We start from the raw sequence: 57,671 nt of genomic DNA on the forward strand, positions 1-57,671 counted from the left end.
TGAAGTAACCAGTCGGTTACCTCACCTACTCATCAACCCTATTTGACAAAGAGCCGCAAAAATACATTGTCTATGCAAGCTTATCCAATGCAATTCTATTTATTCAAAAAAAGAGCCCGAAGGCTCAAATTTTTGTTTATTCATTTACCAAAGCACGAGCGTGACGCAATGCGCGAGCTCTTACTTCTCGAGGCAAGAAACGTCTGATTTCATCCTCGTTGTAACCAATCTGAATGCGTTTATCATCTAAAATAATTGGTCGACGCAACAAACCTGGTTGATTTTGAACTAACTCAAAAAAATCATTTAAAGGTAATTCGCTGATTTCTACATCTAATTCTGAATAGGCTTTTGACCGAGTTGAAACGATATCCTCTGTCCCTTCCTCTGTCATACGCAAAATACCTTTTATTTCGTTTATCGTTAAAGGTTCAGTGAAAATATTGCGCTCTTCGAATGCAATATTATTTTCTTCTAGCCATGAACGGGCTTTTCTACATGACGTGCAACTTGGAGTTACATATAATGTTACCATTAAAAGATCATCCTCTCTTGTGAACATTCTTCTCTCTTAAAGACACGTACATATTCAATTATTGAACTTAAGATTTTATCATTTAACAATCAAATCTATTCGATACAATAAGTGAGTTTCACAAAGTATTTAGTACTACATATAGAATTATAGCAACAAAAATGCTTTAAAGCAAACTATAATCAATGATTAGTGTGTGACATTTATTAGAATTACTGATGAAAAACTGCCAGTTTGTGAAAACACTCAATCTTTTTTCATAAAAGCTAGCATTTAATTTTAGATAGGTTATAATTATTAATGTAAATATAAGCCATTAGAAAGAGGAAGATCATGAAAGAGACCATTTTTTCCGGTGTACAACCATCCTCCATACCTACTCTTGGAAACTATATTGGAGCCATGAAATCATTTGTTGATTTACAAGATAAATATCAAGCAACCTATTGTATTGTGAATCAACATGCCATCACAGTCCCACAGGACCCTGAAATATTGGTAAGACAAACTAAGCAACTAGCTGCCCTTTATTTAGCGATTGGTATCGATCCGAACAAATCCACAGTATTCGTACAATCAGAAGTACCTGCTCACTCTCAAATTGCTTGGCTCATTACCTGTCAGATTGGCGTAGGTGAGCTAGAACGAATGACACAATATAAAGACAAGTCTGCTAAACAAGAATCAGTTGGTGCTGGCTTACTTTGTTACCCGGCATTAATGGTTGGTGATATAGTTCTTTATGATGCTAAATATGTTCCAGTAGGTGATGACCAGCGTCAGCATATTGAATTAACAAGAAATTTTGTAGACCGTTTTAACAACCGCTACGGAGAAGACATATTAGTTAAACCAGAACCTATTTATCCAAATGCTGGTAAGCGAGTTATGAGTCTGCAAGACCCAAGTCGAAAAATGTCCAAATCAGATGAAAATGAAAAAAGTAAAATCTCAATGTTGGATGAACCGCGTCAAATCATTAAGAAAATTAAATCAGCTGTTACTGATTCAATTGGAGTCGTTAATTATGACACGGCTAACCAAGCTGGTTTATCCAACTTAATTGAAATTTACGCAAGCTTAAGTGAACAGCCAATTAAAAAGATCGTTAATCAATATCATGACTTAGGTTATGGTCGCTTTAAATCAGACTTAGCTGATTTAGTCGTATCTGTCTTAGAGCCTATTCAAAAGCGTTATAATCAGCTAATCGCAGGCGATGAACTTTATGATATTCTTTCTATAGGTGCAACTAAAGCTAATGAAACAGCTTCTCAGACATTGGCTCGTATGGAGAAAGTAATGGGTATACGATATAGATAGTACATAGCAAAAAAACTGCCAACTTATTCAACAAGTTGGCAGTTTTCTTTAATTGTTTTGTGCTTCTTTCTCATAACACTCTTGACAAAACCCATAAAAGGATACTTCCATCGCTCTTACCTTAAATTTATCTAACTCTTTTATTTCGGTGTATATATCATTAAATTGATTTAAAAAAACATCTTCAATTTTTCCACAAGCTTCGCAAATTGTATGTCCGTGGGGGTGCACATTAATGTCATAGTGTTTTGTTTTTTCATCAATGTTCAACTCTTGTAAAATGCCTGCATTCACAAAAGCACGAACATTATTATAAACTGTTGCTAAACTCATTTGTGGATAGTCTTGTTGAACTTGCTGGTAAATCTCTTCAACACTTGGATGCTTGACTTTTGTCAAGATTGTTTTTAAGATGGCTCGTCTTTGAGGAGTTATACGAACTTTACCCTTCTTCATTTTTTCTAAAAGTTGATTAATATCGGATTCAATAGCCTTTTCTGTTTGCATGGACAAACCACCTTCTAATATGTTTATATAGAAATGAATGATAATAAATTGAAGCTGTTACAATTTAACATTTTAAATTATATCCATCAAAAAATCAACTGACCGAGATCAGTTGATTTTGATTTTTTTATTCTACTTCAGCAGATTCTGATTCATGTTTCTCAAAAGTATATTTTAGAACTGGCTTACGAGAAGCTCCTGCTTCATCCAAACGTCTTACAGGTGTATTATGTGGAGCTGTTTGAACAATTTCAGGATTATTAATAGCCTCTTGATTAATCTTAATTAAGATATCTGCTACATAATCTAAGTCTTGCTTAGATTCTGTTTCAGTCGGCTCAACCATTAAACATTCATTAACATGCAATGGGAAGTAAGTTGTTGGAGCATGAATACCAAAGTCTAAAAGTCGCTTACCAACATCTTTAGCTGTTACTCCATAATCTTTCTTGTGACGACTTAAGTCCAATACAAAGTCGTTTTTGTTGAAGTTAGGGAATGGTGCATCAAAGTATTCATTAACACGTACTCGTAAATAGTTAGCATTAAGAACAGCATCTTCAGAAGCACGACGTAATCCTTCAGCTCCCATTGAGCGAATGTATGTATAAGCACGAACGTTTACACCAAAGTTTCCAAAGTTTCCTTTGATACGACCATAAGATTTCTCAGGTGTTTCAAGCTCATATTTGTCGCCATTTTTTACCACATTGGGTCCAGGAATAAATGGTGCTAATTTATCCACAACGCCAATTGGTCCTGATCCTGGTCCTCCACCACCATGAGGTCCAGTAAAGGTCTTATGTAAGTTCAAGTGACAAGCGTCAAAGCCCATTGCACCTGGAGAAGTTAATCCCATAATAGCATTTAAGTTTGCACCATCATAATAAGCAAGTCCACCCGCTTCGTGAACAATATCTACAATTTCCTTAGCATCTTTTTCAAACAAACCAGCTGTTGATGGGTTTGTAATCATAATACCGGCAATATTTGGCCCTACAGCAGCACGCACTGCCTCGACATCAATAATCCCTTCTGGAGTGGAAGGAAGCTCAACCGTTTCGAAACCAGCTACCATAGCTGTGGCTGGATTTGTTCCGTGAGCAGAGTCAGGAATTAGTATTACTCGACGTTGCTCCAATTCTCCAATGGATTCAAAATAAGCTTTAAAAGCTAATATTGCTGCTAACTCACCTTGAGCACCTGCAGCTGGTTGTAAAGTTAATGCTGGAAATTGAGTGATTTCCTTCAAATATTCTTGTAATTCATACATTAATTGTAGTGCACCTTGAATAGTGTCTGGATCTTGTAAAGGATGAATATTCGCAAAGCCATCCATAGCAGCTACATCTTCGTTAATCTTTGGATTATACTTCATTGTACATGATCCTAATGGATAAGGACCTGATTCAACACCAAAGTTACGGTTTGAAAGTGCTGTATAGTGACGTACAATTTGTAGTTCAGAAGCTTCTGGCAAACGCGCAGGTTCTTGACGTGCATATTCTCCTAATTCTGATAATAAGTCATACTCTTCTACTTCAGAAACTGGCAAATCATAAGCTGTGTGCCCTTCTTGCGAAATTTCAAAAATCAATTTATCATAATCTTGTAAGATCATTATTTTGCCACCTCCACTAAAGCAGTTACAAATTTATCCATTTCTTCTTTGGTACGCTTTTCAGTTACACAAAGTAGATAGGCATTATCAACACCAATTGCTTTTGAAGCATCAAAGCCACCAACAAATCCTTTTTCAAATAATTCTTTATTGACTTGACGTACATCTTTATTTAGTTTGATAACAAACTCGTTGAAAAACGGTCTAGTGTTAAGAACTTCAAAACCTGCTGCTTTTAGTTCTTTCGCAAGATAATGTGTATTATTGATATTAGCCTGTGCTAATTCTTGAATACCAACCTTACCGTATGCTGACATAGCAATAGATGATGCTAAAGCGAATAAAGCTTGGTTTGAAGAGTAGTTAGAGGTTGCCTTTTCACGACGGATATGTTGCTCGCGTGTAGAAAGGGTCATAACGAATCCACGTCTACCTTCTTCATCTACTGTTTCCCCGACAATACGCGAAGGAATCTTACGCATTAACTTGTCATTAACGGCAAAGTAACCACAGTGAGGGCCACCTAAAGACATTGGTATACCGAAAGGCTGAACATCTCCAACAGTAATATCTGCTCCAAAAGCACCTGGTTTTTCTAGTTTTCCAAGAGCTAATGGATTAGCAGAAACAATTAACAATGTTTTTGTTCCTTCTAAAGCTGACTTAATTGCTTTTAAATCCTCAACCGATCCAAAGAAGTTTGGATATTGAACAATAACTGCCGCTACTTCAGCATCTAATTTAGCTTTTAAATCTTCAAGACTTGTGACTTCATTTTCAAGTGCTATTTCTTCAACAGCGTAATCTTTACCGAAACCGTAAGTTTTTACAGTTTCAATTGCTTGTGGGTTTAACCCTTTAGAAACTAATACTTTTTTAGACTTCTTAACATGGTTAAACGCAAGGTTTGCTGCTTCGGAAACTGCGTTATATCCATCATACATACCACAGTTTGCCAAATCCATACCTGTCAGTTCAGCAATCATTGTTTGCCATTCAAATAATGCTTGCAATTCTCCTTGAGATACTTCTGGTTGGTAGGGAACATAAGCAGTTAAGAACTCTTGACGCATAATAATATGATTAACAATCGAAGGTACATGGTGGTCATACGTTCCAGCACCTAAGAAAAAAGGCATTTGACTGGACGAAGTGTTTAGAGCCGACATTCTAGTCAGTTCTTTAACAATTTCCAATTCAGAAAGTGGTTCAGGTAAGTTCATTTTGCCTGTACGGCGTACATTTTCTGGCAAGTCAGAGAAGATATCCATAATATCTTTAACGCCAATTGTTTCTAGCATTGCTTGGCGGTCTTGGTCTGTGTTAGGTAAATATCTAAATTTTGCCATGATCTGCTCCTTAGTCTATTTTTTTCTTTAATTCGTACTTTTTAAATTAATAGCAATTTTGACTTAAATATTAGAGTGACATAGAGTCACTCTAATAAACAAACCTTTAAAATTTATGATTATTCAGCTGGCTCTTCAGTTAAGAATTCTGATGTATCGATGTCTTCTTCAGTTTCAATTTCGAAGAACCATCCTTTACCTTGAGCATCTTCGTTAACTGATTCTGGTGCATCTTCTAACTCTTCGTTCACCGCAACTACTTTACCTGCAAAAGGTGCGTATACTTCAGATACAGATTTAACAGATTCTACTGTTGCGATTTCTTCTTCAGCATCAAATTCATCGTCGACTTCTGGTAATTCAACGTGAACGATATCTCCTAATTGCTCTGCAGCAAAAGCAGTGATACCTACACGTGCTTTGTTAGGTGCTAAAATTTCAATAAATTCGTGTTCTTCTGTAAAAAATACTTGTGACATTATAAATGACCCCTTTTCTTAAAATTGTTTATGTGCTCATTTTATCAAACATTTAACAAAAATGAAACCACTTTAGTTTAAATTTACTTACTAGCAGCTAACCAGTCTTTCTTAGTTAATTCTGCTTCAATTTCTTTACCGCGGATATCGATAATTACTTTATCACCAACTTTATAATCAGTGGCAACACGCATGAAACCTAGAGGGTATCCTAATGTAGGTGATTTCGTTCCTGATGTTACTACCCCAATCACTTCACCCTCTTGATTTTTAACTTCCATACCATGACGAGCGATTTGTTTGCCGTCAATCTTAAATCCTCGAGACGCTTCTTTCTTATCGCCGGCGCGATAAGCAGCAATTGCTTCTTTTCCGATGTAATCTGCTTCTTTAGCTTTTGGTGCTGCAAATGCAATACCACCTGCGATTGGGTTGACGCTCTCATCGAAGTCATTGCCATACAGTGGTAAACCAGCTTCAAGGCGTAAAGTATCACGTGCTCCTAGCGCACATTCTTTAACACCTAAATCTTGACCTTCTTCAACTAATTTCTTCCAAATCTCAAGCATATGTTCAGCTGGAATATATAGTTCGAAACCTTCTTCACCGGTATAACCAGTACGTGAGATTTGAACACGATCAAAACCAGCTACTACTTGATCTTGCTTATAAGAATAATATTCAATCTCTTTCAAGTTAGTATCTGTAATGCGAGCCAATAATTCTTCAGCATTTGGTCCTTGAACAGCGATTAATCCCCAGTCATAAGTTTCATCTGTGATCTCAACTTGACCCTCTTGATTATGATCATGCATCCATTGAACAATCTTTTCACGGTTAGAGCCGTTTGGAGTTGCAACAAACTCGTCATCATTGCGGCGGTAATAAATCAAATCATCTAAGATGCCGCCATCTTCTTTACATACAGCGGTATATTGAGCTTTTCCGTTGAAAGTAGCTTTATGCACATCATTAGTGATTAATCCGTTCCACCAGTCATAAGCATTCATCTTAGCCGATTTAACACGAACCTCTCCCATATGTGAAGCGTCAAATAAACCTACTGCATTACGAACTGCCTCGTGCTCCTCAGCAATTTTGGTGATTTGAATTGGTAATCCCCATCCACCAAAATCTGTAATCTTGCATCCTTTTTCGATGTAATAGTCATACATAGGTGTTTTTTTCAATCCATTTTCATCTAATTGAACGTTTGTCATTATACTATCTCCTTCGCCTTACTTGATTAAAATATCTTTGACTTGTGCGTAGTATTCATCTAATTGAGAGGACAATTCAGCGACCTTGTTGTTAGCAAGCTCATAATACTCTTCTTGCTTTTCCTTATCCTTAAGCTGTCCTCCATTAATATATAAGTTTAATGAAGAAGCCTGAACAGCCGAACGTAACATTTGAAGACCTACACCAACATCGGAAACGATGATTTTTTTAATTAAAGGAATAACCTTGTCAAAGCCCTCCACAATTTGGCTGACTTCTGAAATCAAGTCAACTGGAGGTTGAGATGCAATTACTAACCCACTTTGAATTGCTTCATTACGCACTTGTTTTTCTACGTCTGTTGCTCTCGGCATACCATACGCTTTAGAAAGTGGTTCAAACTCAGTTGCATCGCGGTCGATAATGTTCACAAAAATCTCTTTACTTTTTTCAAACTCTTCAATTTTTTTAGCAAGAAAAGTTTGATCCTCTTTAGACAATTTATCACTTTGCGAGAAAATCATAGCCATCAAAATAGCACCAATACCCAATCCAGCTGTAACGCCCGCTGCAGCCCCTCCACCAGGAGTTGGATCATTAGAAGCTAACTTGTCAATAAATTCTGTGACTTTTAATTCTTTCATTACGCGCTCCTATTCTAAGCCATTTAGAAGCTTAGCACCTTTAACAACTTGTGAAGCCAGAACACCTGTTGTTACAGAACCAACACCACCTGGGACAGGAGTGATAGCACTTGCTTTAGGTTCAACTTCATCAAAGCGAACATCTCCAGTTGCCTTACCATCTTTGTAACCAAAGCCAACATCAATTACTGTTGCACCTTCTTTAATGTAGTCAGGGCCAACAAGTCCTAAAGCTCCGGTAGCTGAGACCACAATGTCAGCTAAAGTAGTGTGGATAGTGTTGTCTTTAGTATAGACATGTGTATTTGAAACAGTTGCATTACGGTTTGATAACATAACTGCTAATGGCTTACCAACAACTGGTGATGAACCAATAACACAAACTTCAGCACCCTCTAATTCATAGTCATAGTAATCAAGAATTTCGATACAAGCTTGTGCTGTAGAAGGAGCCATTGCAGTTGGATCATTGTTAATTAGCTTACCTAAGTTAACTGGGTTCAAGGCATCTACGTCTTTATATGGATTTAAGCGCTCAGCAATTTCTGCTCGCTCAATTCCTTTTGGGAATGGTTGCATAATGATAACGCCTGACACAGATTTATCTGCATTTAATTCATCGATAATTTTTAAGACATCTTCGGTGGTCTTAGCATCCAATTCAGTACGAGCTTCTGCTTCGATTCCACATTTTTCCATTACTTTCATAGCATTTTTTTCATAAGCCATGGAAGAAGGGTTTTCATCGACACGTAACACTACTAATTTAGGAACAATCCCTTTTTCTCTTAAAGCTTCTGCTTCTTGTCGAGTACGCTCGCGAATTGCTTTCCCAACTTCTTTACCATCTAAAATCTTACCCATAAGATCCTCCCTTTTCTATTCAATACACTGTAAAAGTCGAACGAGCAAAAATTTACTCGCTCGACTATTAATTTTATCTTAGAATCAATTCTTTTTAGAACAATCCTTCAATGTTACCTTTTTCATCAACATCAATACGGTTAGCAGCTGGTTCTTTTGGTAAGCCAGGCATCTTCATAATGTCACCTGTCATAGCAACTAGGAAGCCTGCACCAGCAGAAACGGTTAAGTCACGGATAGTAACAGTAAATCCTTCTGGAGCTCCTAATAATTTAGGATCATCGGAGAATGAATATTGCGTTTTAGCCATACAAATTGGTAATTTACCATGTCCTTGCTCGGTGAATTGCTTAATTTTCTTCTTAGCTACTGAAGTAAACTCAACTTTTGCACCACCGTAGATTCTAGTTACTAATGTTTCAAGTTTTTCTTCGATAGAAGCTTCTACATCATAAGCAAACTTAAAGTTGCTTTCTTTTTCAGATGCTTCAACTACAGCCTTAGCTAGTTCAGTTGCACCTTCACCTCCATCAGAGAAGTGAGTTGAAAGAACAACTTTAACGCCTTCTTTTTCACATTCTTCACGTAATGCTTCAATTTCGGCATCTGTATCAGTTGGGAACGCATTGATAGCTACTACTGGGTTTAATCCGAACACATTCTTAATATTGTTAATGTGACGCATTAAGTTAGGCATACCTTTACGTAAAGCTTCTACATTTTCAGGTCCTAATTCTTTTTTATCAACTCCACCATGCATCTTCAATGCACGGATTGTTGCAACGATTACAACTGCTGAAGGAGCTATCCCTGCTTGACGACATTTGATGTCTAAGAATTTCTCAGCACCTAAGTCTGCACCGAAACCAGCTTCAGTAATTGTGTAATCTGCATAATTCATTGCTAGTTTCGTTGCAATAATTGAGTTGCATCCATGAGCAATGTTTGCGAATGGTCCACCGTGCACAAAAGCTGGTGTCCCTTCTAAAGTTTGTACAATATTTGGCTTGATTGCATCTTTAAGTAATGCAGTTGCAGCTCCAGCACCATTAATATCTTTAACAGTAACTGGCTTATTATCTTTACGAGTGTAAGCAACGATCATATTACCTAATTTTTCTTTTAATTCTTGTAAATTATTAGATAGACAGAATGCTGCCATTACTTCAGAAGCTACAACGATGTCGTAACCATCTTCACGTGTTACTCCATCAACACGACGGCCTAATCCATTTACAATATTACGTAATTGACGGTCGTTCATATCGACAACACGACGCCATACAATTCGGTTTGTATCAATATCTAATGCGTTACCATGGTGGATGTGGTTATCTAATAAGGCAGCGATTAAGTTAGTTGCTGCTCCAATCGCGTGGAAGTCTCCAGTAAAGTGTAAGTTAATATCTTCCATTGGAACAACTTGTGCGTATCCACCACCAGCTGCTCCACCTTTAATACCAAATACTGGTCCTAATGAAGGCTCACGTAAAGCAACTGCTGTTTTCTTACCAATTTTAGACATTCCGTCTGCCAAGCCGATTGAAGTAGTTGTTTTGCCTTCACCAGCAGGAGTTGGAGTAATCGCTGTAACAAGAATTAATTTTCCTAAGTCCTTGTTATCCATATCTAATTTAGTAAAATCGATTTTAGCTTTTGTTTTACCGTAAGGCTCTAATACATCATTAGAAATACCTAACTTTGCAGCCACATCTTCAATTGGTTGCAATTTAGCTTCCTGTGCGATTTGAATATCTGTCTTCATTAAAATCTTTTCCCCCTTTAGATAAATCACATAGTATCTCTATGCATCTTTCATCATACCATAAAACGTTAGGAAACTCTTACATTTTGCAGACAGTTTTTAAAAAATTGCATTTTTAGCTTGCAATTCGGTTTTTTCACAAACATTTTTATGTAAGCAAGTACTAAATTTGTTTATATTATCAATAAAGAAAGTTAGTTGTGCTTTTCACAACCGCTATTTAATAGATGAAAGTTGTTATTAATATAGTGATAACCACTTGGTCAACTTAATCTTTTTTCACAAAATTTTCGTTATTTCTTAAATTGCACTTACCTTATACATTCTGGAGTTATGGTATCCTAGTAAAATTTTATGATAACCAGCTAATTTTTCATCAATTTCACGATTACCTGTATAAACTAAAAGCGGTTGACCTTTTAAGGTGTTTAATTTTCCTGGTGTTGCAACAATTATAATATCCTCTTTATCTAGCTTGGCAAGAACCTTGTCAGATAATTGATGATTGCCTCGGCCAAAGAGATATCCTTGACCACCCATCGGTGTAACAATCAATTTAGCTGGCTTGTCCCCAATGATATCCAAAATCTCTTGTTCATAGACATCTTTTTTTACAACTTTTTTATTTCGAATGATATCAACACCTAATAATGTTGGTTCCAGACCTAACTCTAACATTACCGGAGCAACTGTTGAACCAGAGCCAATAATGTAGAAGACATCTTCTTCCATTCTATCTATAATATCAAGCGCTATAGAAACTCTTGCTGCCTCATCCGATTGAGGAGTAGGTGATTTCAAATTTTGTAAATGACTTTCATCATAAGGAACACTTAGGTATCCATAGACTTTAGTAATTATTTCATCCCTACGGAATGCATCTTCTTCAATATCAATAACTTCCTCATCTTTTAGAGACAATTCCTTGTCTTTCAAATACCTCAAAGCTAACTTACCGGCATGTTCCGGTGTCACTGCATAAACAGGAGAATGAATCTTAACACCCGCTGGTATCCCAATCGTTGGAATAGCAAGTTGAGTAACTGAAGCAATATCACGTGCCGTTCCGTCGCCTCCTGCAAAAAGTATTAAATCCACCTCTCTCTCTTGAAATTTTTCAACTAAATGAATGGTATCCTTCGCCATACTGTCACCATCGATTTGATGAATCACTTCATAATTCAATTCGGTTTCTTTTACTAAATCTTCTCCCATTTTACCAGAAGCAACATATACAATTAATTCTTCTTTAAGAGGAGCTAATTCTTTGAGCGCTTTCAAGGCTTTTAAAGGGGCCTCAGGATTAGCTCCTCTCTTAATCGCCTCAGTTAATACATCTTTACCATCGGTACCTTTTAAACCAACTCGTCCTCCCATACCAGCAATGGGATTTACTACAATTCCTAATTTTTTCATTAATTCTCTCCTCTCAATAATCTTCTATTCTATTATAGGTCTTATAAATGTTCTTGTCATACCTAAGCTCTAGTTTACAATTTTTACTTTTCTTTCTATAATTTAAATTGTCTGATTTTACAAGTTCCTTGTAGGAGTGATTTTTTGCAAAAAAATTTGAAATTTTATATCAAATTGTTTAGAGTGACTTTTCTATTAAGTGCTTTTACCTTTGGTGGAGGTTATGTAATTGTAAGTCTTATGAAAAAGCAATTTGTTGATGACTATCATTGGTTTGAAGAAAATCAAATGCTCGATTTAATCGCAATCGCTCAATCTTCTCCAGGGGCAATCGCTATTAATGCCGCGGTGATTGTAGGTTATCAATTAGCAGGATGGCTCGGTGTTCTCACCACTGTTTTTGCCACTATCCTTCCTCCTTTTGCAATTATCTCTATCATTGCACATTTTTATCAGGTCTTTATTGAAAATCAATGGGTGGCTTGGATGTTAGAAGGAATGCAAGCGGGAGTAGCAGCGGTAATTGTTTCTGTTGTTTATACCATGATCAAAGATCTTGTTAAACAAAAAGAAAAGTATCTAATTCTCATTTTTATAAGCGCACTCATTTTAGTTAGTTATTTTAACTTCCCGATTTCATGGTTAATTCTTATTTCTTTATGTGGTGGCTTTATTTATTCTTATTTGAAGAGGTGATTACTTGATTTATTGGGAACTATTTCTTACTTTTTTAAATATTGGCTTACTTTCTTTTGGTGGTGGCTATGCTGCTTTGCCTTTGATTGAAGACTTGGTTGTTCACCAAGAGCATTGGCTATCTTTAGAAGAATTTGGTCATCTAATTACAATCTCACAAATGACACCTGGTCCAATTGCTATTAATGCCTCTACTTTTATTGGTACTCAAATCGGTGGTGTCAGTGGTGCAATAGTTGCTACTATCGGCTGTACCTTACCATCGATAATTATCGTGACTTTTTTAGCCTATCTTTATCAGCGTTTTCAAAAACTAAGTTTAATGCAAGATACCCTTTTTATCCTTAGGCCTATAGTGATTGCCTTAATAGCTAGTTCGGGCTTATCAATTTTTGTGAATGCTATTTGGCAAAAAGAGACTGTTGTTTGGATGGACCCTAATTGGTTAATGTTGGTAATTTTTATTATAGCCATGCTATTACTTAATAAGTTTAAAGCTAACCCCATCGTGATTATGATTTCTGCAGGGATTGTTAATTTGATTTATCATGCATTTTAAAAAATTAGTTGTTACTCATTTGTCCTTTTTAGGGTTATATTAAACAGAAGGTAGGCAACTCTTTGTTTATTTAATAAAACTAAAACACCGTCCTTAACGCTGTTTAACAGTGTTAAGGACGGTGTTTTAGCTAACTTCGGTCACAAGCTCTTTGTCATTTAATCAGTTGATGAGTTATAAAACAGTTTATCAATCGTTTTCTTTTGTTCTTCTAACCACCTTTTTGCTTCATCAACCGCTTGATTTTCAGCCGCTTGTTTTACTTTTTCAATTTTTTTACGCCGGTCACGTTCTTCAATAAGGGCTAGGTACTCTTCAAGAGTAAGCCCATGTTCCATCATAAATTGCGCATTTAGTTGACCTACATAGCGATAATGCCAAGGTTCAAAATTAAAAGTAGTCATTTCTGTCTTATTTTGAGGGTATCTTAAAATAAACCCAAAATTGGCTGCATTTTCTACTAACCATTGGGCCGATGCCGTTTCGCTATAATTTTCAGTTAAGCCTCCTCCTATGCTGGTCCAATCTTGACCTAATATATCAATAGCGAGCCCAGTCATATGCTCTGTGGCATTTGCTGGTGCTGTATATAAATTGGTTAAATATCTCGCTTCTGATTCACTATAACCGACCGCCATTAAAGACTGTTTTCTAGAACTTTCTAACCCTGCTTGCTGATTTGTCGAACGGTATCCTGAAATAATTGTAAATAGATAACCATCCTCCAAACCTGCTTGTAACAGCTGACTAAGTTTTTCTTCAATGTTAGCAGCATATGGAATTCCTTCAATTGAAGTAACTAAATCAACTTCAATTTGATTGTTGATTGGGTTGCTTGGATTCACCAAAAGTAAATTGGGATCATTTAAATTTCCCTCAGCAGGAATTGAATCAATTAATTCATCAACACTAGCATTTGATTTTATCGCATCAATCTGACTCAATTCTGGTAAATTGTATTTAGCTAAAGCCACCGCTTTTTCAAAAGGAAAAATAAGTAGAAGTAAAAATATTAAGAAAATTTTCTTAATACTCATTTTTATCACCTCATATTTGTTTTCAAAGGATCAAGTGTTCCAATAATAAACATTCTGATACGCAAACTACTTAAGGAAACTCTCAAACTATTTATCCTGTTCGATAAAGTGCTTAAGAGCCAGCTATTATTATAAGCGCCAAAAAGTATAGCCAGCTTCCTTAAAATAATCAGCATCCAGTATGCTTTTGACATCTATAAGAACTCTTTCTTTAGGTGATAATTTTGCATTAAACAATTTTTCGATGCTTGTATTATTTAGTTCTCGAAATTCCTGATGAGCTACTGCAAAGATAACAGCATCCGCATCCTGAACTTGATCGAACGCTGTTAAATCAACATCATATTCTGCTTTGGCATCACTTGATTCAGCCCAAGGATCTACTACAACAGGCTCAATATCGAAAGTCCTTAAATAATTGATAATATCGGCAACTTTTGAGTTGCGCGTATCTGGTGTATGTTCTTTAAAAGTTAGACCCAAAATAACTACTTTAGAGTCTGTTACTTTTTTACCCGCCTTAACCATGAGCTTAATCAACTTATCACCAATAAAATCTCCCATTTGATCATTTATTTGGCGACCAGAAAGAATAATCTGACTATGATAGCCCAAGTTTTCTGCCTCGTAAACAAAGTAGTAAGGATCTACACCAATACAGTGTCCTCCCACTAGTCCTGGTGTGAAACCTAAAGCATTCCATTTGGTATTCATGGCATCAATAACATCTTGCGAATCAATTTCCATTCGATCAAAAACGAGAGCTAACTCATTCATAAATGCAATGTTAATATCTCTTTGACTATTTTCAACAACTTTAGCGGCTTCAGCAACTTTAATACTTGGTGCACGATGAACACCCGCTTCAATTACTAGTTCATATACTTTAGCCATTGTATCTAAAGCATCAGCAGTTGTAGCAGAAACGATCTTTTTAATTTTTGGTAAAGTATGGACCTTATCTCCTGGATTAATTCTTTCAGGTGAATAACCTACCCAAAAATCAACACCATGCACTAATCCTGAACTTTCTTCAAGTTCTTCAATACACATTTCCTCAGTAACCCCAGGATAAACCGTTGACTCATAAGCAACTAAAGTCCCTTTAGACATGTTTTTACCTACGGTTCTTGTGGCTGAAATAACCGGATCTAAATTAGGTGTCTTATCTTGATTGATAGGCGTTGGAACCGCAACAATAATAAAGTTCGCTTCTTTTAGCCTACTTTGGTCGTAGGTGAAAGCTAAATTTGTATTCTTGACTGCTTCATCTCCAACCTCTAGAGTTGGATCGATACCCTGCAAATATTGCTCCACTTTATGAACATTGTTGTCATAGCCAATTGTTTCAATGTGCTTAGCAAATTCTATGGCAATCGGCATACCCACATACCCTAAACCTACAACTGCTAACTTTGTTTTACCTTCAATTAAATTTTGATATATATTCATTTTTTTCTCCTAACCTTATTTAGCTATCTTATATAATTGCTTGTTAAATTATAACCGCCTTTTAATTGCCTGAAAAACATAATGACTATAATAATATATGCACTGATATAGTGGTAATTTTTCTAAATGGCGATAAGTGTACCATGTTCGCTTAAGAGCTGAAAGCTTGTTGGAGGAAATAGAACCAGAAACTTGACGATAGTGATTAAGCACTTCATTTAAAGCATAAGCTTCAATTTTTCGTTCACGCATTAACATTAGCCAAGTTGCTGTGTCTTGTCCTTTCCGCACTAAAGGCATTCTAAAGTCTCCTATTTTTTCACGATCAATCATTACTGTAGAGCAAGCAATGGCTGTGTTTTTTAGAAGGCCATTATAATCTAAACGTTCTGGTAAATCTACTGTTTCTTTAAGGGTTTCTCCACTTTCATCTATTAAGGAAAAATTTGTATAAGTAAAAGATAGCGCCTTTTCTTGCATAAATGCTAATTGTTTCTCCAACTTACAATATTCCCAAACATCATCACTATCAATAAATGAAATATATCTACCTCTAGCCAATTCAAGCCCCTTGTTTCTTGCTACTGCGGCACCAGAGTTTTTTGATAAATTAACCAATTGAATACGGCTATCTTCTTGTGCAAATTCTTGAATTATTCTCACACTAATATCATTTGAGCAATCATTGACTAGCAACCACTCCCAATTCTGATAACTCTGATTAAGCACGCTCTCGATGGTTTTTTTTAAGAATCTTTCTGCGTTATAAACAGGGGTTATTATCGACACCAATCCTGATTTTGAATTCATCTCACAATTCTCCTTAAATAATCTGAATTATCTTGATTCTTGCTTGATAAAGCTCTGCCAATTGGCGTTGGTCATTATACCACTTTTTATCGGTAATATTAGCGTCTAAGACGATAACAATTTCATTTGGTGAAAAGTTTGCATCAAGACTTGCTAAGTTAGTCGCTTGCACTCCGTAGGTGTTTCCTTCAGGAGAGATTAGTTCTTGAACATTCACTTCTTGATGCTTTTGTTGTCTAAGGATTACTCGCTGACTATCACTAGGAGTTCGAATTAATTTTTCTAAGACTTCTCGATTATCTTGACGGTTATAAATAAAATGCAGATCATTAATTCCCCAAGTATAATCAAAAGCATAGCCTATTTTATGTCTTCGATAATGTGCAATCATGCTCCAAGCTATCGATAAAATAGCGCCTAAAAAGAGACCCAATAAGCCATAGATAATACTTCCTTTAGCCTCTTTAGTTTGAAATGGGGTCAAAGTTTCCCTACTAGGAACTTCTTCGATCAAATCAATTGGAATCATTTCTCCAATTTCTGGTGACCGAATGATTGAGACAGTATTTTTCCCGAGGAAAGGTAGCTTTTGTTTTTCTAATAATTCAGCATATGCTTCGGCTATCTTTAAGTTTTCTTCAGCATTATTCCCCACCAAAAATCTTAAAGTAATAACATTTGAAGCGGCATCTCGAATTCCTGCAAGCCCACCTCGAAAAGTGTTGGTCTTATACATTTCAAGTTTTTTTTCTGCTTGAAGCCATTTTCCAAACTCGATACCAGTTTCTGCTTCAATTTGTTTAATAATAGTTGGTGTCGCAAAATAGTCATCAAAGACAGCCGCAGTTGAAAATAGACTGCCATCTTCCATTGTAACAATCACTTGGAATGAAGCTGGGTCTTGTTGATAGGCATGGGCTAGATAATTATATGATTCAATTTTATCACTATTTATTAAGCGGTTGACGACATACCTTCCTCCTACAACTAATAATGAGATAATAACTGATCCAAACATAATTCTTCTAAAATTATTTTTAATAAAGCGGTATAACTCGTGAAAAACTGTAGCTAAGCTCATATTCCTAAACTCCTTTTACTTTTAAAATCCTGCGTTTGTTCTTTTGTATCGATTATTTTTACCCAACTTATAATTAAAGCAAAAAATACCCAGTGCCATTCAATCAACATATTATTTGCACTAGTAATACTTGCTAGAATAAAAATAATTAAAAAACTATAGAATACAAAAGAAATATTGCTTTGTAAAACAGAGGTCTTTCTCCCCACTCTAGCAACAAACTCCAACCGTCTTATCATTCCAATGTATGCCCATAAATAAAGTAACAGTGAAAGAATGCCGTTAGAAACTAAAATTTCAAGCCACCAATTATGCATATTGGTTATTTCATTAGTTGGCCAGATAGGTCTTACTTTAGCCCAATGCTCGATATTCCCCGATCCTACCCCTAAGCCAAAAGTTTGGGTCAAATAAAGTAAACCATTTCGCCAGATATTCATTCGCTTAGTATCACCAGATAAGCCTGCTTGTGGACCACCTAGAAAAATCACTTCAAAAACTTTTTCACGTATAGGTGGAATTAACATCATAAAAATAATAAAGGCGGTCATTATATAAAGTCTTTTCCCTTGGAAAAGATCCAACTTGAAGTTGCGAACTAGTTGTAAGCCGATAAAAAGAATTAAACATATTAAGGACATTCTTGAGCTGGTTTGGTAGATTAAAAATGTTGTTAATGCAAACATTAATAGTAAGAACATCCTTTGCCAATATCTTTGACTGTAATAGTATAGAACCATACAGAGGGTGACATACGCTAAAAGTAAAGTAGCATAGTCATTTTGATTGGCAAAAAAGGTGATTGGAATCCGAGTCCAGGGTTGGGAATCAAAAGTTCCATATTTATCCAATTTGGTCATATCTGCAAATACATAGATATTACCGATAATTTCGATATAGCCCCAAAATACTAAGGCAGTCATCATCCCCCACATGGCTTGAGCCAGACGAAACCACTGTCTTTTAGTACCCACCCAAAAATAAATAGCCACAATTGATGCCATGCCAACCGTCATTAAAAATGAAACTTGCAGCCAATCTTTAAAATTTTCAGCCCAAAGACCTGTTGTTAAAGCAATTAACCACCAAGCTAAAAAACAAAAAAGCATACGTGTTGAAGCAGAGGGTAACACCAATAAAAGCTTTCGATCTTTTTGTAAAATTTGCCAAGCAAGAATCAGAACAGAAAAAAGAGCAAGAATTCGGTAAAGGGTAATTTGAGCAATTGGCGTTTCAACGGCTAAAATTTGCGAACCTAAAAAAACACTCGTAACTAAAAGTAAACAATATAGAAACATGGGCCACTCCTTTCTTACTCTTTCTTTTCGAACAATTAATTAAAATCCCATTTCTCAGGATTACGCCAGATTTGATAACCATCTTGGATGGTCGAAAACTGAATAATGAGACAGACCAAAGCTAAGCCAAATGTTACAGACAAACGATAAGCATAATCACTAGTGTTAATGAAGGCAGCAATAAACATTAAACAAATGGACATGAGATGTTTACTTTGTTTGAAATAAAAGCCTGTCCGACTTGAAAAATAAGTTCTAGCTAGATAAAACATGATGTAGGCTCCGGATGACGCGGTGGCTGCTCCTAAAGCTCCCCATCTTGGAGTGAGCCAGAGATTAATAAAAAAACTAGGAATCAAAGCCAATAAAGAAACCAATGTATTAAAATAGGTCTTGCGTGAAAAAACAATTCCCAGTGTCGTTGTTTCAGAAAGTGTATACATAATATGAGGAAAACAGAGCAAGCCAAGAATATACTGAACAGAACGATAGTCCTCGCCTAAAATCATCATAATCAAGGGGCGAAATACAAGAATCCCAAAAAAGATACCCGTTAAAACAAAAAGAACAGCGTCTGAAATAAATTTATAATGCTTCATTGACTTGCCTTCATCATGCCATCGATAGGCAGTAGGAACCCAAAAGGTTGCAAATGCTGTCTTTAAAATACCAATCATATTGACAATCGCGATGCCTGCAGCATAAAACCCTAATTCTTTTTTGGTAGAAAAAGACCGAAGCATTAAGCTATCAATTGTATTGAGCACCGAATTAAGAGACATTGCAATCATAAGCGGAAAACCAAAAGATAATAATTTTTTTATGAGGTCATAGTCAACAACAAAATCATTCCACGATAACAAATCTCTATAACGTAAGAAAAGAAAACTATCCCCTATAAGTTGACCAAAAATCATTCCAAAAACCACTACACGAAAATCGCGAATGCCCAAAGCAATTATAGACAAGGAAACTGCAAAAATTAAACTCTTTAATAAAATGGTAAAGCCAGAATATTCTTTTGCTTTTTCTTGCATACGAATAGAAATGAGTACGAAGCGTTCAATAATCATTGAAATAAGTAAAATTGTACTCCAAATCACAATATAGCCTGCGTTAGGATCACTAAACAACCAATTCGCAATGGTCTGATTAAAAACAAGCATAACAAATGATAGAAGGATTCCCATCCCGATCGGGATAATAATTGCTTGTTGAAAAAGGTGTTTTTTAGATGCAGCTTGATGAAATTCACGAGAAAAAGCCTGATCGAGACCAATATAAAGAAAATTAGGAATGTTTAAGATTAAGTTTCGATACAATCCTGAAACCCCATATTGGTCTGCTACTAACAACTGAGTCAAAATGCGGATTTGAATCAGTGAAATTAATGCACCAATAATCGGTCCTAAGGAAAACCCTGTTAATCTTTTCATAAAATGTTTCATATATTACCTCGAATCTATCCGAAAATGGCTCACTTGATGATCTAACACCTGGCGATACAGCTTGGCTGCAGCTTCATTAGTAAGGGACTTAGCTTGTATACTTCTAAATCGTTCTTCATCAGTGGGAATTTTAGTTGAACTTTGATGATAAAATTCAATCAGCCTTTGATACCATTCTTTAGGTTCACAATTTAAAGATAAAAATTGAATCAACCCCAAGCCCAAGTCTACTTCTTGACTTATTTGATCGCTGGCAAGCACGGGAATGCCTACCGCTTGAGCTTCAATGGCTACCGTGCCAAAACCTTCAGAAAAAGAGGGCATAATTAATAAATCGATACCGGCTAATAAATTAGCAACCGGACTAATTCTGCCAGCAAAGAAAACTTGGGCATCAATTTCTTTTTTTTCTACCTCTTTTTCTAAAAAATCCCGATCTTCCCCCTCACCAGCAATCACTAAACGCAAGGGATGATGCTGCTTTTTACTATAAGCTATGACTTCTAAGGTCAAAGGATGATTTTTAATTGCCGTTAAACGCCCCACTTGTCCAATTATTAGACTTTGTTTACTTTTCTTAGTGAATTTGCTTAGCCAATATTTACGACTTGTTCGCTTCTTTTCAAAATCGATAAAGAAATCATTGGGTTCTATGCTATTTGGAATAACCACAGAGGATTCTCCAACTTTCAAAGCAAACAATTCTTCTATTGAAAGTTGAGAACATCCAATCGGTAAACGAGACAATCTTCTATTGACTTGCGCATCAAAAACTTGCATCAATTTATTTTTTAAAGCTGTATTTTTGTCATAACGGTAATGCCCATGAATATAGAAATCAAAGGGCGTATCCTTTTGGAATTGATGGGCTAAATAATAATAAATGACTGAACGGTAACCTGCAATATGACTATAAACTACTTGGTAGGCATTCTCTTGAAAAGCTTTAGCAAAACTATTCTTAAAGGATTGCCAAGAAGTTTTTTTGGGGTTATTCAGAAAATAAATCTGACCACCCGTCTCTTCAATCGTCTGTTTAAAATAGTCAGGAACTTGACTGTAGGTAGCTACATCAAAAACCATCTCTTGATTGCTAGCTTCTTTAGCTAAATTGTGAATAAATGTAGAAATGCCTCCTCCAAAAGATGACATTAGATGTAGGATTCTAATTTTTTGCAAAAGCTTCCTCCTTATACGACTTTCTACTGATTAAAATTTAGGGATTCTAGTAATCTTTCTCTTTCACTTCTTGTTTGTGTGCTAGATAGGTCAAATGTTTCAGTTTTTTGACCCTTTTGAAGATTATAGTAGAGAGTAAATTTTAAAAAATGGTTAAAACCAATGTTACTTTTTACCAGGTAATCCGTTTGATTTAATTCTTTGGCTAGTTTTAAAAAGTGATGATAATCCATTAAATTGTCAGCCATAATTTGACTTGTCTTTTGTTCTTGCCGATCATCATTGTTAATATTTTTGAATAATACTCCATTAGAGTTCTTTTTAGCAACTTCTTCTAACCTATCAAGATCTAAGACAATTAAAAAATCAATGGGCAAATTATATGATTGCGTCAATTGTTCAACTAAAGCTAACTCTCCTTGCTTTAAACCATATTCTCTGATTGTTTTTGACATTTTAGTATCTGATATAAATAAATCTAATTGTGGATCGATGTTGACTTGGACTATCTTTTCTTGATTAAAATCCCATAAATAATAAGTTATTTCTTTAATTCTTTTCTCCCCAATTCGGCCTGCTTGACTGTAATCATAGCTCAAAACTAAGAGCTCGATGCCATCTTTTGCTAAGTCTTCAAAAGACCTATCTTTTTTTTCTAGTAATTCTTGTCCAATAGTATAGTATTGCCATTCAGAAGGATTATGGACAAAGGTGCCTTGGAAAGAATTTTTCAAATCATCCAGATAGCCAAAAAAGAGAAAAGTAGAAAAAACTAAAAGAATCATTACAAGAAAAAAGACCAAAAGTCTTTTTGAAAAAAAAGGACGTTTGTCTGATTTCTGTTCTGGAAACATATGCTTCCTCCGTTCAATTTATCATTAAAATCCTTCAGGATTTTTTTTCTGCCAATTCCATGAATCTAAACACATGGCATATAAGTTTTTTTGAGCCTTCCAATTCAACTCTTGATTAGCCCTTTCAGGATTGGCATAGGCAATCGCGATATCCCCTGGACGACGATCCACGATTTGATAAGGTATTTGGACTTGATTGGCTTTTTCAAATGCCCTAATTAAATCTAGGACAGAATAACCTTGACCGGTCCCCAGATTAAATATTGCGACACCTTTATTTTTTAGATTGTGGCTAATCGCTTTTTGATGACCTTGTGCAAGATCTACTACATGAATATAATCACGCACACCTGTTCCATCGTGTGTTGGATAATCATTACCAAACACTTGCAATTCACGGCGCTTACCGATTGCTACTTGAGTAATATATGGCATTAAATTATTAGGAATTCCCTGAGGATCTTCACCAATCAAGCCAGAATGATGTGCTCCAATAGGATTAAAATAACGTAATAAAGTCACCGACCACTCAGAATCAGAATACGATAAGTCTTGCAATATTTTTTCTAAGACTAATTTTGTATAACCATAAGGATTACTAGCCTCACCCGTCGGCATTGATTCATCAAATGGCGCTTTATGTGCCTCACCATAAACAGTTGCTGAAGATGAGAAAATAATATTTTTGACTTGGTTTTCCTGCATGACTTCGAGCAAGGTAATTGTACCACTAAGATTATTATGATAATACTTTAAAGGTTTTTCAACAGATTCACCAACAGCCTTATAGCCAGCAAAATGAATGACTAAATCAACAGGATGATTTTTAAAAATTTGAGCCATTGCCTGTTTATCTTCAATGTTAGTTTGATAAAAAGTAACGTTTTTACCAGTAATTGTATGAATACGATTTAAAACCTCTGGTTTTGAATTTGAAAAATTATCGACAACGATTACTTCTTGATCATTGTTTAATAGTTCAATAACTGTATGACTGCCGATATATCCAGTTCCACCTGTAACTAAGATTGACATATATAGCCTCCATCCTTAGCTTATTTATATTCTGATTAATTATAGCATAACAAATCTAGCTAGATTCATTCTTCATAATTTCTTCCTAAATTTACTCCTACTTCTTAACCTAATAGGAATTGAGGTCCACAATTGCTATGAAGTTTGATATAATAACACAAGGTTTAAAACAACTTAACCTTAAGGGGGAATATAATGGCAGAGGCATTAATCATTTTTGCAAGTCTTACTGGAAATACCGAAGAAATGGCTGATATTATTGCTGAGCGTCTTGAAGCTCACGGTATCACTACTGATGTGGTTGAAGTCATGCAAGCAGATGCAGAAGACTTTTTAGAATATGATGCTGTATTAATCGGTTCTTATACTTACGGAGTCGATGGAGTACTACCAGACGAAATGCTAGATTTTTACGATGATTTGGGTGAATTAGATCTATCAGATAAAGTCTTTGGTGTTTTTGGTTCAGGCGATACTTACTATGAAGTCTTTTGTGGTGCTGTCGATCACTTTGAAAAACAATTTTTAAAAGTAGGCGCTCAAGCTGGTGGCCCATCATGTAAAATTAACTTAAATGCCGAAGGTGAGGATATTGAACGTCTTCAAGCTTTAGCTGATGGTATTGCTGAAAAATTAAATCAATAAGGAAAGAGGTATACTATGACTTTAAAAAATTTTGATCAACTTCTTGAAAAATATGCAAACTTAATCGTCAATAAAGGAATTGCAGTTAGTAAAGAAGATTATATTTTAATTTTCGCTGATCTTGATCAAGCCCCATTAGTTCGCTTAGTGACTGAAGCTGCTTACAAAGCAGGTGCTAAGTTTGTTAAAGTAAATTGGGCAGACGATACATTAACTCGTCTTCATTTTACCCATCAATCTGAAGAAACACTGACCGATATTCCGCAATTTATAATTGATGAAGGCAATTACTTTGTAGAAAAAAGAGCTAAACGTATCTCACTACGTTCAAGTGATCCAAATGTTCTTAAAGGAATTGATCCTGCAAAAATAAACGCAGCAAACCGTGCTTCTTCTCAAGCTATGAAAGATGTACGTATTGCGACACAATCAAATCTTGTTTCATGGTTAGTTGTTGCAGGTGCAGGTAAAGAGTGGGCTGCTCTTGTTTTCCCTGAACTAAAAACTTCTGAAGAACAAGTAGACGCTTTATGGGATCAAATTTTTAAAACAACACGTATTTATGAAGAAGACCCAATTAAAGCTTGGGATGAACATGAAGAACGTCTTAGCGAAAAAGCACGCTTCCTTAATGAACAACAATTCGATCAGTTGCATTATACAGGACCTGGAACTGATTTCACTGTCGGCTTACCTAAAAACCATGTCTGGGAAAGTGCCGGATCACTTAATGAAAAAGGCGAAGTCTTTATTGCTAACATGCCTACAGAAGAAGTCTTTACAGCTCCAGATTCAAGACGTGCAGAGGGCTATATTTCTTCTTCTAAACCATTAGCTTATGGTGGAACTATAATTGATGAAATGAAATTCACTTTCAAAGACGGTAAAGTTACCGAAGTATCAGCCAAAGAAGGTGAAGAAACCTTACGTCAACTGGTAGAAGAAAATGAGGGTTCTGATTCCTTAGGTGAAGTAGCGCTTGTTCCGCATCAATCACCAATTTCTCAATCAGGCATTATCTTCTTCAATACTCTATTTGACGAAAATGCTTCTAACCACATCGCATTAGGACAAGCCTACGCTACTTCTGTAAAAAATGGTGCTAAAATGAGCCAAAAAGAGCTAGAGGAAGTGGGACTTAATCGCTCGAATGTTCACGTGGACTTTATGGTAGGAAATGCGGAAATGAATGTTGATGGAATCTCAGTAGATGGTACTGTTACCCCGATCTTCCGTAAAGGTGAATGGGCATTTTAATCACTTTAGAAGGAGGTGTTAAGGATGGTAACCCCTTCAAACTTTAACACAAATTTTGAAGAAGAAATAACCAAACACATTGAAGAAATAGATCGACGGGTAGACCGAACCGGTTGGCCGCTTCTAATCATCGGCATCATTATTTTCTTCTTACTTGTTTATCTGTCTGTAAAAGCTTTCTCTATTCCAACAACGAAAGAATATGAAGGCAGTCAAGCTGCCATGAATCAAAAAGTTGAAGATTTAGAAAATCGACTTTCTTCATTAGAAGCCCTAATCGAAGAAGGGCAAGAGTAGATAATATGGATATTTTACATATTAATTCCTATTTCTCAACTTCTGGTTTATTTAAACAAGTCTATGATCGTCAAGTAAAGCAGGGACATAAATTAAAAGTTTATGTCCCCATTTCGCATCAATTCCCTCAAGAAAGAGTAGCAGCTAGTGGAGATTACTTAAATCTATCTAGAAATCACGATCAATGGATGCGCTGGTTTTTTCCACTTAAACACCATAAGATTTGGCAAGATTTAAAAGAATCATACAGTTTAGATAGCTTTGATCTTACTCATGCACACTCACTCTTTTCAAATGGTTGGTTAGCTAGACAAGTTTATCTTAAATATCATGTCCCCTATATTGTTGCTGTACGCAATGCGGACCTACATACTTTTTTTGAAAAAATGCCATGGATGCGAAATGTGGGCTTAGATATTCTGCGCGATGCCAAGCAGATTATCTTTATTTCACAAAATACTTACCAACAGGTTTTTAATCGCTTTATACCCACTAAAGAATTGGATAATCTTAAAGGTAAAAGCCAGGTCATTGCTAACGGCATTGATGATTATTGGCATAACAATCGCTTCAATGAAAAGAAATTTATTTGTCATCAGCCACTGCGTATTGTAACCGCTGGTAAAGTATCTTCTGGTAAACGTTTTGTTGAATTAGCTAAAATGATCGAACACTTTTCAAAAAAATACCAAGCAGCGGAGTTACATATTGCTGGTCCCAATTGGGATGCTAAAATTCTCAAGCAATTGCAAGCAATGGATCATATTACCTACCACGGCGCTTTAAACAAAGCTGAAATGGTCAGTTTATATCGTTCAATGGATCTTTTCGCCCTACTATCTTTCCCTGAAACCTTTGGATTAGTCTATCCAGAAGCAATGAGTCAAGGTTTGCCAGTAATCTATACTCAAAACGAAGGATTCGATTCATTTTTTAAAAATTACCATGTAGGCGTTTCTGTAGATCGATTTGATCAAACAGCTTTCGATCAAGCAATTCTTTATATTTTAAACCATTATGAACGTTTGTCTCAAGATGCTTTAGAAGCAATCAACCCCTTCAAATGGGATGAAATAATTAGCCGCTATGAAAAACTCTATCAATCAATTATTTCCTAAAGGCTTCAATCATAAAAACAAGGGGCTGGAACAAAAGGGCTGCTCAGCCTTGCCTCAAAATTTACAGCGAGCCCAGATTGGAAAGTTACTTTCCAATCTGGGCTCGCTACTTTGCGTATTGACGTAGATTATTGGCCATAAATATTCGCTCGACATCGGTCTTAGAAAAGCTATTGCGACCGTTGATGTCGCTTGACAAGTGGTGTGTTTTTCTTTACGAGGAATAAAATCCTAGGCAGTTTTTCGGTGATACTTTTTGAGACGACGGCCTGAAAAATTGCCTTTAGAACAAGCAAATAACAATACTTTAAGTAAGACACGAGGATGATAAACAGGTCGCCCATCGGCAAGTTCAAGTGGGCGAATATTTGCTTCTGGAATCTGTTCGAATTGCTCCTCGTAGAGCTCGCTTAGTATTGGATCTTCTCAAAGGAAAGCAAGTTTAATTCATAATACACTGTTGCTACATAGAAAGCCCCTCCTAAATAGTTTTGTGTTTCCTACTATTATATTAGGAAACGCTTTCTATGTTTATATTGTTAAAGAAAAAGTCCGATTAACGATTGTACCGTTTACCGAACTTTCTTTAATTATTCAGGGCTTTTGTTCCAACCCCTTGTTTTTATTTTTAAACAATTAAATTATATTTCATTTTCCTGTTGAGTCAATAAAATAGGTCCGTCTGGTCCAATAGCTAATGAATGCTCGTACTGGGCACAGTATCCTCCGTCTCGGGTTCTGGCCGTCCAACCGTTGGCATCCATCTTCATTTTCCAATCTCCTGTGGTTACCATTGGTTCAATGGTAATTGTCATACCTTCTTTTAATCGAAGTCCCTTGCCTTTTATACCATAGTGAGGAACAGCTGGTTCTTCATGGATAGTAGGACCAATACCGTGACCAATAAAGTCGCGAACTACACCAAAGCCCTCTTTTTCCACATATGTTTGAATAGCATGTCCAATATCCCCTATACGATTCCCAGGTCTAGCTTGTTCAATCCCGCGATATAATGCTTCCTTGGTAACCTCCATTAATCGCTTATGCTCTGGACTAATTTTACCTACCGCATAACACCAACAAGAATCAGAGATAGCTCCATTAAAATCTACACAGAAGTCTACCTTTATTATATCACCAGCTTTTAAGCTACGATTAGATGGGAAACCGTGACATATCTCGTCATTAACACTGGTGCAAGTAGCAAATTTATAACCTTCGTAGCCGATTTGGGCAGCGACAGCTCCAGCTGCTTCAATTTTATTTTGAACAAATTGATCGATTTGTTTAGTAGTTAGCCCCGCTTTTATAAAATCCCGTAATGCTACATGAATATCAGAAAGGATTTTTCCTGATTCTTTCATGGCTTGAATTTCTCTTTCAGATTTAAGTGTGATCATTAATAGCCTTCTTTCTAATTTCATTATCGAATCTATTATAACGAATTACAGCTCTTTTTCCAGCCATTCGATTTCAATCCGAGCCGCTTCTTGCTGATTAGTAGCATTATAAATAGTTTGATAAGTTATTATTTTTTTAGCATCAGTTTGAGTCTCTAATTTGACATTAGCCTCTGTAAGAATTTTAACTTGATGCTCTCTAAGCAACTCTCGACCATACTTAATCGCTAAGTTTTTTATGTCATAATTATTTTGTAACCAAGAAGGAAGACTACCAATGGACCAATTTATATAAACAAGATTATTGACATGATGATTAAAATCAATATCTTGATTTGTTATAGCTTGGTCTTTTTCTTTCCAAAGAGTTATATCGTCAGGAAAATTAAGCTTTATTTTCTTAACCTCTTGTTGGTGGTCAATAAGTTGTAATTCTTCTAACTTTTTATGAGCAATACGGCCCATTTTCCTAGTTTTTAAATTAATCACCGCGAATTGCATCTGACATTCTAACAAAAGATGATCTTTAGACCTTATCTCGAACCACCGCTCTAATAAAAATCGGTTGGCCTGAATAATCTTAGTCTGAACTTCAATCGTATCACCATATTGAGGCAGTTGATTGATCATGCAGATGTTTTGCGTAATTACCCAACTTTCATCCTGCCCCAAAATAGAGTCAGTTTGATCAAATTGATTAACTTGATCATGCCTTGTGGAAGTTTCCAGAACAGCTTCTAATAGTTTAGTAAAATTATTACTTTTATTTTCTGGATCGATAAACCAATCAGTATTTATTTTAAATGTTTGAGTATAAGACGTCAGTTTTTCCACCATGTCATTTCCTCCCAAATAAGAATATCAGTAAATAAAGAAAAAAGGCAGGTTCAATGAACCCGCCTAAGTGTTAAGCTAATCAACTTATCTTGTTTTCTTTAAGACAAAGGATACTACTGCAATCAGAATAATCGCTCCAATTAATGATGGGAAAATAGCAATGCCAGATACTACAGGGCCAAAATTAGAGAAGAATTGACCACCTATCCATGAACCGATGATACCAGCAATGATATTTCCAATAACTCCCCCAGGAATATCTTTACCTAGAACCATACCTGCTAACCATCCAATGATTCCTCCAACAATTAAAGTCATAATAAGTCCCATAATTATACCTTCTTTCTTTCATTTCTATATAAATTATATAACAAATTACTACATTTTGCGAATCCTTTGTTTTGTCCTTACCCTATTAAGCGTTTGATGAGCTGCTCTTTTATTGATTTACTAATTTACTAAGATGTGAGAGTTTTTGAGAACTAAGATGAATTGTTTCTTCATAATAATTTAACAGCATGCTGGTGGCGTTTTTCCATGAATATTTTTCAGCTTCTCGACGGGCTCTTAACCCCATTTTCTTAAGCTTTAAAGGATTATCTAAAATCTTTAAAGCTTCCATTAATGACTTTATATTCCCTGATTGATAAATCATTCCTGTTTGGTTGGGAGTAATTTGTTCTAGGGTAGGACCATTTTCAGCAGCGATTACCGGAACTCCTGAAGCCATCGATTCTGAAATAACTAAGCCAAAAGTTTCTGAAACAGATGGGAATATAAAGGCGTCTCCTGTTGCATATGCCTTAGACAAGTCTTCTCCAGTTAAAAAGCCAGTGAAGGTCGTTTTTGTGCCTGTAAATAATTCTTCTAAATGTTGGCGCTCTGGACCATCCCCAACAATTGCTAAACAGATATCCTCTCGGTAAGAAAAGATTGGTAATAAATGATCTAAATCTTTTTCAGCAGCAAGTCGTCCAACATAGACTAGTAGTTTTTGATTATCTAATCCAAAAGTCCATTTGTTATATAAATTCTGATCAAAAAACTTAGGATGCCTCTTTTTAAGGTCAATACCACGCGGCATAACTCCTTCAGCAGCTATCCCCTGTTGGATTAATTCTACTTTTAAACTTTCTGAAACAGTAACATTTAAATCAGCGTCATTATGCCAAAAGCGAATATAATCCCATAGAATTGGTTTCAAGAGCGGTAAATTATAGGAATCAAGATAATCAGGCAAGTGTGTATGGTAGGAAGCTAATAAAGGAATTCCCAATTGCTTAGCATATTTAACAGCAGAAGTTACCATGAAAAATGGATTGACTGCATGAATAATATCAGGTTTAAAATTTTGAATAATTGTTTTCATTTTGCGAGAAGGTAAACCCCAAGGACGTGATTTGTATAAAGGAAAGTTAAAAGAATCCATCGGTATCACTTCTACACCCTTATACTCAGTAATTCCTAAATCAGGTGATACGACAATTATTTCATGACCCAAGTCCTTCATAGCAACTGTCATATGAGCAAGGCGTGTACAGATACCATCTGTAGCAGGTACAAATGTTTCTGTTGCTATTAAAATTCTCATTTCACTTCTCCTTTACCTTAATGTCCTATCTTAATAATTATTATAACTCAATGATAAAAAGATACTGTAAATTTATTGTAAAATTTAGGTAAAGCTTTTATTTTTCCCTTTTGCGCGGTTTCCCAATGTTTTTAGTATTACGCTTACGATTTTTCTTTTTAGCTTTGACTGCTGTTTTTGGTTTTTTTGGATGTGATTTACTCTTGGTTATTCGTTTACTAGACCGTTTTATTTCTTCCTCCTCAGGCCATTCATTTAATAATTTACGATCATAAAGTACTCTTTCTTCTAAGTGAATACTACTGTCATCAAGCATATTTTTTAGGTCTATAGCTTCTTGTTGATTGACCAGTGAAATGGCACATCCCTCATTCCCCATGCGTCCAGTTCTTCCTGAACGATGATAATAAGTCCGCACATCTCGTGCTGGATGATAATGAATAACATAAGGTATTCCTTCTATATCAAGTCCTCTAGAAGCTAAATCCGTCGTTAATAAATAGATTGTTTTTTGCTGTCTAAACTGTTCTAAGGCCATTTGTCTTTCTCGATTGGTTAATTGACTATGAAGTACAGATATGGATAAATTTTCAAAAATCATTTTTGCAGCAGCTCTTTCTAACTCACTAATTTGATCAAAAAAGACAATCGCTTGCATGCTTTCAATTTGAGCCAAACGTTTTAACATATTTGTTTTTTGTCGATTGTTAACTTCTAGGTACAAATGTTCAGTTTGCATATTGGCTGAATGCATTGAAATTTCTAAACGATCATATTCATAATTTTTTGCTTGTAAATAATCAAGAAAATCTTTACTTTTAGTAGCTGAAAAATAATAGCGTTTAATATCTCTCATGAGGCGTTTCTCAATCATTTCAATGTCTGCTATTTGCTGCTCACCTTTTGAAAAAAGATAGTCTGCTTCATCATAGACAATCCATTTAACCGTGTGAACCTTCAGTTTAGATGTTTGCTTTAGTAACTCATTAAAACGTCCAGGAGTTGCCACAATAAGCTCCGGTTTATTTTTTAATTTTTCAATTTGTCTTTTGACATTAGCACCGCCAACAATACTCATAGAAGTCATTCCAAGTAATCGGCTCCATTCATCCACCACTAAAAAAATCTGCTGAGCTAATTCTTGAGTAGGGGCAAATATGATGGCTTGTAGATGTTGGTTTACTTCAATCTTTTCTAGGATAGGAAGCAAATAGGCCAGTGTTTTTCCCGTACCAGTTGGCGAAATAGCTACAACCGGCTCTTCATTTTTAAGGTAGGGATAGACTTGTTTTTGAATAGGTGTTGCCTCGGAAAAATGTTTTTCTTGCCAGTGTTTTTTTAATTGTGTATTTGATAATTCCTTCATACAATCTCCTTCTTCATGAAAGAACGGCTAAAAGTCATTGACTTCTAACCGTTCAAGGGTCTTATAATAGTTTAGCTGACTGACGTAATAACTCAAGAACTTGAACCACTTGCAAGGATAATTGTCTCCAGTTCTCATACAATATTTCTTGATGAATTGTTTTTTCTTCAAGGATCATATCTGAAAAGCTTAATAACTCATCAAACATTGGATTAGCTGGTAAATAATCTATGATTTGGGCCTTCTTACCCTCTGTGTTAACTAAACTCACCTTGGTTAAGCGTGAGATATCATTAATGATAAAAGTTTCTTGGCCAATATAAATTTCACTCGGCATCAAAGAATGAACAGTCTTGGACAAAAAGATTGAAACTTGTGTTTGAGCATACTTTAAAATGACTGTACCAAACAAATCAACTTGTCGTCCATCATCTATCGCATGATAGTAAACAGATTCAGGAAGACCAAATAAGTCGAGCGCTATGTATAAAGGATAGACACCTAAATCCATCAAGGAACCACCATGAAAATCAGCATTAAAAACATTCGGAACTTGCCAACCCTTTTCTTTGGATTCTAAGTAAGTTTCATAGCGAGAAGAGTATTGTCCCATATTAAAGTTAGCACCATATAAAGGACTGTCCAACTCTTTCATTTTATGTTTAATTAAAGGCTTCAAACGACTATAATTTCGACTATGATAGTGCATTGCCGCTTCAAATACATAAACTCCGACTTCGTCAGCGAGTGAATAGAGCTCATGCCATTGAGCCGAGGAGGTTACCATAGGTTTTTCAATAATTACATGCTTTTTTGCTTTTACAGCTTGGATAGCCTGCTGAAAATGAAAGGAGTTAGGACTAGCGATATAAATCACTTCGATTTTAGGATCATAGAGAATATTATTTAATTCATTGGTAAAATAATCGGCATCATGTTTTTGTGCAAGCTGTTTAGCCGAGTCAAGATAACGTGAATAAACCGCTGTGAGATGGTAACGCTGTGTTAACCGAGCCGCATTCATCATTTGCTCAGTAATCCATGAGCTACCGATCGTCGCATAGTTCAACATGACAAACGCTCCTTTAGGATCACCATTATTTTCTTAAAGTTTCTTCATCGACTTGGTCGAGGTAAGCCTCTATACTTGCTAAAGTATCCGCAAGATTGCCAGGTTCAAATGGTGACTTCAAGTTCCCTGTTGCAATAATTTCTGTGAAAGTCTGAGTTCCCCCAACCTTACAAATATTCAAATAATCTTCCCAAGCTTTTGGATCATGATCTACTTGGCTACGTTTCCAGAATTGGAAAGCACATACTTGAGCCAAAGTATAATCAATATAATAGAAAGGCATAGTGAAGATGTGCAATTGTTTGAACCACCAGCCTCCATTTTCATAGAACTCATTGCCTTGGTAATCAATCCAAGGGTTGTAAATTTTTTCTAATTTTCTCCAAGTTTGACGACGTTCTTCTGGTGTCATGTTTGGATTTTCATATACTTCATGTTGGAAGTGGTCCACACAAACACCATAAGGAATAAATTGAACAGCTCCAGCTAAATGTTGATACTTAAACTTCTCAATGCTATCACCAAAGAAGTTTTTCATCCATGGCCAAGTTAAAAATTCCATTGACATTGAATGAATCTCACAAGACTCTAAAGTTGGCCATACAGCTTCAGGGGTTTGAATCCATCTTGAATTATAAACTTGGAAGGCATGGCCTGCCTCGTGAGTCAATACTTCAACGTCGTGTGATGTACCATTAAAGTTGGCAAAAATATAAGGCGTCTTGTAATTTGGTAGATACGTACAATAACCACCTGTATCTTTACCTGGTTTAGACTCTAAATCTAAAACATCGTATTCAATTAATAAGTCAATGAACTCACCTGTTTCTGGTGATAATTCATGGTACATTTCAACACCTTTAGCAACAATCTCTTCTGGACTTCCTTCAGGTTTGGCATTGCCTGTAGGGAAAGTTAGACCTAAGTCATAAAAGGCTAGCTTATCCAAACCTAGACGTTCACGCTGACGTTCAAATAGTTTCTCAGCTAAAGGTACGACATGTTTTTGCACTTCTTTGCGATAGACTTCAACGTCCTTACGGTCATAGTCTAAACGTGCCATACGCGCATAACCCACTTCAACAAAATCTTTAAAACCTAGCTTTGTTGCAATTTCGTGACGCGTTTTAACTAATTGATCATAAATACGATCAAACTCATCTTGGCGTTCTAAATACCAATCAGTAATTAACTCAGAAGTTTCTTTACGTACTTTTCGATCAGCATCTTGAGTAAAGGCGCCAATACTTGATAAGTTATAAATTTCACCTTTATACTCAATTTCAGCAGAAGCTTTTAACTTACCATACTCTGATACCAAGCGATTTTCCTTTTGTAATAGCGGTATAATTTCTGGAGAAAAGATTTTCAAATGATTTTCTGCTAACTTAAAGAAAGTGTGAGGTAGTTCTTCTTCTAATTCTTTACGATAAGGTGAGCCAAGTGTGGCTCGATAATAGTCACTTTCCCACTCACTAATAAGGGGTGAGTTTTCATCCCAGAAATCCGTTTCATCTGAATAGAATTGATCACGGGTATCCACTGAATGACGAATTGAAGTTAATGTTGAATTCGTTTCAATATCTCTTTGAATGTCTTGAATGGCCTTAACCGCTGCAAGTGCATCCTCAGCCGATTCAGCTTTTTTGATTCCCTCAATTTGCTGTTGGAATGACTGTTTTAAAAGAGACATATCTGGTCTTTTATATTCGAATTCATTGAATTTCATGCTTCCACATCCTTTTTTATTTATTATTTTTATTATAACACAGCGTGAATATGCTGAAAACGATTTAAAAATAAACTTTTTTGACTGCTTTTGCTATACTATATCTAAGTGAATTTAAGGAGCATCCAAATGACTAAGAAATTTCAATATAAAGGGATCGTCATTTATCAAAAATTAATTAAAGCCAGTGATCCGACATTGGTCTTATTTAAATTGAAACTAATCAAGCATCCATTAAATCCTATTGACTTAATAAACCAAGAATTTACTGCTTTGATTGCCCGTAAAGCTTTAACTTTTATGTATGAGGTTATGGTGGGAGATCAGATTCTTATATACGGACACTTTAACAATAAAAAGCAATTTATTACTGAAAAATATCTTATTGAAAAAAGAGTCCCCCGCTCATATGAAAAAGTAATCCAACAACTCCCTAATCAAAAAAAACTCTAGAAAGGAGACCCATCCTTGCCTAAAGAAAGCCCTGAAGAAATACGACATAATATTGAACAAAGACTCCCTTTATTACCTGAATTGCCCGGATGCTACTTAATGAAAGATGCTAATGATAAAATTATTTATGTGGGTAAAGCTAAAAACTTAAAAAACCGCGTGCGATCTTATTTCAGAGGAGCCCATGATAGTAAAACAGCAAAACTGGTTTCTGAGATTCATCATTTTGAAACAATTGTTACCAATTCTAACAAAGAAGCTTTGATCCTTGAAATTAATTTGATTCAACAATACAAGCCGCAATACAATATAAAACTTAAAGATGGCAGTATGTATCCTTATTTAAAAATAACTAATGAAAAGGACCCTCAATTAATTATTACCAATCGAGTTCTTAAGGATGGCGGACATTATTTTGGACCTTTTCCAAACGTACAAGCCGCTACAGCCACTCAACAATTATTACATAAAATTTATCCTCTAAGACGTTGTGGTAAAAATGAAAAGCGCGCTTGCTTTTACTACCATTTGGGACAGTGTATTGGTTGTTGTGATCATCCCGTTTCAAAAGAAACCTACCAAAAGCAAATTAATCGGATTAAACGTTTCTTTAATGGTGAAGTCGGTCCAATTAAAAACGACTTGAAGCGCAAGATGTCTGAAGCAGCTGATAAGCTAGAATTTGAACAAGCTGCTGATTTACGCGATCAGATTGAATATATTGAGACAACCGTTGAAAGACAAGCTATTATGAGTCAAGATTATGATAATATGGATGTCTTTAATTTCTATTATGATAGGGGATGGATATCTATACAAACCTTTATGTTAAGACAGGGTTCTATTCTTAAACGTAAAGCTGCTCTTTTTCCTAGTTATGGTGAAAAAGAACCAGATCATGAACTAACAACTTATATTGCTCGCTTCTATAAAGAGCAATATAATGTTATTCCAAAAGCTATCTTAGTCCCTGCTTCTGTTGATCAAGAGGTTTTAGAAGAAGTCTTTGAAATTCCTGTTCAAACACCTCTTAGAGGAAAGAAAAAGGCAATGCTCGATTTGTGTGAAAAAAATGCTAAATTAGCTTTAGATGAGAAATTCCGCTTAATTGAAGCTAGCACACGTAAAACGCTGGGCGCCATCGAAGAGTTAGCAGAGGCCCTTCAAATTGAACAGGCTAATCATATTGAAGCATTTGACCACTCACATATCCAAGGTGTTCATACGGTCTCGGGGATGGTTGTTTATCAAGAGGGTAAACCAGATCGCAAAAATTACCGTAAATTTAAGATTAAGAGTGGAGATGGAGCCAATGAATTTGCTCATTCTCAAGAAGTAATCAGGCGTCGTTACACTCGCTTGCTCAAAGAAAAAAAACCATTACCTGATTTAATTTTGATGGATGGAGGGATTATACAAGTAAGAGCCGCTAGAGATGTCTTGGAAAATGAGTTAGGATTAGCTATCCCCGTAGTCGGTATGGTTAAAAATGATAAACACAAGACGGCCTCCTTACTGGAAGGTTACACTGAAAAGATAGTCGACCTTGATCCGCGTTCCCAAGCCTTCCACTTTATTCAAAGAGTGCAAGAAGAAGTTCATCGGTATGCAATATCTTATCACCGAAAAGTACGTGCTAAGAGTCAGGTGGCTTCTATTTTAGATACTATACCAGGAGTTGGCCCGGCTACACGCTCTAAACTTTTAAAACACTTTAAATCATTACAAAAAATTAAAGAATCTGATGTAGACACTCTGCGTAGATTGGGCATTTCCCGTCCGACCTCAAAACGAATTCTCGAATTTCTTAATGATTCTAATAACTGATAAGAAAAACCTTGCATAATTGGCACTGACCCCGAATAGTGAGACAAACATAAAAACACCTCCGTTGAATTCGTGTGAAATGAATTTAATGGAGGTGTTTGATTAGGGTTAATCACCTAGCTTATTCTGCAGAAACAAAATGGAAATGTATTGAATTGAAAAATGAAAGCCGGACTAATAAACAAATAATGGATGAATTAAACATTAAGAACACATCTCAAGTAAAAACTTGCTGGCGTTGGGATCGTTAAGGTCAAACCTAGCGCTTCAATCAAGCTGGAGGTAAAGAATAGACTTATGGCAAAGGATTAGAAGAACTTAGCGAGATAGATCCACTCAAAATCAAATTAAAACGTCATCAAGCAGCGATGGATGTCCTAAAAAAACACAAAGTGTTGAAGAGGAGTGGGTACCAAAAGTAGTCGTCGAAACGGTTGAAAGTTTAAAAGCACATGTTTCGGTGAGTTTAATCCTCTCCTGCTAAGGGATCGCTCGATCTACTTATTATCGTTAGAAAGTTCGTGTAAATGCTAACCTAGAAAATGAAGGGAAAATTAAAATTGGACAATTATGTAAGAAACAGCCTTTCACCTATGGTTACCGTAAAATCACCCATTTAATCAACTTAGAAACAGAAAAAACTGTTAATCATAAGCGAGTTCAACAAAAATTAGGCTAGGTGTCACCGGTTCAATACCGACAACAAACAGCCTAACAAAGGTGTTCTTTATTCTGTCCCATTTATGGGGTGCAGTGCCAAATCATGCAAGGTTTTTATAATTATTCTTAAGAAATAGAAAGCATTATATTAGCCATTTGTATTTAAAATACTTTCGTCAGTCTCTAAAGTCATTTCTTCAGGTTCACGTAAGAAGGTAAAGCCTTCACCATCCACTTGTTGAACATCGTTAACCGCAATAAATGCTTTAGGGTCAATATTATGAACAATCTTTTTAACCGCCATTAGCTGACGATTGGAAACCACCACATATAATATTTGTCGTTGAGCCTTTGAGTAGAAGCCATAACCAGAGAAGATAGTAACCCCGCGCTTAACTTTATCCATAATTTCATTACCAATTTCTTCATGTTTTTCTGAAATAACAAACAGTGCATTTTTAGGATTGTAACCTGTAACCCAGAAGTTTAAGATTCGGCTATACAGGAGAATCCCAACAATGGAAATAGCGCCTTTTTCTAGACCAATCGCAAAAAATAATAAGGAAATAATCACTCCATCAAATATTAGTAAAGCATTTGAAACGCTAATTCCAACATACTTATTCAAAATTAAAGCAAGAATATCTGTACCTCCGGTTGATCCACCGCCACGAATGACAATTCCCAATCCTGTTCCCATAATTACCCCTGATACTAAAGGAGCAACTAATTGGTTATCTGGAATGAAAGGGGTAGGCTGAACGACTTTTAAAAAAAACGAAAGTGCAGCAATTGATAAGAGCGTATAAACAATCGTCATTTTACTCAATAATTTCCAACCAATAATCAGAATAATCACGTTTAAAACGAAGGCGGTCTTAGGAATATCAAAGTTTAGAGTATAGTGAAGAAAGAGGGTAAAACCAGTAACTCCGCCATCTCCCAACTCGTTCGGTAAAGATACTAAGTTGATAGCTAATGCGACTAAGAATGTTCCGACGATTGTCATTAATAATGACGATATGATATTTTTCATTTTTACACTTCCTATCTTCTTTTATAAATGGCTTTTCTTATAATTGTTTGAATCCAGTAAAAACGACACAAATGTCGGTTTTCACTTGTCTCGTTTTTGATTCCTTATAGCTACATTGTTTGCAATTTTTCAAGGATTAACTCATTAACGACTTGGGGGTTTGCTTGACCTTTAGTTTTTTTCATAACTTGTCCTACAAAAAATCCAACAGCTCGATCTTTTCCATTCTTATAGTCTTCAACGGATTGTGGATTATTTTCAATAATATCTTCAATCAAAGGTTTCAATTGGGCTGGATCTGAAAGTTGAGCCATTCCTTGAGCTTCAACAATTTCTTTAGCGTTGCCCCCTTCTTGAGCTAATATTTTGAAGAGTTTTTTGGCAATTTTGGAAGAAATTGTTCCTTTATCAATTAGTTGGATCATTTCTGCTAAATTCTTAGGAGTTAAAGCTGTTTGAGAAAGCTCAAGCTGTTGTGCATTTAGATAAGCAGATACTTCTCCCATTAACCAGTTGGAAGCTTGCTTTGCATCTGCTCCTTCTTGAATAGTTTCTTCAAAGAAATCTGACATTTCCTTTTGAAGGGTTAAGACCATGGCATCGTATTCCGGAAGCTGATAATTCTCAACATACTTTTTACGACGCACTTCTGGCATTTCTGGCATCGTTTGCTGGACTTGATCAATCCATTCTTGTGAAATAGTTACCGGTGGTAGATCTGGTTCAGGGAAGTAGCGGTAATCTGCCGCCCCCTCTTTAGTACGCATTAGAATCGTTTGTCCTGTTTTCTCGTCATAACGACGTGTTTCTTGATAAATGATACCACCAGATCTTAAAATATTTTCCTGACGTTTTTCTTCAAACTCTAAACCTTTGCGAACATAATTAAAGGAATTTAAGTTCTTGATTTCAGTTTTTGTCCCGAAAGCTTCTTGGCCAAAAGGTCGAATTGAAATATTACCATCGCAGCGTAAAGAGCCCTCTTCCATTTTCACATCCGAAACGCCTGTATACATTATTCTCTCCCGTAAGGCTTCTAGAAAGGCGTGGGCCTCTTTAGGGGAACGAATATCTGCTTCGGTAACAATTTCAATTAATGGCGTACCTTGGCGATTTAAATCAACATATGAATAGCCGTCCACTCCGTGTGTGTTTTTTCCTGCATCTTCTTCCAAATGAACACGTTCAATACGTATCCGACGTTTTTTTCCTTCTACTTCAATATCCAGGTATCCATTAGACCCGACCGGTTGATCAAATTGAGAAATTTGGTAGGCAGATGGATTATCCGGGTAAAAATAATTTTTACGATCAAACTTCATCTGCTTAGCTACCTGGCAATTTAAAGCTAGAGAAGCTTTCATTCCGTATTCTATCGCTTGGCGATTCATAGTCGGTAACGCTCCCGGATAGCCCCAATCTTTCTCATTGGTATTGGCGTTGGGATCCACACCGAAGCCAACAGGTGAGGAAGAAAAGATTTTAGATTGGGTTTTTAATTCCACATGGACTTCAAGTCCGATTACTGTTTCAAAATTCATCTAGATCCTCCTATAGTTTAGGTGCTTGCTTAACAAAGTCGTGACCTTGCTCAAAATCATAAGCCATTTGGTAAAGTAAGGCTTCGCTATCCACTGGGCCTGTGAGTGCCATTCCAATAGGCAAGCCCTTGCTATCAAAGCCGGCAGGTACAGATAGACTGGGTATTCCAGCCAAATTAACCGGGATTGTCAACAAATCTGCCACATACATTTTGAGCGGATCTGAAATGCGTTCACCAATTTTGTAAGCTGTCGAATTAGTGACCGGTCCCATAATAAGATCGAATTGATCAAATACTTCTTTAAAGTCTTGAATAATTAATGAGCGCACTTGCGCTGCCTTCTTGAAGAATTTATCATAGGCGCCTGAGCTTAAAGAATAAGTCCCTACCATTAATCGTCGCTTGACTTCAGGACCAAAGCCTTCAGAGCGAGATTTTAAGTAGATTTCTTCTAAATTTTCAGCTGCTTTTGAACGATAACCGTAGCGAATACCGTCATAACGCTGTAAATTAGATGAAGCTTCCGCAGAAGCTAGTATGTAATAAACATTAATCCCGTACTCAGAGTGAGGAAGAGAAACTTCTTCAACGATTGCTCCTTTACTTGTAAAATAATCAGCTGCTTTTTCCATTGCTTGACGAACATCCGCATCAATGACCTCTGATTGATATTCTTTAGGAAAAGCAATTCGCTTGCCTTCAATGGATTGACCAATCAAACTGCTAAAATCTAATTTTTCGTCGGCTAAACTGGTCGCATCATTTGGATCATGCCCCGCAATCACTTGTAAAAGTAAAGCGTTATCTTCAACTGTTAAAGTCATCGGTCCGACTTGATCAAGACTAGAAGCAAAAGCGATCACTCCATGACGAGAAACACGACCATAAGTTGGCTTCATTCCAACAATACCTGTATAAGAGGCAGGTTGACGAATCGAACCACCGGTATCGGTTCCTAAAGCTGCTGGCACCTGTCTAGCACTTACGGCTGCTGACGACCCCCCCGAAGAGCCTCCTGGTACTCTTTCAAGATCCCAAGGATTTTTACTTGTTTTAAAATAGGAATTTTCAGTAGATCCTCCCATAGCGAACTCATCTAGGTTAACCTTACCCACTATAATGGCTCCTGCCTTTTTTAATTGTTTTATAACAAAGGCATCATAAGTTGGCACAAAATCTTCAAGCATTTTACTGGCTGCAGTTGTTTTAAAATCAGCTGTTAAAATATTATCTTTGATTGCTATAGGAATGCCTTTTAATAATTTTGAATCATTATTCGAATAGCCTTCTTCATCTGCAGCTTTAGCCACTTCAAAAGCCGGCTCTTTAAAATCTTCATAATTTAAAAAGGATTGAACAGCACTCTCCAAAGTCTCAATTTGCCGGTAGGTATGTTCAAGCAATTCGACAGCTGTAAATGTTCCTGATTCTAGCCCTTTTTTCATCTCAGTAATGGTTGTTGGGAATTTTTTCATCTTAATCTCCTTTTTCATCTTCGATAATCACTGGTACTTGAATATAGCCTTCATTTACTGTTGGGGCATTATCCAATAAGGCTCGATAAGACGGATTAGGGACTGCGATATCTTCACGATAAACATTCTTCAACTGGTTACCATGATAAGTCGGCTCGACACCTTCCGTGTTCACCTCTTGTAAATGCTCAACCATTTCAACAATCTCTTGGATATTTGGAGCAAATTGGTCCAGTTCTTCCTCACTAAAACTTAATTTGGCTAATTTTGCAACATGCTTAATTTCCTCGCGTGTAATCATTCTTTTCCCCCTCTTCTTATTGTCTAAATATATGTGATTGATACTCCGTTTCTCCTGCATTTCTACCTATATAAGCTTCTGTATCCGCATTAGAAACAATTTTAATCTCAATTGCTATGTTCTCAGGTAATGTTTTCTGCGCAGTGTCCAGCACATGCTGACTTAAAGCAGTAATTTCTGTTGTTTGATAAAACTGTGTGACTATTTCAATATCTAATGTTTTCAACTGATCGTCTGCATATAATACTTGACCGGAAATACCATTCAGATTGGGGAAAAACTCACGAATACCTTTAGAAAAACTATCAAAATAAGCGTATTTTTCTGCTTCGACACCTGAATCAGTCATAGGTAGAGCAACTCGGTATTCATTAAGCTCTTTCCAATCAGAAACCGCATTTCCCTCACGTGAAATACCATCCAAGACAAAACTACCCCCTACAATTTCATCAGAAGGTGCCTGTCGGTATATACCCACTAGAATAGGAATAGATCTCAATTCTTCGGTTGCTCTTAAACGACCCACAATTATATTAGCATAAGCTCTTCCGCGCTCACGCATTTCTCCCATAGAGATTTCTTCTTCGTAAACAACCCCCTCTGGGTCGGTGTACTCATAACGTGAATTCATGGATAAGCCAAGAACAATACCTGCTAGCTTGTACCCTGTTTCAGTTTCAACCATAATATTTTTTTCTAAAATTTGCGATAAGTAAATAGGCGTAGATTGAACCTGAGTGACAACCTGATCTGGCCTACCGGCGTTCTCATCAATGATATTACCCTCTACATCAACCATAACCTCTTGACCATCTTCTAAAACCGAAGTTACTGTCGCTTCTTCAATAGTAGGGGATTGATTCTCAACAGTAGTATCAGTGTCAGAAGATGTTGTTTCACGATTAGCACCACCACTATCGACAGGGATAGCAGGGTTTAAGCCTGCTGGATTATTGTCTGCTTCTCTGCCTACCCAAGAAGTCAGTGTATCACCATCAATCAATTGGCCTTCTTGTAAAAAGTATTGATCGGTAGGAAACACCTCTCGTGACAAACGTAACAGACCATCTTCGAAAGCAAAGGCATTGCCCGTTGAAGATAATGTGTAGTCTGCACTAGCTGAGGGGCCGAGTTGATACTTACCATCTGTTATTACAGCTCGATAATTTTCATTAGCTAATTGGTTAGAAGTTGACCTGGCCATCACCTTCTCAGGTGTCAGTTCTGCTTCTTCTTTTTTTACCTCTAAATTATTTAAGCAACCTGACAATAAAGTAAGACAGGTTAGCAATGTGATACATTTCAATTTATTTTGCATCGTTAATTCCACTTTCTACTAATTTTTCTATAAATGTAGATTCATCTATGATTGTAACACCTAAATCCCGAGCTTTTATTAATTTACTGCCGGCTTCTGCCCCCGCAATCAATATATCTGTTTTCTTTGAGACTGAGCCGGTTACATTTGCTCCTAAATTTTGTAAAATTTGCTTTGCTTCATTACGAGTATAAGCATTCATACTACCAGTTAGAACAATAGTCTTTCCTTTAAATTCATTGGTCTGTTGAGTGCCAATCACGGTTGTTTGAAAATCGGTTTTGACACCTATTTTTTTTAAACGATCAATCAATTTTAATGAAGACTCTTGTTGGAAATAATGAACCAGTGATTGAGAGATGATTTCACCTATGCCCTCAATTTGACCGACTTGTTCTGCCTCGGCAATCATCACTGTTTCTATTGTACCAAATTCTTCGGCAATTAGGCGAGCAGCTTTTGCACCGACATGACGAATTCCCAAAGCAAATAGTAATCGATCTAATCCCCTATCCTTAGACTCATTAATCGCTTGGATCAAGTTGTTAGCTGACTTTTCTTTAATCTTATCAAGTTTTAAAAGGTCTTCTTGCTTGAGATAATAAAGATCAGCCGGATTTTCAATCAAATGATGGTCCAATAATTGCTCAACAATTTTTTCACCCAGACCATCAATATTCATGGCTAATCGGGAAACAAAATGAGTAATCTGAGCCAACCTTTGGGCGGGACAGTTAGGATTAACACATCTTAAAGCCACTTCATCTTTAATTTTCACTAGCTCTTCATGACATTGTGGACATTCGGTAGGAATAGCTACCGGTCGATCATCTCGCTTTCTTTTAGTTAGATCAACCTCTAATATTTCGGGAATAATATCTCCTGCCTTATGGATAACGACTTGATCACCTATATGTAAATCAAGTTTTTCAATAAGATCTACATTATGAAGACTTGCTCTTTGAACAGTGGTTCCTGCCAATTGAACAGCCTCCATAATAGCGGTAGGGGTAACTACTCCAGTTCTACCCACTGTCCAATCTACATTAAGTAAAGTTGTTTGAGCAACTTCTGCTGGAAACTTGTAGGCAATTGCCCAACGGGGCGCTTTAATAGTATGCCCCAATTTTTCTTGATATTCAAAAGCATTGACTTTAATAACCACTCCATCAATCTCATAGGGTAATTGGTGCCTTTTTTGGCCAACCGTTTGGATAAACTCCCATACTTCATTAAAATTATGACATTCTTTTCTAAAAGAGTTCGTTCTTAAGCCAACAGCTTCCATCTCTTCTAGGAGTTCTCCTTGAGAAGTTGCCTCTATATCCGATTGACTAGAGCAATTATACATAAATATGTTTAGTTGCCTCTTTGCTGCCTTTGCGGGATCTTTCTGTCGCAATGCACCAGCTGCCGCATTGCGAGGATTAGCCAAGGGACTTTCCCCTGCCTCATCTCTTTGTTCATTTAATTTTAAAAAGACCTCTTTAGGCATATAAGCTTCTCCTCGAAATTCACCTGAAATGGGCTTTCTCAGTCGTAATGGTAAGGAATGGATTGTTCGTAGGTTTTGAGTAATATCTTCTCCCGTTTGACCATTACCTCGTGTAGCTCCTCGAACAAACAAACCATCTTCATAAGTTAAGGCAATGGCAAGACCATCGATTTTACACTCACAGATAAAAGAATGCTGAGACCCAACCACTTCTTCTACCTTTTTAATAAAAGCGTGTATGTCTGCTTCATTAAAAGCATTACTTAAAGAGTACATGGTTTGAGCATGTTTAACCTTTTGAAAACCTTCTAACAGCTGGTCACCCACTCTCTGACTAGGTGAGTCCAAAGTGACCCACTCCGGATACTTAGCTTCAATCATGAGCAATTCTTGATACAGCTCATCATACTCTGCATCCGTAATTAATGACTGATCCAATACATAGTAAGAGTAAGCATAATTATTTAATTTTTCTTTTAAAGCATCTAAACGTTGTCTTTCTTTCTGCTGATTAGACATCAGGAGCCTCCTAATCTGATAACTTAGTAATTGGAGCAAATGCTGCCATTAACTGTTTAATTCCTTGCTCTGGAAAAGCTACTTTTAAAATTTGGTCGCTAGCTGACTTGTCAACTTTTACAATTGTCCCTTGACCCCAAGCTTTGTGGTCCACTTTGTCTCCCACTTGCCAGTTAATCATTTCTAGACCTTTGACATTTGAAGTTGCTTGGAAAGCTCGCTTCTTCTTAACGGGAGCCGAAGGGGGACTTAACTTAACTCTATTGGCTTGGTTTTTTCCTCGATTATTTGCAGTAAATCTTTTGACTCTTCCTGGAAGTCCAATATGCTCAAGTAAATCTTGTTCAATCTCATCTATAAATCGACTAACTAAATTTTGCTGATAACGTCCGTATAGTAGACGATTGGATGCTGCTGTTAAATATAATATTTCCTCAGCGCGTGTCATTCCTACATAGGCTAATCTTCTTTCTTCCTCTAAATCTTCTTCATTATCAAAAGAACGATAGGATGGGAAAATCCCTTCTTCCATTCCAACAATAAAGACAACCGGAAATTCTAAGCCCTTGGCTGCATGTAGAGTCATCAAAGTGATACCCATTTGTTCATCCTCTTCTTGGTTATCACTAACCAAAGACAATTCTGTAAGGAATTGAGTCAATAAAGCTGTTGATTGATTAGTATCGTCCTCACTTTCCACTGCTGACTCAAATAGATCCAAAGCAACATTTGAACCTGATATTTCTAAAATTGCTTGCGATTCGATAGTGCTTTGATCTTGATTTTGAAAATCAGGATCTTTTTCTAACAGTAAACTATGATCCTCTTGGTCAAAAAGTTTAGTTACTGAAGCAAATTCTTCTAAGTTTTCTAAGCGAGCTCGACTTTCAAGAGTGCCTTCTTCAATTAAAGCCTGAGTATAGTTTGAAAGCTGCCACACTTGCTCTACTAGTTCACTCATAGAGAGATATTTTGCTTGTTCTTGAAGATTTTTAACCATTTGAGCAAACGTTTGTAATTTCTTTTGTACTGCTTTAGATAGTTGAGACTGATCTAAATAATCGATCGCCATGAACCAGGGTAACTGAATCTGAGCAGCAAAATTTGATAACCGCTCGATAGTGGTATTTCCAATTCCACGTTTAGGAACATTCACAATTCGATTAAAGCTAAGGTTGTCAGCGGGGTTATTAATTAACCTTAAATAAGCCAAGGTGTCTTGGATTTCTTTACGAGCATAAAACTTCAAGCCCCCAATAATTTTATAAGGTAAATTGGCTTTTAACAGCTGGTCCTCTAAAGAGCGTGACTGAGCTTGAGTTCGATAAAGAATAGCAAAATCATCATTTTTTAAATTAAAACGATCTTTAAGCTCAATAATTTCTTGAATAACAAAAAGCGCCTCCTCTGAGTCGTTGTCTGAATGATAAAACTTAATCTTGCTTCCTTTGTCCTTATTAGACCATAATTTCTTAACTTTACGATTTCGATTATTTTTAATCACACTATTAGCTGCAGCTAAAATATTTTGACTGGAACGGTAGTTTTGTTCTAATAGAATCGTTTTAGCTTGAGGAAAGTCAGATTCAAAGTTTAAAATGTTTTCCATATTTGCGCCGCGCCAGCCATAAATAGATTGATCAGCATCTCCTACTACACAAATGTTATTAAGAATTCCTGTTAATAATCGAATGAGTTGATACTGAGTATTATTGGTATCTTGGTACTCATCAACATGAATATATTGAAACTTATGCTGATAAAAGTGACGGACATCATCATATTCTTCTAATAATTTAACAGTATTAAGAATCAAATCATTAAAATCCATGGCGTTGGCTTGTTTTAATTTTGTCTGATAAAGTTGATAGACTTTTGCATAAATTTCTTCAACAAAATTACCGGCAGTTTGTAAATAATGTGCTGGGCTTTTACCTTCATTTTTTGCTTGTTCAATTTGCCATAGAAGATTCTTATCTTTAAATTGTTTGCTATCTAAATTTAATTCTTTTAACACTTGACGCATCAAAGTTAGTTGTTCAGATGGGTCTACGATTGAGAAATTTCGTTGATAACCGATTTTTTCGCCCTCTCTTCTAAGTATCCTCACACACATTGCATGAAATGTTGAGACCCATATAGAGTCTGCATCTGGGCCAACTAAGTTTTTAATCCGCTCTTTCATTTCATTTGCGGCTTTATTTGTAAAAGTAATAGCCAATATATTCCAAGGATTTACTCTTTCTTCTTCAACAAGATAAGCGATTCGGTGAGTAAGAACCCGTGTTTTTCCTGAACCTGCCCCAGCGGCTATTAACAGCGGTCCCTGGGTAGTCAATACAGCCTCCTTTTGCTTATTATTTAATCGACCTATACTTTCTAATAAATTCATATTATCACTCCATTTCACCAACGCTTCCAATATTTGATATTATATCAAAAATAAGAACAATCTCCTATGTCCTTTATAGCCTTCTCTCAACTCCTCATAAAATAAAAAGAAGCCAAGGCTATCCCTTCAGCTTCTTAATTCTATTGAATTTTATATAATCCGGTCATTTCAATTTGCCGATCACACGATATTAAACTATCTCCCGTTATGATTACCTGTCCTTCCAAATGATTGTGTAATTGTCCAGGAAAATTTACTAAAGCAAAACCCCAATCTGTGCGAGACATATATTGTGTCATGACATTTTCTATATTTAAATATTCTAAAGGAATCGCTATAGCTGCTGCTGATTTTACTTTTAAAGTAGGCAAAGGCAAGCCTGACAGTGCTCGCATACACGCTTCGAATTGCGATATGGACATCGAGCCGATTGTAAAAGTTGCCGCTTGCGATAAGCCAATCGAAGCTTGATTGATGTAAATAACACCAGAAGATGTAATAAAGAACTCTAATGTCAAAGCCCCAATCAATGTAAGTGACTCAGCAATTAATCGGCCTAATCGGTTGATTTCATTAGAAACCTCATCAACAATACGCGCAGGATACCTTACTTGTGTACCAATAATTAACCCTTTATCTACTAATTCAAAGGGAGGATAAATCAATAATTCTCCTCGCTCATTTCTGACAACAGTCAAAGAAACTCTCTTCTCAACTGGAATCCAAGCCTCAAGTATACATGTTGCTTGCTCAACTTTCTTCTCTGCTAAAGGTAAATCATCCTCATTGAATAGAAGAATGTGGTCCTTGGCTTGATTCAAATGTCGTTGTCCTGACTTAAGAACACAAGGATAACCTATATATTCTATCGCTTCTTTAATATCTTCAATGGAAGTCACCATTGAAAAAGGAGCTACTAAACTTTTAGTAGAGTCTAAATAAACTTTTTCAATTAAACGGTCTGTTGTAATTGCAACTAAATCTTCTGATAAAGCCAAGTCAGTATATTCTTCCAATAATTTATAATGTCGGTTTGATAAAATACCTGGTTCAATATATATCATATCCACTAAGCTTGCAAATTCGATTAAACTCTCGTCTTGATAGTTAGCATCGACTATTTGCCAATAAGAAAATTGTTTGACCGGGTTTTCATCATGACTCACCATGCTTGCTACACGATACCCCAATCTTCCGGCCTCTTGGGCCAGTAAAGCGGTTGTAAGTGAGTCTCCAATAATACCAATCATACTTCCTGGTTGATGTCTTCGAACCATTTTATCCCTCCCATCATATTATTCTTTTTATGGTTGATCATATTGATCCAATTGCCACTCTTCAATCATATTTATTAATTTTTCTCCGTAATTTGGATCGGTTGCATAACCCGAATCTTGTAATGCCTGAGCTTGTGATTGGAAATCCTTGGCTTGTAATACAGCTTGATATTGATTAGGATCCCAAGAAGTTCCATTAATCATTAAAAGAGCGTGCTCACGCATTGATGCTTGTCTAGAAGGATACACCTTAAAATAATCCTTAATCTCAACCCACTCGCCATCAAAAAACTCCATTGTTGGATAGAGTGCAGAATTAGGATCGTCAGCACTTGTTTTTACACCATATAGATTATTATGCTGGCTAGCTAATTGACTTCTACCAAAGTCCGATTCTAAAACAGCTTGAGCTAAAGACACAGAAGCATAGACACCAAACTCTCTTTGTAAAGCTTGGGCAGTTGGGACCAAATCTGCAATAAATTGTTCTTTGAGCAAGTGATCTGATTGATAAAGCTCATTTTGATAAAAATTAGGAGCCGGTTGTGACATCCAACGAAATAACAACACAAAAAGTAAACTAATAAAGATAATCATAAAGAAGCTTAAACATCCTAATCGTTTAAAGAAAGCTTCCTGCCATTTTTTGAATTGTTTAAGTTTCTTATTATTTTTCAAAGTTTTTTTTCTGGGTCTATGAGCTTTTTTGCGTTTTCTTTGCACCAAATAGCTTCACCACTCTATTTTTATTCTTCGACAGTGTCTCTTACTTTATCACTTTGGTCATCAAACCATTGTAAGAGTTTTACCTCATCAGTTTCTAATTGTTGTCTCAAAACTCCAGGTAGACGAATTTCTATTATATCGTTGTATCCCCAAAATTGATAATCTGCAATTAATTGCAAGATCATTGTGTTCTGTTGGTTTTCTGAGCTTTCACTCTGATGCCATTCTAAGCGTACCATACCATGGTTAACCCAAGTCTTGGCGATTTGATATTTAAGATAGAGGTATTCTCCAACAGGATTAGCTGAAACCTCTGGAATTATTTCAGCATTTCGCACAACTTTTTGAACAAGCATCCATTCATAGTCAGTAAATAAAGTCGATATTATTTGGATATTTTCAAATTTTAAACCTTGTTCTCCTTTTTTCCATCGGTCCCAAGATTGAGGACTAATGCCTAACTTTTCCGCATAAAAAGCTTTTTCAGTTTGAAATTTCTCTTTAATAGCATGAATAACGATTTGTATCAGTGTAGGACTCATTGAAATTCCTCCCTTTTTCTCTATTATACACCTAAAAAGTGATGTGAAAAGTGGAAAAGCTCTTAAAAATAGAAAGACTTCTTAAATTGAAGTCTTTCTATCTCAAAACTAATCATTTGAATAAACCTTTTAATAATAATACCAAGCACCATTTTCATCTTGATACCAGGTGCCTCTACGGTATTCATCGCCAAACCAGTAATAATTTTCTGTTTGCTTGCCATTATATAAATTATCTGTCGGCTCTACACCTGTTTCAACCGATGTAACAGGTGGGGTTACTACTGCTTGAGTAGTCTGAACTGGTTCTTGCGTCACCTCAAGAGTAGTTTCATTTTCTAAGATCTCAGCACCTTCTTGGTTCGCTAAATATTGTATGAGTATATCATTAATTGTTTGGCTTATCTTACCATTCATTTCATAAGGTTCAGTGAATTTTTTTGTAAGAACTACATAAATATAGTCTTCTCCTGCTGCTTGAGCAATCCCGGCAATATGTTGAAGTTGTGGGTTTTCTTCGGTAGTTAATAATTCGTAACGTTGAGTCACATTAGCATTGTAATTGGGAAATTTATCTGTGAATGGTGAGAGATTGACTGATTCTTTCAGCAAGTCGTCATATTCTCCATCAATCAATTCGTTTTTAGCTAATTTGACAAGTAAATTAGCTAAGTCCGTTACATCAGTGACTGCACCCGTTATGTAACTATCTTCTTCAATAGCTAATGGAGCGTTCATACGAGTAGCAAAATATCCAGACTCTTTTAACCAGTAGTTAAAGCGGTTGACACCCTCAGCAAGCTGAACGAGATGATTCATGGCAGAGGCATCTCCTGATTGAATAGTTAAATCAATCAACTCTTGGACTGTATAGGAATCTCTAGCTTGACTTGCCACTTGTCCTGTATCCCCAGAAGCAATTAATTGTGTTTTAACAGGGATTTCTTGGTCAAGAGTAATTGTTTCTTCTGCTAGCAATTCATAGGTACGTTGTAAAATAAACCAAGCGATTAGACGATCAGCCTCCATTGTTTGGTTTTCATAAACAAAGGGTGCTTTATCTCCTAGCTGTTGAATTTGTAAAGCTACTGTTTCCTGATTAGAAAAGTAATTGGTAACTATTTGATTAAACTGATCAATTCTTTCTGCTTGATCTTGCTTATTTGGTACTTCATAAGCGATGCGTTCTGAAAAATTCTCTGCACTTATTAAAAGCTCTTGTTGACTTGTATCTTCACCAATCACTGATAAAGCGGGATCATTAAAGGATAATCTAAGTTTCTTGCCTTCTTTAAAAAGAGAAAACTCATCCTTCAATTCTGCTTCAGTCTCATTATATTTCACTTTAAAGTTAAATGTTTCTTGATCTACATCAGAAAGAGAGTTGGCAAAATCGAGATTAACTGTAATCATCGGATAAGCATCCACATCTACCTTTGATTTTTCTATTTCAAAAACAGTATCTTCTACAGTGGTTGTTTGATTTTCTTCTTCTGATTTTACTTCAGAAGAATTATCTGAAGTAACATTCATTGTTTTTTCAGTATCCTTTGGAAGTTGAGAAGTCTCAGTTTCTTGGACAGGTTGTTCACTATTTTGATTTATTATTGGGTCCAAATAACTCTTAACCATGCCTACTAATTGAGGTCCGTAAACAAACATTAAAAAAAAGGCTGCCAATAAAATTAACCATTTGACAATAGTCCAAAGCGTTTTACCAAAACTAGTCTTTTTAGTTCTAGGGACAATATAATCTTCAGCATTATCTGTGGATTCGTCAGAAAATAATGAGCCAGTGTACGGATAAGATAAAATTTCGTCTGCCCTTTTCTTAAAAGCTTCTTCTGAATCCTCTTCCGATTCATTGCCTTTTGAATTTGATTGAAGTGAACGTTCATAAGCTAATTTAGCTTCTTTTTCTGCTTCTGCTAATTCTTTTTCAAGAGATCGCCTAACAGGAACGTGCTGTCTATTGTCTTTGATAGCTTGAGAATGTTTTTCATTATCAGCTACTTCATTTAGACCACGGATATCTTTTTCAACTGATATTTCATCATTAGGTTTTCTCTTTTTCAATAAACTCTGTTCTTTTTTATCTGCTTGATTAAATCTATAACCGCAGTACGCACATTGGGTCTTACTACGGACATTCCGTCCACAATTTGGACACTTCATTTGATTGCCTCCTCTTAGATAGTCGCTCTATAATTGGTTCTTAACTTAAACCATTGTAGCATATTCTTAAAGGGCTTAACAATACGGGACTGATTAATCAAGTCCCTTGAGAGCTTCTACCATATTAATACGTTTTATTTTTTGGTGCATGATCAGCATAACAGAACTTGAGAAAATAAATGTAAGAATAAAGGATATTAAAAAGGATGCTAGGGTTGCCCTAGGATAAAAGAGCATTGAATTCATTTGCATCTGTTTCATAATAATATGTGTAAGCACGCGTCCAGCTATCAAGCCAAAAAAAGAACCTAATACTGTGATTATAAAGATTTCCTCATAGACATACAAACTCACTTCTCTTGCATAAAAACCTAAAACTTTGATAGTGGCCAGTTCACGATTTCTCTCTTCTATATTAATATTGGTCAAGTTATACAAGACCACAAAAGCTAAGGCTGCCGCTGAAATGATTAAAACAATTGTAATGACGTATAAACTATCCATCGTCTTGCTAACTACTTCTTCTATATTAGTTATATTAACGATAGCTTGAACATCCTCATTATCTTGTAACTGGTCTTCTATACGAGTCACTTTGGCATTAGCTTCATATTTCAGTAAAAAAGCATTAATTTGAGCGGGCTTTTCAAACACCTGATTGTAGTCACTTTCTCCCATATAGAGATAATGATTGACATAGTTTTCTGCTGCTCCCTTTAAAGGAATCGTATAATTTTCATCGTCCATTTTAAAGATAGCTTTAGAGTTGGGTTTTAAGTTGAATAACTCAGCTAATCGTTCTGTATAAAGAGGTCCTGCTTCATCTAAATCAACTGGTTCAGCCACTTTATCATCTCCACCTTGTCTTACAAATACAAAGTCTTTAAATGACTGAACATCACCTAGCGGAACTATTAAATTGACATTTTCTTTTTCAACATCATTTTCTAATTCTAAGGATTCTGAACGGATTGGATAATACGCTTCAATGCCTTCGTAATCTGCTAATTCATCTTGCAGTTTTTGAGTTTGATATTGGCCTAAATCTTCATTCAAGACCAGGGTAGCATCATAGCGTTGTAATTGCTCAAATTGATTAGAAAGCAAACCTGAAATAGTATCACTAATTCCAAAACCAGTGAGAATTAACATTGAACAGCCTGCTACACCAATGAAAGTCATGAGGTTTCTTCCTTTATATCTGAAAAGGTTTCTCAAAGTCATTTTACGATTAAAAGATAAGCGTTTCCAAAACTCAGTCCAATTTTCAAGTAAAATTTGTTTACCTTGTTTAGGGGGTTCAGGTCTTAAAAGTTGTGCAGGAGCTTGCTTTAACAATACATAAGGTGTATATATTGCTGGTATCAGTGTACAAGCTAAAGCAATAGCACCGACAATCATATTCCAATATAAAGAGCGAGGAGTCAATGGGTTAGCCAAATAAAACATGGAATTATATGCTTGTAGAATAATTGGTGGAAAGATACGATAGCCCAAAGATATTCCTAAGACTATTCCAATCACTCCTGCTAATCCAGCATACACCACAAATTTTAAGATTACTTGCCAGCGATGGTATCCCATTTGTTGCATGGTTCCCATATAGTTTCTTTGTTCACTTGACATGCGCTTAACAGTTGTGAAAACAACTAAAACGGCAATAGCAAAAAAGAAAACTGGAAACAAATTAGAAATAACATTCAATTTTTCCGCATTTTCTTTCAGCGATTTATAAGCTGCATCGTCTTGACGTGTCAACACATGATAAGTCGGTTCTTTTAAATCTGCTTCTAATTCTTTAAGTTCCTCAAGTGCTAATTGTCCTTCTCTTAATTCTAGATTATTCTCAGCAATACTATCTGCTACAGCTTTTTTTGAGCAACTCAGTTGATTTTCTCCGAAAAACAACTCATTACTAGCCATTAAGCTTTGTTCTTGACCTTCCAACAACTCTGCTTGTTCTTCAGGCTTTCCTAAAGCTTGAGGATTATTAGAGTCTATATTGCCTTCTAGAGACTGCTGCAATAAGTTTTCTTCAATTTGACTAAATTCTATCTTAGCTTCTTGAAGGTCTTGTTCAGAATCTATCAGTGTCTTTTCGACTTCGGAGATTTTTTTATTTGCCGCCTCAAAGTCATTATTAGCTTCTTCTAAATCTGAACTAACCTCATCATATTTAGCTTGAATATCCTTTTTACTGGCTTCCAAACGCTGTTTTGGACGATTAGCTAACAAATCTTCTAATTTAATTTTTAGTTGATCGAGCCTTGATTGATAAGCTGGTTCATAAGCTCTCTTTCTATTATTACGTATCCAATAGAAAACTTCACTATAGTAACTGGCTTGTATTTGATCTTCTTGAATTAACCCAAAAACAGAATGGTCGAGGCCTCGATTAATGCGTTCATAATAAAGTGGTGTTTGAACAAATCCAACAACTTCAAACTCATTTGTTATCAATTCACTATCTTTTATTGAAAAGATTGAATCTGAATTATCACTATCTATAGCGTCTTCACTTGCTCGTTGGTTCAGAGTGATTTTTACCTTATCTCCAACTTTGACAGACTCGTTTGGATCAGTATTAATTAAATCAAGATACTTACTATCCAATGTGATTTCAGAAGCTTTCTGTGGAAACCTCCCTTCAACCAATTGATAATATTTTTTATCTTGTTCATTGATACCAAAAACTTTGATAGGTTGAGTACTTGGCTCAACCATACCAATAACTGATTTAATGGGACGTAACCGAAGTTCTGCTCCATCTTTTAAATTTTTAATTTCTTTAATGTCATTATCATTAATACCTTGAGTAGATAATATACGACCGTCGGGCAAATCATAAGTTTCATAATAGTCACGCGCGGTTTCTACCATAGCTGGTCCTGTTGCTTTGATTCCAATAAAAAAAGCAACTCCTAGACTAATAATAGCTAATATCGATAAGAATCGTGGGAAACTTTTTAATATCTCACGAAAGATATCCTTTATGAGCGATTTCATGTTACCTCCTTTCTACCAATGTAAATCTAACACATTAGTAGGATGCGGATTTTTAACGATTTCTTCTACTTGTCCATTACGAATTTTAATCACACGGTCTGCCATTTTCGAAATCACCGTATTATGAGTGATTACCACAACAGTTGTACGTGTTTCTCGACATGTATCTTGTAATAATCTCAAAATTTGTTTGCCGGTTTCATAATCTAAAGCACCTGTAGGCTCATCACAAAGAAGAATTTTGGGTCTACCTGCTAAGGCCCGCGCAATAGAAACTCTCTGTTGCTCTCCACCAGATAGCTGAGCAGGAAAACTATCTAATCGATGTCCTAACCCTGCTTCTTTAAGTACGGTTTCTGCTTGCATATTACTTTTAGCAATGTGGATCATTAATTCCACATTTTCTTTAGCTGTTAGGTTAGGAACTAAATTATAATTTTGAAAGACAAAACCAACGTTATTTCGCCTAAAACGCGTTAACTGCTTAGCCTTGTATTTAGCAATGTCTTCTCCATCTATAACTACCTGTCCGGAGGTCGCTTGATCCATTCCACCTAAGATATTTAGTGTAGTTGATTTACCAGCTCCGGAAGGACCTAAAATAACCACAAACTCTCCCTCATCAATTGTAAAACTGACTCCATCATTTGCTCGTGTAACGACTTCGCCAGTTTTATATTCTTTAACAACTTCTTTTAATGCAATATAAGACATTCTTACTCCCTGCCTTTCTTATTCAGAACAATAATATACCAGAACTGTAAGATACTGACTCGTAGGATCAACGGAAGAAGGGTAGTCTTCGGGAAGTCTAAAACTTTGAATCAATTGAACCTTCTTGCCACTTAAACGCCCAGCTTCATTCATATCCTCAATAAATTTATCTTTTGAGTAAGCTGAATGGTTTGTGGATAAGACACACAAACCTCCTGCTTTCGTTATTTTAAACAAATCTTTAGCCATTTTTATATAATCAGTTAAGGCTGAAAAAACATAACGTTTGGTTCGGGCAAAACTAGGAGGATCACATACCACCATATCAAAATCTTTTGAAGAGCGTTTGACATAGTCAATATAATCAAACACATCCATAATTCTAATCTCGTTAGATAAATTGTCAGCGTCCAATTGATTAATTAAGAAATTTTCTTTAGTTAACTCTAATGAACGGTTAGCTACATCTACACTGATAGTATTACTGGCACCACCTAGGCTAGCTGCAACTGAAAATGCACCCGTGTATGAAAAAAGATTTAACACAGACAAGCCTTTTGCTTGCTCTTGAATATACTGTCGTACCTCTCTTTGATCAAAAAAAAGGCCTGTCATCCAATCCTGACCTAAATAAATAGCATACTTTCGATTCTGTTCTTTAATAATTAGAGGCTGTTGGGCTTCTTTTCCGGTAACATGTCCCATTGCTTTTTCACTATCACCTATTGGAAAACGCTTGGTTTCGTATATACCTGCAACTTCAAGTGGAGATTCTAAAAGAATTTCAAGCCACCAATCACGATACTCATAAGCACCTTTAGAATACCAGTTAATTTGAATGAAATGGTCATACCAGTCGATTGATATTCCTCCTAATCCATCTCCTTCACCATTGAATAAACGAAAACCCGTTGTTGTAGGGTCGTCCAATAGAGATTGTCTACGTTCAACAGCTTCTTGAAAGTAAATTGAAAAGAGTTCTTTGGACCACAAATCTTCCAAATTTAAGCTAAAAACCCAAGCAAAGCCTTTGTTTTGCCGACCAACGAAAGCTTGCCCTTTAAAGTTATGACTGCGATCAGTAATAAAGATAATCATCCCCTCAGGTGCATCTTTAATATCATCAGGATCTTCAAAGTCTTCTAACCTTATTAATTTTTCTCCTGCTTGAATTCTTTGACTCGCAAAATCTTTTAAATAAAAACACTTCATTCTATTACCTCTTTCATTCTTAAGATCATTTATAGTAGAAGTCTCTAGAAAACAAGCCCATTTCTTAAAGCATTACTTTTTCTCTTTTGATAGTAATTCTTCCATTAAATAGTCAGCAGCTGCCGGACTGATTGTTTTAAGACTTGTTCTTTGGGGAATAACTACTTTTTTAGGTTTAAAAGAATATTCTAATCGAACTCTTTTAGTAGTAAGTTCAGCTGTATCTTTGCTAAAAAAGTTAAAAGCTACATTTTCTACAATACCCTCCAAGGTAACATCTAAAATTTGTTTATCTGGATCAAAGTCCATGGTGAAACTCGTTAATTTATCAGTTAAACCTTGGCTCATCAAATTTAGTGTTTTATTGAACTGTGGTGTTCGGTGTTCCGTTTCCTTAACTTGTAAATGGTTAGAAAATTCGGATTCAATTTTTGTTCCGAATAAAAAATCATTCGCTTGCTCATTAATTTTAATTTGATGGTTGAATTGATTTTCCCAATCTTGATACTCGCTCA

At 36.0% G+C, this 57,671-nt stretch carries 50 protein-coding genes and 1 pseudogene (1 of these 51 running past the window's edge); 10 read left to right on the forward strand and 41 right to left on the reverse strand.

Annotated features, from left to right (window positions below):
* Window positions 1-136: 136 nt before the first annotated feature.
* Entirely contained in the window at window positions 137-535 is a 399-nt protein-coding gene (spxA, locus tag ACQV2X_RS05720) for a transcriptional regulator SpxA (RefSeq protein WP_428873603.1), read from the reverse strand.
* A 333-nt stretch (window positions 536-868) separates the two neighbouring features.
* On the opposite strand from spxA, the gene trpS reads away from it, so the two are divergent.
* On the forward strand, window positions 869-1,858 hold the full coding sequence (gene trpS / locus ACQV2X_RS05725; RefSeq protein WP_428876291.1) for a tryptophan--tRNA ligase: 990 nt from the start codon (window positions 869-871) through the stop codon (window positions 1,856-1,858).
* A 48-nt stretch (window positions 1,859-1,906) separates the two neighbouring features.
* Here trpS and ACQV2X_RS05730 read toward each other — a convergent pair whose 3' ends face one another.
* The 9 genes from ACQV2X_RS05730 to ACQV2X_RS05770 all read right to left on the reverse strand — a co-directional run bounded on the left by ACQV2X_RS05730 (window position 1,907) and on the right by ACQV2X_RS05770 (window position 11,724).
* Entirely contained in the window at window positions 1,907-2,365 is a 459-nt protein-coding gene (locus ACQV2X_RS05730) for a Fur family transcriptional regulator (RefSeq protein WP_428873601.1), read from the reverse strand.
* A 127-nt stretch (window positions 2,366-2,492) separates the two neighbouring features.
* Window positions 2,493-3,986, reverse strand: a complete 1,494-nt coding sequence (gene gcvPB, locus ACQV2X_RS05735; RefSeq protein WP_428873600.1) for an aminomethyl-transferring glycine dehydrogenase subunit GcvPB — start codon at window positions 3,984-3,986, stop codon at window positions 2,493-2,495.
* Window positions 3,986-5,335: an aminomethyl-transferring glycine dehydrogenase subunit GcvPA gene (gene gcvPA, locus ACQV2X_RS05740; RefSeq protein ID WP_428873599.1), complete on the reverse strand. Its 1,350-nt coding sequence runs from the start codon at window positions 5,333-5,335 to the stop codon at window positions 3,986-3,988. Before gcvPA ends, gcvPB begins: the two co-directional genes overlap by 1 nt.
* 119 nt (window positions 5,336-5,454) lie before the next feature.
* Complete coding sequence (gene gcvH / locus ACQV2X_RS05745) at window positions 5,455-5,814, reverse strand: glycine cleavage system protein GcvH (RefSeq protein WP_428873598.1); 360 nt, start codon at window positions 5,812-5,814, stop codon at window positions 5,455-5,457.
* Between the two features lie 83 nt (window positions 5,815-5,897).
* The gene (gene gcvT / locus ACQV2X_RS05750; protein ID WP_428873597.1) at window positions 5,898-7,034 is read right to left on the reverse strand and encodes a glycine cleavage system aminomethyltransferase GcvT; all 1,137 of its coding nucleotides are present in this window, start codon (window positions 7,032-7,034) and stop codon (window positions 5,898-5,900) included.
* Window positions 7,035-7,052: 18 nt separating this feature from the next.
* The gene (locus ACQV2X_RS05755) at window positions 7,053-7,679 is read right to left on the reverse strand and encodes a cyclodeaminase/cyclohydrolase family protein (RefSeq protein WP_428873596.1); all 627 of its coding nucleotides are present in this window, start codon (window positions 7,677-7,679) and stop codon (window positions 7,053-7,055) included.
* A gap of 9 nt (window positions 7,680-7,688) precedes the next feature.
* Window positions 7,689-8,543, reverse strand: a complete 855-nt coding sequence (locus ACQV2X_RS05760; protein ID WP_428894332.1) for a bifunctional 5,10-methylenetetrahydrofolate dehydrogenase/5,10-methenyltetrahydrofolate cyclohydrolase — start codon at window positions 8,541-8,543, stop codon at window positions 7,689-7,691.
* Between the two features lie 94 nt (window positions 8,544-8,637).
* Entirely contained in the window at window positions 8,638-10,308 is a 1,671-nt protein-coding gene (locus ACQV2X_RS05765; RefSeq protein ID WP_428873594.1) for a formate--tetrahydrofolate ligase, read from the reverse strand.
* Between the two features lie 300 nt (window positions 10,309-10,608).
* Window positions 10,609-11,724 (reverse strand): ATP-NAD kinase family protein, encoded by a 1,116-nt coding sequence (locus ACQV2X_RS05770; protein ID WP_428873593.1) that lies wholly within the window; start codon window positions 11,722-11,724, stop codon window positions 10,609-10,611.
* 144 nt (window positions 11,725-11,868) lie between these two features.
* Between ACQV2X_RS05770 and ACQV2X_RS05775 the strand changes: the two genes are divergently transcribed.
* Window positions 11,869-12,420, forward strand: coding sequence for a chromate transporter (locus ACQV2X_RS05775; protein WP_428873592.1), 552 nt, complete (start codon window positions 11,869-11,871; stop codon window positions 12,418-12,420).
* Between the two features lie 4 nt (window positions 12,421-12,424).
* Entirely contained in the window at window positions 12,425-12,979 is a 555-nt protein-coding gene (locus ACQV2X_RS05780; RefSeq protein ID WP_428873591.1) for a chromate transporter, read from the forward strand.
* 158 nt (window positions 12,980-13,137) lie between these two features.
* Here the strand turns inward: ACQV2X_RS05780 and ACQV2X_RS05785 are convergent, their stop codons facing one another.
* The 9 genes from ACQV2X_RS05785 to galE form a co-directional block, all read right to left on the reverse strand.
* Window positions 13,138-14,016, reverse strand: a complete 879-nt coding sequence (locus tag ACQV2X_RS05785) for a M15 family metallopeptidase (RefSeq protein WP_428873590.1) — start codon at window positions 14,014-14,016, stop codon at window positions 13,138-13,140.
* Between the two features lie 129 nt (window positions 14,017-14,145).
* Window positions 14,146-15,468 (reverse strand): nucleotide sugar dehydrogenase, encoded by a 1,323-nt coding sequence (locus tag ACQV2X_RS05790; protein WP_428873589.1) that lies wholly within the window; start codon window positions 15,466-15,468, stop codon window positions 14,146-14,148.
* A gap of 48 nt (window positions 15,469-15,516) precedes the next feature.
* Window positions 15,517-16,278: a glycosyltransferase family 2 protein gene (locus ACQV2X_RS05795; protein ID WP_428873588.1), complete on the reverse strand. Its 762-nt coding sequence runs from the start codon at window positions 16,276-16,278 to the stop codon at window positions 15,517-15,519.
* Between the two features lie 13 nt (window positions 16,279-16,291).
* Window positions 16,292-17,359, reverse strand: a complete 1,068-nt coding sequence (locus ACQV2X_RS05800; protein ID WP_428873587.1) for a hypothetical protein — start codon at window positions 17,357-17,359, stop codon at window positions 16,292-16,294.
* Window positions 17,356-18,657 (reverse strand): O-antigen ligase family protein, encoded by a 1,302-nt coding sequence (locus ACQV2X_RS05805; protein ID WP_428873586.1) that lies wholly within the window; start codon window positions 18,655-18,657, stop codon window positions 17,356-17,358. Before ACQV2X_RS05805 ends, ACQV2X_RS05800 begins: the two co-directional genes overlap by 4 nt.
* Window positions 18,658-18,692: 35 nt before the next feature.
* Window positions 18,693-20,093: a lipopolysaccharide biosynthesis protein gene (locus ACQV2X_RS05810; RefSeq protein WP_428893230.1), complete on the reverse strand. Its 1,401-nt coding sequence runs from the start codon at window positions 20,091-20,093 to the stop codon at window positions 18,693-18,695.
* A 15-nt stretch (window positions 20,094-20,108) separates the two neighbouring features.
* Entirely contained in the window at window positions 20,109-21,284 is a 1,176-nt protein-coding gene (locus tag ACQV2X_RS05815) for a glycosyltransferase (protein WP_428873584.1), read from the reverse strand.
* Between the two features lie 23 nt (window positions 21,285-21,307).
* Window positions 21,308-22,138: a hypothetical protein gene (locus tag ACQV2X_RS05820; protein WP_428873583.1), complete on the reverse strand. Its 831-nt coding sequence runs from the start codon at window positions 22,136-22,138 to the stop codon at window positions 21,308-21,310.
* Window positions 22,139-22,162: 24 nt separating this feature from the next.
* Window positions 22,163-23,173, reverse strand: coding sequence for a UDP-glucose 4-epimerase GalE (gene galE / locus ACQV2X_RS05825; RefSeq protein ID WP_428873582.1), 1,011 nt, complete (start codon window positions 23,171-23,173; stop codon window positions 22,163-22,165).
* A gap of 195 nt (window positions 23,174-23,368) precedes the next feature.
* On the opposite strand from galE, the gene ACQV2X_RS05830 reads away from it, so the two are divergent.
* Genes ACQV2X_RS05830 through ACQV2X_RS05845 form a run of 4 tightly spaced genes read left to right on the forward strand, consistent with a single transcriptional unit; the run spans window position 23,369 to window position 26,490 of the window.
* The gene (locus ACQV2X_RS05830) at window positions 23,369-23,818 is read left to right on the forward strand and encodes a flavodoxin (protein WP_428873581.1); all 450 of its coding nucleotides are present in this window, start codon (window positions 23,369-23,371) and stop codon (window positions 23,816-23,818) included.
* A 15-nt stretch (window positions 23,819-23,833) separates the two neighbouring features.
* Window positions 23,834-25,075: an aminopeptidase gene (locus tag ACQV2X_RS05835; protein ID WP_428873580.1), complete on the forward strand. Its 1,242-nt coding sequence runs from the start codon at window positions 23,834-23,836 to the stop codon at window positions 25,073-25,075.
* A gap of 24 nt (window positions 25,076-25,099) precedes the next feature.
* Entirely contained in the window at window positions 25,100-25,372 is a 273-nt protein-coding gene (locus ACQV2X_RS05840; protein WP_428873579.1) for a hypothetical protein, read from the forward strand.
* Between the two features lie 5 nt (window positions 25,373-25,377).
* Window positions 25,378-26,490 (forward strand): glycosyltransferase family 4 protein, encoded by a 1,113-nt coding sequence (locus ACQV2X_RS05845; RefSeq protein WP_428873578.1) that lies wholly within the window; start codon window positions 25,378-25,380, stop codon window positions 26,488-26,490.
* 641 nt (window positions 26,491-27,131) lie between these two features.
* Here the strand turns inward: ACQV2X_RS05845 and map are convergent.
* From map to ACQV2X_RS05880, 7 genes are all read right to left on the reverse strand, one after another.
* Complete coding sequence (map, locus tag ACQV2X_RS05850; protein WP_428873577.1) at window positions 27,132-27,890, reverse strand: type I methionyl aminopeptidase; 759 nt, start codon at window positions 27,888-27,890, stop codon at window positions 27,132-27,134.
* A 45-nt stretch (window positions 27,891-27,935) separates the two neighbouring features.
* Window positions 27,936-28,727, reverse strand: a complete 792-nt coding sequence (locus tag ACQV2X_RS05855) for an acyl-ACP thioesterase domain-containing protein (RefSeq protein ID WP_428873576.1) — start codon at window positions 28,725-28,727, stop codon at window positions 27,936-27,938.
* Between the two features lie 84 nt (window positions 28,728-28,811).
* Window positions 28,812-29,057, reverse strand: a complete 246-nt coding sequence (locus ACQV2X_RS05860; RefSeq protein WP_428873575.1) for a GlsB/YeaQ/YmgE family stress response membrane protein — start codon at window positions 29,055-29,057, stop codon at window positions 28,812-28,814.
* A 109-nt stretch (window positions 29,058-29,166) separates the two neighbouring features.
* The gene (locus tag ACQV2X_RS05865; protein ID WP_428873574.1) at window positions 29,167-30,318 is read right to left on the reverse strand and encodes a glycosyltransferase family 4 protein; all 1,152 of its coding nucleotides are present in this window, start codon (window positions 30,316-30,318) and stop codon (window positions 29,167-29,169) included.
* A gap of 97 nt (window positions 30,319-30,415) precedes the next feature.
* Window positions 30,416-31,684 (reverse strand): DEAD/DEAH box helicase, encoded by a 1,269-nt coding sequence (locus ACQV2X_RS05870; protein ID WP_428873573.1) that lies wholly within the window; start codon window positions 31,682-31,684, stop codon window positions 30,416-30,418.
* 61 nt (window positions 31,685-31,745) lie between these two features.
* Complete coding sequence (locus ACQV2X_RS05875) at window positions 31,746-32,756, reverse strand: Gfo/Idh/MocA family protein (protein WP_428873572.1); 1,011 nt, start codon at window positions 32,754-32,756, stop codon at window positions 31,746-31,748.
* A 25-nt stretch (window positions 32,757-32,781) separates the two neighbouring features.
* Window positions 32,782-34,485, reverse strand: a complete 1,704-nt coding sequence (locus tag ACQV2X_RS05880) for a M3 family oligoendopeptidase (protein WP_428873571.1) — start codon at window positions 34,483-34,485, stop codon at window positions 32,782-32,784.
* Window positions 34,486-34,614: 129 nt separating this feature from the next.
* Here ACQV2X_RS05880 and ACQV2X_RS05885 point away from each other — a divergent pair, with 129 nt between their 5' ends.
* The 3 genes and pseudogenes from ACQV2X_RS05885 to ACQV2X_RS05895 form a co-directional block, all read left to right on the forward strand.
* Window positions 34,615-34,938: a hypothetical protein gene (locus tag ACQV2X_RS05885; protein ID WP_428873570.1), complete on the forward strand. Its 324-nt coding sequence runs from the start codon at window positions 34,615-34,617 to the stop codon at window positions 34,936-34,938.
* A gap of 15 nt (window positions 34,939-34,953) precedes the next feature.
* The gene (gene uvrC, locus ACQV2X_RS05890) at window positions 34,954-36,765 is read left to right on the forward strand and encodes an excinuclease ABC subunit UvrC (protein WP_428873569.1); all 1,812 of its coding nucleotides are present in this window, start codon (window positions 34,954-34,956) and stop codon (window positions 36,763-36,765) included.
* Between the two features lie 550 nt (window positions 36,766-37,315).
* Window positions 37,316-37,444: pseudogene (locus ACQV2X_RS05895) on the forward strand (IS3 family transposase); the annotation flags it as partial.
* A gap of 129 nt (window positions 37,445-37,573) precedes the next feature.
* On the opposite strand, the gene ACQV2X_RS05900 reads toward ACQV2X_RS05895, so the two are convergent.
* The 15 genes from ACQV2X_RS05900 to ACQV2X_RS05970 all read right to left on the reverse strand — a co-directional run.
* On the reverse strand, window positions 37,574-38,461 hold the full coding sequence (locus ACQV2X_RS05900; protein WP_428873568.1) for a YitT family protein: 888 nt from the start codon (window positions 38,459-38,461) through the stop codon (window positions 37,574-37,576).
* A gap of 110 nt (window positions 38,462-38,571) precedes the next feature.
* Window positions 38,572-40,002 (reverse strand): Asp-tRNA(Asn)/Glu-tRNA(Gln) amidotransferase subunit GatB, encoded by a 1,431-nt coding sequence (gene gatB / locus ACQV2X_RS05905; protein WP_428873567.1) that lies wholly within the window; start codon window positions 40,000-40,002, stop codon window positions 38,572-38,574.
* Between the two features lie 10 nt (window positions 40,003-40,012).
* Complete coding sequence (gene gatA, locus ACQV2X_RS05910) at window positions 40,013-41,479, reverse strand: Asp-tRNA(Asn)/Glu-tRNA(Gln) amidotransferase subunit GatA (RefSeq protein ID WP_428873566.1); 1,467 nt, start codon at window positions 41,477-41,479, stop codon at window positions 40,013-40,015.
* A 1-nt stretch (window position 41,480) separates the two neighbouring features.
* Window positions 41,481-41,780: an Asp-tRNA(Asn)/Glu-tRNA(Gln) amidotransferase subunit GatC gene (gene gatC, locus ACQV2X_RS05915; RefSeq protein WP_428873565.1), complete on the reverse strand. Its 300-nt coding sequence runs from the start codon at window positions 41,778-41,780 to the stop codon at window positions 41,481-41,483.
* A 16-nt stretch (window positions 41,781-41,796) separates the two neighbouring features.
* A complete protein-coding gene (locus ACQV2X_RS05920; protein ID WP_428873564.1) occupies window positions 41,797-43,098 on the reverse strand; it encodes a CamS family sex pheromone protein in 1,302 nt (433 codons plus the stop codon).
* Window positions 43,088-45,112: an NAD-dependent DNA ligase LigA gene (ligA, locus tag ACQV2X_RS05925; protein ID WP_428873563.1), complete on the reverse strand. Its 2,025-nt coding sequence runs from the start codon at window positions 45,110-45,112 to the stop codon at window positions 43,088-43,090. The genes ACQV2X_RS05920 and ligA overlap by 11 nt, the downstream gene beginning before the upstream one ends.
* A 10-nt stretch (window positions 45,113-45,122) precedes the next feature.
* Window positions 45,123-47,504: a UvrD-helicase domain-containing protein gene (locus tag ACQV2X_RS05930; protein WP_428873562.1), complete on the reverse strand. Its 2,382-nt coding sequence runs from the start codon at window positions 47,502-47,504 to the stop codon at window positions 45,123-45,125.
* Between the two features lie 140 nt (window positions 47,505-47,644).
* Window positions 47,645-48,781, reverse strand: a complete 1,137-nt coding sequence (locus ACQV2X_RS05935) for an ATP-grasp domain-containing protein (RefSeq protein ID WP_428873561.1) — start codon at window positions 48,779-48,781, stop codon at window positions 47,645-47,647.
* A 27-nt stretch (window positions 48,782-48,808) separates the two neighbouring features.
* Window positions 48,809-49,459: a glycoside hydrolase family 73 protein gene (locus tag ACQV2X_RS05940; protein WP_428873560.1), complete on the reverse strand. Its 651-nt coding sequence runs from the start codon at window positions 49,457-49,459 to the stop codon at window positions 48,809-48,811.
* Between the two features lie 68 nt (window positions 49,460-49,527).
* Window positions 49,528-50,049, reverse strand: coding sequence for a hypothetical protein (locus ACQV2X_RS05945; RefSeq protein WP_428873559.1), 522 nt, complete (start codon window positions 50,047-50,049; stop codon window positions 49,528-49,530).
* A 129-nt stretch (window positions 50,050-50,178) separates the two neighbouring features.
* Window positions 50,179-52,224, reverse strand: coding sequence for a serine hydrolase (locus tag ACQV2X_RS05950; RefSeq protein WP_428873558.1), 2,046 nt, complete (start codon window positions 52,222-52,224; stop codon window positions 50,179-50,181).
* Window positions 52,225-52,317: 93 nt separating this feature from the next.
* Complete coding sequence (locus ACQV2X_RS05955; protein ID WP_428894333.1) at window positions 52,318-55,230, reverse strand: FtsX-like permease family protein; 2,913 nt, start codon at window positions 55,228-55,230, stop codon at window positions 52,318-52,320.
* Between the two features lie 12 nt (window positions 55,231-55,242).
* On the reverse strand, window positions 55,243-55,944 hold the full coding sequence (locus tag ACQV2X_RS05960) for an ABC transporter ATP-binding protein (protein WP_428873556.1): 702 nt from the start codon (window positions 55,942-55,944) through the stop codon (window positions 55,243-55,245).
* An 18-nt stretch (window positions 55,945-55,962) separates the two neighbouring features.
* Complete coding sequence (locus ACQV2X_RS05965) at window positions 55,963-57,156, reverse strand: class I SAM-dependent rRNA methyltransferase (RefSeq protein ID WP_428873555.1); 1,194 nt, start codon at window positions 57,154-57,156, stop codon at window positions 55,963-55,965.
* Between the two features lie 72 nt (window positions 57,157-57,228).
* A protein-coding gene (locus tag ACQV2X_RS05970; protein ID WP_428873554.1) for a hypothetical protein crosses the window boundary here: on the reverse strand, window positions 57,229-57,671 show its final stretch. It continues 730 nt past the right edge of the window; only the last 443 of its 1,173 coding nucleotides appear in the window; the start codon falls outside the window, past its right edge; the stop codon is at window positions 57,229-57,231.

Source organism: Facklamia sp. P12945 (genome assembly GCF_050409485.1).
Lineage (GTDB): Bacteria > Bacillota > Bacilli > Lactobacillales > Aerococcaceae > Facklamia.

Coding starts and splice junctions, on each gene's coding strand:
- ACQV2X_RS05935 (WP_428873561.1), bottom strand. CDS start 48,781: ATGGTTCGAAGACATCAACCAGGAAGTATGATTGGTATTATTGGAGAC.
- ACQV2X_RS05840 (WP_428873579.1), top strand. CDS start 25,100: ATGGTAACCCCTTCAAACTTTAACACAAATTTTGAAGAAGAAATAACC.
- ACQV2X_RS05765 (WP_428873594.1), bottom strand. CDS start 10,308: ATGAAGACAGATATTCAAATCGCACAGGAAGCTAAATTGCAACCAATT.
- gcvH (WP_428873598.1), bottom strand. CDS start 5,814: ATGTCACAAGTATTTTTTACAGAAGAACACGAATTTATTGAAATTTTA.
- map (WP_428873577.1), bottom strand. CDS start 27,890: ATGATCACACTTAAATCTGAAAGAGAAATTCAAGCCATGAAAGAATCA.
- ACQV2X_RS05820 (WP_428873583.1), bottom strand. CDS start 22,138: ATGTTTCCAGAACAGAAATCAGACAAACGTCCTTTTTTTTCAAAAAGA.
- gatC (WP_428873565.1), bottom strand. CDS start 41,780: ATGATTACACGCGAGGAAATTAAGCATGTTGCAAAATTAGCCAAATTA.
- ACQV2X_RS05730 (WP_428873601.1), bottom strand. CDS start 2,365: ATGCAAACAGAAAAGGCTATTGAATCCGATATTAATCAACTTTTAGAA.
- ACQV2X_RS05855 (WP_428873576.1), bottom strand. CDS start 28,727: ATGGTGGAAAAACTGACGTCTTATACTCAAACATTTAAAATAAATACT.
- ACQV2X_RS05965 (WP_428873555.1), bottom strand. CDS start 57,156: ATGAAGTGTTTTTATTTAAAAGATTTTGCGAGTCAAAGAATTCAAGCA.
- ACQV2X_RS05770 (WP_428873593.1), bottom strand. CDS start 11,724: ATGAAAAAATTAGGAATTGTAGTAAATCCCATTGCTGGTATGGGAGGA.
- ACQV2X_RS05790 (WP_428873589.1), bottom strand. CDS start 15,468: ATGAATATATATCAAAATTTAATTGAAGGTAAAACAAAGTTAGCAGTT.
- ACQV2X_RS05830 (WP_428873581.1), top strand. CDS start 23,369: ATGGCAGAGGCATTAATCATTTTTGCAAGTCTTACTGGAAATACCGAA.
- galE (WP_428873582.1), bottom strand. CDS start 23,173: ATGTCAATCTTAGTTACAGGTGGAACTGGATATATCGGCAGTCATACA.
- ACQV2X_RS05950 (WP_428873558.1), bottom strand. CDS start 52,224: ATGAAGTGTCCAAATTGTGGACGGAATGTCCGTAGTAAGACCCAATGT.
- ACQV2X_RS05865 (WP_428873574.1), bottom strand. CDS start 30,318: ATGAGAATTTTAATAGCAACAGAAACATTTGTACCTGCTACAGATGGT.
- ACQV2X_RS05870 (WP_428873573.1), bottom strand. CDS start 31,684: ATGAAGGAATTATCAAATACACAATTAAAAAAACACTGGCAAGAAAAA.
- ACQV2X_RS05785 (WP_428873590.1), bottom strand. CDS start 14,016: ATGAGTATTAAGAAAATTTTCTTAATATTTTTACTTCTACTTATTTTT.
- gatB (WP_428873567.1), bottom strand. CDS start 40,002: ATGAATTTTGAAACAGTAATCGGACTTGAAGTCCATGTGGAATTAAAA.
- ACQV2X_RS05800 (WP_428873587.1), bottom strand. CDS start 17,359: ATGAGCTTAGCTACAGTTTTTCACGAGTTATACCGCTTTATTAAAAAT.
- spxA (WP_428873603.1), bottom strand. CDS start 535: ATGGTAACATTATATGTAACTCCAAGTTGCACGTCATGTAGAAAAGCC.
- gcvT (WP_428873597.1), bottom strand. CDS start 7,034: ATGACAAACGTTCAATTAGATGAAAATGGATTGAAAAAAACACCTATG.
- trpS (WP_428876291.1), top strand. CDS start 869: ATGAAAGAGACCATTTTTTCCGGTGTACAACCATCCTCCATACCTACT.
- ACQV2X_RS05835 (WP_428873580.1), top strand. CDS start 23,834: ATGACTTTAAAAAATTTTGATCAACTTCTTGAAAAATATGCAAACTTA.
- ACQV2X_RS05860 (WP_428873575.1), bottom strand. CDS start 29,057: ATGGGACTTATTATGACTTTAATTGTTGGAGGAATCATTGGATGGTTA.
- gcvPA (WP_428873599.1), bottom strand. CDS start 5,335: ATGGCAAAATTTAGATATTTACCTAACACAGACCAAGACCGCCAAGCA.
- ACQV2X_RS05795 (WP_428873588.1), bottom strand. CDS start 16,278: ATGAATTCAAAATCAGGATTGGTGTCGATAATAACCCCTGTTTATAAC.
- ACQV2X_RS05875 (WP_428873572.1), bottom strand. CDS start 32,756: ATGTTGAACTATGCGACGATCGGTAGCTCATGGATTACTGAGCAAATG.
- ACQV2X_RS05885 (WP_428873570.1), top strand. CDS start 34,615: ATGACTAAGAAATTTCAATATAAAGGGATCGTCATTTATCAAAAATTA.
- ACQV2X_RS05755 (WP_428873596.1), bottom strand. CDS start 7,679: ATGAAAGAATTAAAAGTCACAGAATTTATTGACAAGTTAGCTTCTAAT.
- ACQV2X_RS05960 (WP_428873556.1), bottom strand. CDS start 55,944: ATGTCTTATATTGCATTAAAAGAAGTTGTTAAAGAATATAAAACTGGC.
- ACQV2X_RS05945 (WP_428873559.1), bottom strand. CDS start 50,049: ATGAGTCCTACACTGATACAAATCGTTATTCATGCTATTAAAGAGAAA.
- gcvPB (WP_428873600.1), bottom strand. CDS start 3,986: ATGATCTTACAAGATTATGATAAATTGATTTTTGAAATTTCGCAAGAA.
- ACQV2X_RS05930 (WP_428873562.1), bottom strand. CDS start 47,504: ATGAATTTATTAGAAAGTATAGGTCGATTAAATAATAAGCAAAAGGAG.
- ACQV2X_RS05845 (WP_428873578.1), top strand. CDS start 25,378: ATGGATATTTTACATATTAATTCCTATTTCTCAACTTCTGGTTTATTT.
- ACQV2X_RS05810 (WP_428893230.1), bottom strand. CDS start 20,093: ATGAAAAGATTAACAGGGTTTTCCTTAGGACCGATTATTGGTGCATTA.
- ACQV2X_RS05900 (WP_428873568.1), bottom strand. CDS start 38,461: ATGAAAAATATCATATCGTCATTATTAATGACAATCGTCGGAACATTC.
- ACQV2X_RS05920 (WP_428873564.1), bottom strand. CDS start 43,098: ATGCAAAATAAATTGAAATGTATCACATTGCTAACCTGTCTTACTTTA.
- ACQV2X_RS05880 (WP_428873571.1), bottom strand. CDS start 34,485: ATGAAATTCAATGAATTCGAATATAAAAGACCAGATATGTCTCTTTTA.
- ligA (WP_428873563.1), bottom strand. CDS start 45,112: ATGTCTAATCAGCAGAAAGAAAGACAACGTTTAGATGCTTTAAAAGAA.
- gatA (WP_428873566.1), bottom strand. CDS start 41,479: ATGAAAAAATTCCCAACAACCATTACTGAGATGAAAAAAGGGCTAGAA.
- ACQV2X_RS05760 (WP_428894332.1), bottom strand. CDS start 8,543: ATGGGTAAGATTTTAGATGGTAAAGAAGTTGGGAAAGCAATTCGCGAG.
- ACQV2X_RS05805 (WP_428873586.1), bottom strand. CDS start 18,657: ATGTTTCTATATTGTTTACTTTTAGTTACGAGTGTTTTTTTAGGTTCG.
- ACQV2X_RS05955 (WP_428894333.1), bottom strand. CDS start 55,230: ATGAAATCGCTCATAAAGGATATCTTTCGTGAGATATTAAAAAGTTTC.